Raw genomic sequence first — 53,975 nt, 5'->3', positions numbered from 1 at the left:
TCGGCGCTGAGCTATCTCGGATTCGGGATACAGCCGCCCATTGCAAGCTGGGGAAATATGCTTCAAGATGCGCAAAACTTTACGATTATGATACAGGCATGGTGGTATCCGTTATTTCCCGGGCTGTTCATTCTTCTTACCGTTCTATGCTTCAACTTTGTCGGTGACGGGCTGCGTGACGCGCTTGATCCTAAGAATGTGAAATGATCTCCCGAGTTCATACGGGAGATTTTTTATTACGCTATAATCAGAATGCTCGCCATTGACGGAACGTCTCTCCGCCCAAAAACGGAATTCTCATATCGAAATGGAATAATTTATCTCCCCCTTGCCTATACTGTGGACAACAGTTTTTATAAAGTGAGGGGTCGAATATGTTATTTCTTCATGATGTGTGGGTGAATTGGTTTGAAGGGGAAGAGAATGGCTATAATGTATGCCATTTTCACGAATGGCGCAAGGAAGATACGGTAGAGCTTTTGGATCAGACGCCATTGCTCAGAGTGCCGTCGGTGTTATTTCATTACATAGAAAACGATTTATCGGAGCTTCCGAAAGAGCTGCTTGATGAAGTTCACCAAAAGTCATACGTGAGAAAAAACCATGAGCGTACGAAGCTTGAATATTGTTTTGTCGTGACAGACGGAATCAGCATCATTGCCGTGGATACGATCGGCTACACCATTCCGGTCCGAAAGAGCCGCCTGATTCCGAGACAGGAGCAGCTTGTCTATGAAATGGTAAAGGATGTAGAGCCTGAAGCCTATCAATTTGAGCCGAAGCAATTGGAGTCTTCAAAGGAATACCACATTTTATCATTGGCGCCGGAGCACGTCAGAGGGCTGACGAGAAAAGAGCGGCAGATCAAGCAGCTGATGTTTATGGCGCTTGATCAGCTGAAAGGGCTGAAAAACCGTGCGGAAATTGTGTATTGGTATACGGAATGGAATCCGCATATGTACGAGCAGATCAAACGGATGAGTTTTGAGGAGATTTGGGACATGCTTTATAATGAAACGATTGAAGGCTGGTCAGACAAGCATCTCGCTTTCTGTGAAAACTTGATAAAAGGGCAGCCGTTTTTCGAGAAGCTTTGGGAAATGGAACAAGAATCAAAAGTGAATTAAAGAAAAAGAGGCAGGGATACCCCGCCTCTTTTCTTTTATCGTCTTTTCCGTCCGAGCCCCATGGCGTTTTCCATCTTTTTCACCATTTTGCCGGCCGTTTTATTGGCACGCTCTGCGCCTTCATCAAGAATCCGGTCCAATTCGTCACTCTCAATTAATTCGCGGTAGCGCTCTTGAATCGGTGTCAACGCATTGATCACCACTTCGGCTAAATCGCTTTTGAATTCGCCGTAGCCTTTGCCTTCATATTTGGCCTCTAATTCTTCGATTGAAGCGCCTCCCAAAATCGAGTAGATGGTAAGCAGATTAGAAACGCCCGGTTTGTTTTCTTTATCGTATTTTACAATTCCTTCAGAATCGGTAACGGCGCTTTTGATTTTCTTTTCGAGCAGCTTCGGCTCATCAAGCAGCGTGATGTATGCCTTTTGATTCGGATCAGACTTGCTCATTTTCTTCAGCGGGTCAGCCAGCGACATGATGCGCGCGCCCGTTTTAGGGATTTTGACCTCCGGAATCGTGAAAATGTCATTGTATTTTTTGTTGAAACGTTCTGCCAGATTACGGGTCAGCTCAAGGTGCTGTTTTTGGTCTTCTCCGACAGGGACAAGGTCAGTTCCATACAGCAAAATATCTCCGGCCATAAGCGGCGGATATGTTAACAGTCCGGAAACAACGGCTTCCTTGCCTTTGGACTTGTCCTTAAATTGCGTCATCCGTTCAAGTTCACCGATATATGCGACGCATTGGAGCATCCAGCCCGCTTGGGCGTGAGCGGGAACTTCTGATTGGATAAACAGTGTTGCTTTCTCGGGATCAAGCCCGACCGCCACGTATAGAGCTGCAAGATTGCGGATGTTTTTCCGCAGCTCAAGCCGATCTTGAGGAACCGTGATCGCATGCTGATCAACGATGCAAAAGTACCCATTGTAATCATGCTGCAAATCGACAAATTGCTTCATTGCTCCGATGTAATTTCCGAGCGTAACTGATCCGCTCGGCTGAATGCCTGAAAAAATTGTTTTCTTCATATTCCATACCTCGTTTCTAAAACATAATAAAAAAAGCCCATTCTTCCCGTAGAAAAGGGACGAATGAACCGTGGTGCCACCCTGATTATTCCATAACAATGGAATCGCTCGAGACGTTGGTAACGGAGACTGCTCCGGCTGAGCCTACTTACGTTCAGTCAGCTGCTCAGAAGTCCATTCCACATTGCCCATTACCTGCTCACAGCACCGCAGGCTCTCTTCAAATGGGTTGAAATGTGTACTACTCTTCATCATAGCGCATAACAACAATTGTGTTTGATTGATTCATTATAAATCAATTATAGCCAAATGTCATCAGAAGAATTCAAGGTTTTTTCCAGTTCACTCATGGTTCAGGAATTCTCGAAATTGTCTGGAAACGCCCGAATGATAACGCATATCAACATTTCGTATAACGAATATTATATGTAAAAAGCAATATGAACTGGAAATTCTCTATGAAAAATTTAGTTTAGTTATGCTTTAAACTATAGAAGGATATCACGTTTTTGACAGAAAAACGAACCAAATTTAAATATTTTAAATTGAGAAAATAGTATTGCAATAAATTATTCATTTCATTATAATGAACTTGTTCACTCTATTGTTACAGCTTCTTTACATAAAATAATCAGAAAAGACGGAACACAATTAAAGTTTAGAAAAATATTAAGTTATTTTGTCTGATATTTCTGAGTATTTAGTAGTAAAGGCTGAAAAATTGATTAGGGGGTTAGTGCATGAAAAAGCGTTGGTCTATTGTAGGTTTAATGCTTATCTTCTCGCTCGTGTTAAGTGCATGCGGCGGATTCAGCGGCGGATCAGGCGGCGGTGGAAAGAAAGACACCAAAGGGCAGACATCACTTCATATCAATATTAAAACAGAACCGTTCTCTTTGCATCCGGGATTAGCTAACGATACCGTTTCCGGCGGCGTCATCCGTCAGATCTTTGAAGGATTGACACGAGTCAACTCCAAAGGTGAGCCTGAAGAAGGAATGGCATCTAAGATCGAAACAAGCAAAGACGGAAAGACCTATACATTTACGATTCGTGACGGTGCAAAATGGTCAAACGGCGATCCCGTTACTGCGCAGGATTTTGAATATGCCTGGAAATGGGCGCTTGACCCGAACAATGAGTCACAATACGCTTATCAGCTCTACTATATCAAAGGCGCTGAAACTGCCAACAAAGGAAAAGGCAAGATTGATGATGTAGGCGTGAAAGCCGTTAATGACAAAACATTAAAGGTCGAACTGAACAACCCGACACCTTACTTCCTGCAATTAACATCATTTTACACATATATGCCGATTAACAAGAAAATTGCAGAAAAACATAAAAACTGGAATACGAACGCAGGCGAAAATTATGTGTCAAACGGCCCGTTCAAAATGACGGCCTGGAAACACAGCGGTTCTATCGATCTTGTAAAGAACGACGAATATTGGGATAAAGACTCTGTAAAACTGAAGAAAATCAACATGGTGATGATTAACAATACCAATACGGAACTTAAAAAATTCCAAGCAGGGGAACTTGACTGGGCGGGAATGCCGCTTGGACAGCTTCCGACAGAATCACTGCCGACTTTGAAGAAAGACGGATCGCTGCATGTTGAGCCTATTGCCGGCGTGTATTGGTACAAATTTAATACAGAAGCCAAACCGCTCAACAATGTTAACATACGGAAAGCTCTTACTTATGCTCTAGACCGCGCATCGATCGTGAAAAACGTGACGCAGGGCGAACAAATTCCGGCAATGGCAGCAGTGCCGCCGTCAATGAAGGGCTTTAAAGATAATACCAAAGGATATTTCAAAGACAATGATGTCAAAACAGCAAAAGAATTTCTGGATAAAGGTTTGAAGGAATTAGGCGTAAAGAAAGCATCTGACCTTCCGGCAATCAAGCTGTCTTATAATACGGACGAAGCACACGCTAAAATCGCGCAGGCCGTGCAGGAAATGTGGAAAAAGAACTTAGGCGTTAACATTGAACTTGATAACTCGGAATGGAATGTGTATATTGACAAGCTGCACAGCCAGGATTATCAAATCGGACGTATGGGCTGGCTCGGTGATTTCAATGATCCGATCAACTTCCTGGAACTGTTCCGCGATAAAGAAGGCGGGAACAATGATACCGGCTGGGAAGATCCTGAGTTTAAAAAGCTTTTGAACCAGTCTCAGCTTGAAACTGACCCGGACAAACGTATCGAAGAGCTGAAAAAAGCAGAAAAAATCTTTATTGATGCAATGCCGGTCGCGCCAGTTTATTTCTATACAGATACTTGGGTGCAGGATAAAAACCTCAAAAATGTCATCATAACCGGTACAGGTGAAGTTTACTTTAGAAACGCTTCTTTCGAATAAAAAGCGTCTCTAAAAACAAAAGACCCAAGGTATATGGGGAGGATGTCCCCATATACCTTTCTTACTGATTAAGTATAAAATTGTAAAAAACATGGAGGTGTTCACCTTGCTGAAATATATCGGTAAACGATTCATTTACATGATCATCACACTGTTTGTGATTGTCACCGCCACATTCTTCTTAATGCAGGCAGCGCCGGGCGGACCATTTTCCGGCGAAAGAAAGCTGCCGCCTGAAATTGAGGCAAACTTAAACGAACACTATGGTCTGGACAAGCCTCTCTTCGTTCAATATGTCAGCTACTTAAAATCAGTGGCGGTGTGGGATTTCGGACCTTCTTTTAAATATAAAGGTCAAAGCGTAAATGATTTGATCAGTTCAGGTTTCCCCGTTTCATTCACTCTCGGAGCAGAAGCTATTCTCCTCGCTTTAGCGTTTGGTGTTTTGTTTGGGGTGATTGCTGCCCTGTATCATAATAAATGGCAGGATTATACCGTTGCAATTTTAACGATCTTTGGAATTTCAGTTCCGAGCTTTATATTGGCGACGATACTCCAGTATATTTTCTCAATTAAATTGGAGCTCTTCCCGGTCGCAGGGTGGGAATCCTGGGCGTACACCTTTTTGCCCTCCATTGCGCTTGCTTCCATGCCGATGGCGTTTATTGCCAGACTCTCCCGTTCAAGCATGATTGAAGTGTTAAACAGCGATTACATACGGACTGCAAAAGCAAAAGGCCTTTCCCGTCCGTCAGTCACCGTGCGCCATGCGCTTCGAAACGCGCTTTTGCCCGTCGTGACATATATGGGGCCGATGGCGGCATCCATTTTAACAGGAAGTTTCATCATTGAATCTATTTTCGGAATTCCCGGTTTAGGCGCGCATTTTGTAAACAGTATTACAAACCGTGATTATACCGTCATTATGGGAGTTACCGTGTTCTTCAGCGTAATTCTTCTTTTTTGCGTATTAATCGTAGACGTGCTGTACGGATTAATTGATCCGAGAATCAAGCTTTCTAAAGCAAAGAAAGGAGCCTAGACCATGCAGAACATTCCTAAAAATATGTTTGAACCAGCTTCAGCTAATGCCGGCGATGCCGAAAAAATAAGTAAAAAAAGCCTTTCTCTCTGGAAAGACGCCATGCTCCGCTTCCGCAGCAATAAGCTTGCGATGGTCGGGTTTGTACTGATCGTACTTATTATTCTTATGGCAATTTTTGCTCCTGTCTTTTCAAGATATGATTATGCGACTACCAATCTATTAAATGCGGATAAAGCGCCGTCGAAAGATCATTGGTTCGGCACGGATGACCTTGGAAGAGATATATTCGTCCGGACATGGGTAGGCGCGCGGATTTCTATCTTTATCGGTGTAGCCGCAGCCGTGCTTGATTTATTAATCGGCGTCATCTGGGGCAGTATTTCCGGATTCCGCGGCGGCCGCACTGATGAAGTGATGATGCGTATCGCGGACATTCTTTGGGCAGTTCCTTCATTATTAATGGTTATCTTGCTGATGGTTGTTCTGCCGAAGGGCTTACTGACGATTATTGTCGCCATGACGATAACGGGCTGGATTAATATGGCGAGGATCGTCCGCGGCCAAGTGCTTCAATTGAAGAACCAGGAATATGTGCTTGCTTCCCAAACCCTGGGTGCGAAAACGGGACGTCTTCTGTTTAAGCATATTGTTCCGAATGCGATGGGCTCTATCTTAGTCACGATGACACTGACGGTTCCGACCGCGATTTTTACAGAAGCATTTTTAAGTTATTTAGGGCTCGGCGTACCGGCGCCGCTTGCGAGCTGGGGGACAATGGCCTCAGACGGATTGCCTGCATTAACCTATTACCCTTGGCGTTTATTCTTCCCTGCCGGCTTTATCTGCCTTGCGATGTTTGGCTTTAATGTTGTCGGCGACGGATTAAGAGACGCGCTGGATCCTAAGTTACGCAAATAAGGAGTGATATGAGTGACACGCTTGCTAGAGGTAAAAGACTTAGCCATTTCATTTAAAACATACGGCGGAGAGGTACAGGCAATCCGCGGCGTGAATTTCCATTTGAACAAGGGAGAAACCCTCGCGATCGTGGGCGAATCCGGTTCCGGAAAAAGTGTGACGTCCCAAGCGATTATGAAGCTGATTCCAATGCCGCCCGGATATTTTAAAAGAGGGGAGATTCTCTTTGACGGACGCGATATCGTACCGATGTCAGAAAAAGAGATGCAGTCCATCAGAGGAAAAGACATCGGGATGATTTTCCAAGATCCGATGACATCTCTGAACCCAACAATGAAGGTCGGTAAACAAATTACGGAAGTGCTTTTTAAACACGAAACCATTTCAAAAGAAGCGGCACGCAAACGCGCAATTGAATTGCTTGATTTAGTGGGAATTCCGATGCCGGAAAAACGGGTCGGCCAATTCCCGCATGAATTCTCAGGCGGAATGAGGCAGCGCGTCGTTATCGCGATGGCGCTTGCGGCAAATCCGAAGCTGTTAATTGCTGATGAACCGACAACCGCTCTTGATGTAACGATTCAGGCCCAGATTCTCGAGCTGATGAAGGAATTACAGAAAAAAATCGACACTTCAATTATTTTTATCACGCATGACCTCGGGGTTGTCGCCAACGTTGCCGACCGGGTCGCTGTCATGTACGCAGGACAAGTCGTCGAGTCGGGCACGGTGGACGAAATTTTCTATGATCCGCGTCATCCGTATACGTGGGGGCTTTTAGCGTCTATGCCGAGCCTAGAAAGCACTGATCAGGAAAAACTGACGGCCATCCCGGGAACGCCGCCTGATCTGACAAATCCTCCAAAAGGAGATGCGTTTGCTCTTCGCAGCTCTTACGCAATGAAAATTGACTTCGAAGAGGAGCCGCCGATGTATAAAGTGTCTGACACGCATTTTGTGAAATCTTGGCTCTTGCATCCGGATGCGCCTAAGGTAGAGCCGCCTGAAGCGGTGAAGGCAAAAATGCGCAAATTGCCGAATACGTACCAGCAGCCGGTTTTAATGAAGGAAGGTGAAAAAAATGACTGAAAAGCTGCTCGAAATTAAACATTTAAAACAGCATTTTTTCACGCCGAAAGGAACCGTAAAAGCGGTAGATGACCTGTCATTTGATATTTATAAAGGCGAAACGCTCGGCCTTGTCGGAGAATCAGGCTGCGGAAAGTCGACGACAGGCCGAAGCATTATCCGTCTGTATGAGGCTACTGACGGCGAAGTGCTGTTTAACGGAGAAAATGTCCACGGCAAAAAATCCCGCAAAAAGCTGCTGGAGTTTAACCGGAAAATGCAGATGATTTTCCAAGACCCGTATGCATCTTTAAATCCGAGAATGACAGTTGCCGATATTATTGCGGAGGGGATTGATATCCATCATCTCGCGAAAACGAAAAAGGAGCGCATGCAGCGGGTTCATGAACTGCTTGAAACGGTCGGCCTAAATAAGGAGCACGCCAACCGCTATCCGCATGAATTTTCTGGAGGGCAGCGTCAGAGGATCGGAATTGCCAGAGCGCTTGCGGTTGATCCGGAGTTTATCATTGCGGACGAACCGATTTCCGCCCTTGACGTATCCATTCAGGCGCAGGTCGTCAATTTAATGAAGGAATTGCAAAAGGAAAAGGGGCTTACTTACCTGTTTATCGCCCATGATTTGTCCATGGTCAAATACATCAGCGACCGTATCGGCGTCATGTATTTCGGAAAGCTGGTTGAGCTTGCGCCGGCGGATGAGCTTTATGAGAATCCGCTGCACCCTTATACAAAATCCCTGCTGTCCGCCATCCCGCTTCCTGACCCTGATTACGAAAGAAATCGGGTGCGGAAAAAATATGATCCGTCAATCCATCAGCTGAAAGACGGGGAAAAGATGGAGCTTCGCGAAGTCACACCGGGACATTTTGTCATGTGCACAGAAGCAGAATTTAAAACGTTTCAATAGATGACTATCCTTCAAGACTCCAGTCTTGAAGGATTTTTTTATGGACTGTCAATGACCATGCATTTTTGATTTATTGGTTGTCATGAAGCATTTTATCCTGAATATTCCTTTAACAGTTGTCATCATTGCCTTGTTTTCTGCCGGAAAAGCCGTGCCATTCCTGCGATGGCAAAAGCCCTTATGACAATGATTATGCTACCAGCCCTGTTTTTAAAAAATCAGCTAAAACGGCTTGGGCCAAAATCACGATGAGCAGCACGCTGGCATCAGGTTCTGAAGCAAATGCAGAAATTACGAAGAATACTGACGGAAAGCGATATAACTTGTCCATTCATCAATCGGAAACCTGCACGCAGATGAATACGGCTCCAATCTGATGTCTGGGCGACAACCGCTTCCTATTAAGCAGTGCAAGGCTGCGATATTAAAAGCCCTGCACATTAAAGTTTATCAAGCCGGCTCCCCGTTTCCTATAATGGTAAAAAGGAGGAGTTTAGCATGCGAATGATGATATACGCCATCGTCACAGGATTGTTTCTCAGTTTCATGGCTTATCCAGTGAAGGCTGCTGTGAAAGAAGGACAGCCGAAATTGAAAGTGGCTCTCACAAAAAAAGAACTGCCGAAAGGGATGACGAGGTTCGCTTATCCATCAGGGCTGCATTTTTCCCGCCCCGATAAGGTGCGGGGCATTTACGTAACCGGGCATTCTGCGGGCGGAAGCAAGTTTGATGAATTGACGGATTTTGTAGACAAAACAGAACTGAATACAATGGTCATCGATGTGAAAAACGATAACGGCAACCTCACGTTCCAGCCGGATAAACAGTCTCCCTACTATAAAATCAGCAAGCCGTACATCAAAGACCCAAAAAGGATGATGAAAAAACTGGAGGAAAAACATATCTATCCGATCGCGCGAATTGTCGTTTTTAAAGACAGCGCGCTCGCGAAAGAAAAACCGGAGTGGTCCTTTAAAGAAAAAGACGGAAACGTTTGGAAAAACGGGAGCGGGGAATCATTCGTGAACCCGTTTATGAAAGAAGTATGGGATTACAATGTAAACATTGCAAAAGATGCCGCGAAAAAGGGCTTTAAAGAGATTCAGTTTGATTATGTCCGTTTCCCGGAAGGATTTGAAAAACGCGATGATGAACTGACATACGGCCATGGGCGGTATGGAAAATCAGCTGACAGCAATGTACAGAAACGTGTTCACGCTGTTACCGATTTCGTCAGTTATGCCAATAAAAAATTAAAGCCGCGCGGTGTTGATGTGTCGGCGGATATTTTCGGCTATTCAGCGACATTGCCTGAAGCGCCCGGGATCGGACAGAATTTCAGCAAAATTTCTGAGCATGTCGATGTCATTTCATCTATGATTTATCCGAGTCATTGGACGAGCTATTTCGGCATTGATAAACCCGATCTTGAGCCATACAAAGTTGTCAGGGAATATGCAAAGGTGGAGAATAAAAAACTCTCCAAGCTGAAAAATCCGCCTTCATCACGCCCGTGGCTTCAGGACTTCACAGCCTCGTACCTCGGAAGCGGCAACTATCAAGAGTACGGCAAAAGCCAGGTGGAAGACCAGATTAAAGCTTTACACGATGAAGGAATCGACGAATTTTTATTGTGGGATGCAGCCAATCATTATACGAAACATGTAGATTACACACCTTTTTTAAAAAAATGAAACCATGTCACAAAGTCAAACGTCTTAATAGATGTAAGATTGTTTAAACAATCGGAAATGGGGTATATCTAAAAGTGTGAAGACAACGAACCCATAAGGAGCAAATGAATGAACTGGTATGAAAAGCTGAGTGAATATTTTCCGATTGAAGAAATGAAATCAAAAGAGCATATGGAAGCTCTGTTAAAAGAGCAAAGCGATGTTTATCATAAAGAAGAGGGCCAACACTACGTACTGATGTTTGCGGAATTTGACTCTTTTATCTTTATTGATTATCTGTTTGTGTCAAAGAAAGCCAGAGGACAAGGTCTCGGAAGCAAGCTGATCGGTAAGCTGAAAAAGAAAAACAAGCCGATTTTGCTTGAGGTGGAACCTGTCGACGAGGATGACACAGACACACAGAAGCGTTTGCGTTTTTATCAAAGAGAGCATTTCAAACATGCACAGTCAATCGGGTATCGGCGCCGGTCATTGGCTACGAATGAAGTAAACAAAATGGAGATTCTGTACTGGTCACCGAAAACAGAATCTGAAGAAGAAATGTTTGAAGCGATGAAACAGACATATGAAACCATTCACACTTATAAAGATGAAAAATGGTACGGAGAATCATACGAAAAAACGGATGAAGTTCTCAAAGTCATTGATGAGAAAAAACAAAAAAACATTTTCGATCAGTTAAGCTAATTGAGAATGTAAATATCCAGCAAGCTGCAAATTTGCCGGATTGACACATTTTTTTCTCAGGAGACTGTTCATACTTACTTTTTTATAGTATAATGCCTGTAAAGATTCCTTTTTTAAAGTCATTTCAATTTGAGAATACAAACATGTTCATCCTACTAATTAGAGGAGTGAAGATTAATGGTTACATTATACACATCACCTAGCTGTACGTCATGCAGAAAAGCAAGAGCTTGGCTGGAAGAGCACGAGATTCCGTTTGAAGAGAGAAACATTTTCTCCGAGCCTTTATCCATTGATGAAATTAAGCAGATTCTGCGTATGACTGAAGACGGTACGGATGAAATTATCTCTACCCGTTCTAAAGTATTCCAGAAACTGAATGTAAACGTTGAATCAATGCCTCTTCAAGACCTGTACACTTTAATCAATGAGCACCCGGGGTTGCTTCGCCGCCCGATCATCATTGACGAAAAGCGTCTGCAAGTCGGCTATAACGAAGATGAAATCAGACGATTCCTTCCAAGAAAAGTGCGTTCTTTCCAATTAAGAGAAGCACAGCGTCTGGCTAACTGATATAAGATCATAAAGCCCAAAACCTTCGCGGTTTGGGCTTTTTTATTACTTTTCAGTCTGTTCATAAATCATACTGGCGAGGATGACAAACACGACAGTCAAAATCGGCAGCATCATTTGAACCGTACCGTGCTCTGCCATGAAAAAAGCCAGCTTCCTGTCACTTGCGATCATTTCACCGCCCGTAAAAGCGAGCAGGCCGCTTCCGGCATAGATTAATAGCGGCACTTTGTCTATTGCGGCATGAACGAGCTTGCTGCCCCAGATAATAATCGGCACCGAGACGAACAGCCCGATTATAACAAGCGACAGCTCGCCGTGAGAAGCGCCCGCTACGGCAATCACATTGTCAAGCGACATAAAGAGATCGGCCAGTACGATGGTGCGGATGGCTCTCCAAAGTGAGGAACTGCTTTTCACACGCTGTGCATCCTTCTTCTCAATAAGAAGCTGATAGCCGAGATACAATAAGAACACGCCTCCCGCGCATTGCAAAAAAGGAACGTTCAGCAAATAAACGGCTGCGCTCGTCAGTCCGATTCTCATGGCAACGGCTATAAACGTTCCGAAAATAATCGCTTTCTGCCTTTGCTTATGCGGCAGGTTCCGGCATGCCATCGCAATGACGACAGCATTATCCCCGCCGAGGATTAAATCAATTCCGATAATGACAAGTAGAGACAGCAGGTAATCGTGCGGCATGAAACCACCTCGCTTTTTGTTCCGGTTGCTTGTACAGCTAATATATGAAGCAGGATGACAATTATGATGGGAACCGGGGGAAAGCCTGTTTTTCCGTTAGAAAATGCTTTTTTATTTCTTTTATAACTGATTTATCATAAAATAGAAATATAAAGAATTCGCGCTGTCTCCTCATAAGGTTAAGATGTGGACGGAATGGGTAAAGTGTAGTAAAGTACTATTCATCGGGAGCTTAGATGTCCCTTCAACATCTTATAAAGAAGGGAAGGTTGGCAAATGGAAATAGAAAGAATTAACGAGCATACTGTAAAATTTTATATGTCATATGGTGATATTGAAGATCGCGGTTTTGACAGAGAAGAAATCTGGTACAATCGCGAACGCAGTGAAGAACTGTTCTGGGAAGTCATGGATGAAGTTCATGAGGAAGAGGAATTCGCTGTCGAGGGTCCTCTTTGGATTCAGGTTCAGGCATTGGACAAAGGACTGGAAATTATCGTGACAAAAGCCCAGCTTTCCAAAGATGGACAAAAACTCGAACTGCCGATCCCTGAAGATAAAAAACAAGAGCCGGCAGATGAAAATCTCGACGCCTTACTTGATGATTTCCAAAAAGAAGAGCAGGCTGACAGCCAGGAAGACAAGGAGCAGAAGCTTCAGTTTACGTTGCGATTCGATGATTTTGAGGATATCATTTCGCTTTCTAAATTAAATCTTAACGGAATAAAAACGACACTTTACTCGTTTGAGAACCGATATTATTTATATGCAGACTTTTGTGAGCAAACTGATGAAGAGGTTGAAAATCAGCTAAGCATCCTGTTAGAGTACGCGCATGAATCATCAGTCAGCATTCACCGCCTTGAAGAATACGGCAAATTGGTGATACCTGAGCATGCGTTATATACAATAAAAAAACACTTTGCATCATAACAAACCGATTTCTCTCAGCAGAAATCGGTTTTTTTTGTGCAGAAAAGGGTTCAGAACGAACGAAAACGAAACAGCCGCCTTTTGCTGCAAACAGGATTATGCCTTCTTTTTGCTGAATAACAGAAAGACGCAGAAAGGAGACGATGGTAAATGTTCAGTGCCGTGACTGCCGAGGGACAGCTGGTTCAGCTGGCGGGCAGGTATTCAAATCAAAAAGCAGAGGAGTTAAGACAAAACCGCTGGTACTGCCCTGTTTGCGGGGGAGAGCTTGATGTGAAACTGGGACCGCAAAAACAGCCGCACTTTGCCCATAAAAAAAGCAGGCTGTGTCCGGGAGAACCGGAACCGGAAAGTGAATACCACCTGGAAGGAAAACGGCAGCTTTTTCTCTGGCTGAAAGCACAACGCCTTACAGCCAATTTGGAGCCGTATGTCAAATCAGCGGGACAGCGGCCGGATCTTACCGCGATAAACGGAGAAGAAAGCCTGGCATTTGAATTTCAATGTGCAAATCTCTCTGCGGAATCTTTGTACAGCCGCACAGAAGGCTTGAAAAAAGCCGGGCTCAGGCCGTTTTGGATCATCGGTGCAAAACGTTTAAAACGGCTGTCCGCGCATTTTTTTCAGCTCTCCGCTTTTCATTGGCAGTTTTTCGAAGTCAATTCGTTTTCCTCTATTTTATTTTACTGCCCCGAGGCCCGCTCTTTTTATAAGCTGCATGGAATCATCCCATTTTACACCGGCTATTCATATGCCGAAATGAAAATCATTCCTCTCCATAAAGCGACCCTGCCGGACATTTGTCTGCCGGAAGGCTCCCGAAATGTTACGCTTTCCACTTGGAAGCGGGCCGTTTCCGGCTTCCGCCGAAAAAACAGCAGGTTCTTATCAAAAGAAGCCCGTCTCATACAGCGCCTTTTTTATGAAAGGCATCAAATCGCATTTTCTTTATTGCCGTCTGAGGTGTTTGTTCCCGCTCCGGCCGGCTTTATGTTTTCAAGCCCTGTTTTTGTATGGCAGGGGCACCTGTATTTGCGGTTTATGGAGCTTTCGGAAAAAGGAGCGCCGATCCGCTTAGCGGACATGGTCCGGTTCTGCCGCCGGAAAATCTTTGATCGGGATATCCGGCTGCGGTTCGAATACAATGAAGAACACATCAGCCTGGCGATAAAACAATATGCCGATTTCTTATGTTTGCAGGATTTTTTAAGAGAAACTGAGAATGAAGTATATATGCTCACATCTCCTCAAAAAAAGCTCTTCCGAACGGCTGAGGGGCTGCTTCAGCGGGACCGGCTCTTTTTTGGGGAATGAGAATCCGGCATTTAGCTCACCCTAACGTCAAGGTGGTGGCTGAATGTGAAACGCATAAAAGCGTTTGGTTTTCGCTTTTTCACTGTATTTTTGGCATGCTCGGTCTTATGTGCCGCATATGATTTGACAAAAGGCAGTGAAAAACCGGAAGATAATCACAACACAAGTTTTTGGAGAAACAATCGTTTTTTCAATTGGCTTGAAGTAAAGAAAACGAGGGGGATCACCATGACTGAGGAAAAAAAAGCAAAACAGCTGCCTGACAGAAGCGAAGTAAAGGCAGAGGAAACATGGAGACTAGAGGATATTTTTCCTAGTGATGAGGCCTGGAATAAAGAATTTCAAGCGGTTAAAAAATTAATTCCGAATTTATCTTCCTTTAAAGGCACACTGGCTCATTCCGCCGATAATTTATATGCCGCCCTTACCGCTCAGGACGAAGTGATGAGCCGTTTGGGGAAACTGTATTCTTACGCGCATATGCGTTCAGACCAAGATACGGGAAATTCATTCTATCAAGGACTGAACGATAAAGCCGCTAGCCTGTATTCACAAGCTGCCAGCGCAACTGCATATATAGAACCGGAAATTCTCTCCATTCAGGAGGACAAACTGCAGCAGTTTATTTTAGAAAAAGAAGAGCTGAAGCTGTATTCTCATGCGATTGAAGAGATTACGAAACAGCGTCCGCACGTGTTAAGCGAAAAAGAAGAGGCGCTGCTTGCGGAAGCTTCAGAAGCGCTGTCGTCTCCATCCAATACGTTCAGTGTTTTAAATAATGCTGACATTACATTTCCATCTATTAAAGATGAAAACGGAAAGGAAACGCAAATCACGCACGGGAACTTTATTAATTTCTTGGAAAGCAGCAATCGAGAGGTTCGCAAAAACGCGTTTGAAGCCGTGTATAAGACATACGGCCAATTTAAAAACACGATGGCGACTACACTCAGCGGCACTGTCAAAAAAGACAACTTCTACGCGCGCGTGAAAAAGTATAAATCAGCCCGGGAAGCCGCTTTGTCTGCTAACAGCATCCCTGAGGAAGTATATGATAACCTGGTGAAAACCATCAATAAGCATCTGCCGCTTTTACATCGATATATTGACCTGAGAAAAAAGGTGCTTAAACTTGATGAAGTCCATATTTATGACTTGTACACACCGCTTGTAAAAGATTCCGGAATGAAAGTGACGTACGATGAAGCAAAAGAGTACATGCTGAAAGGTCTTGCCCCGTTAGGCGAAGAATACGCATCTATATTGAAAGAAGGCCTTGAAAATCGCTGGGTCGATGTGTACGAAAACAAAGGAAAACGAAGCGGTGCTTATTCGTCCGGTACATATGGCACGAATCCGTACATTTTGATGAACTGGCATGACAATGTCAATAACCTGTTTACGCTCGTTCACGAGTTCGGGCATTCGGTGCACAGCTACTATACGAGAAAGCATCAGCCATACCCGTACGGAAACTACAGCATCTTTGTCGCTGAGGTGGCTTCTACGACAAACGAAGCGCTTCTCGGAGAATATATGCTGAACAGCTTAAAGGATGAAAAACAGCGCCTGTACCTGCTCAACCACATGCTTGAAGGCTTCAGAGGCACGGTCTTCAGACAAACGATGTTTGCCGAATTTGAGCATCTGATTCATACGAAAGCGCAAGAAGGCGAGCCGTTAACGCCTGAATTATTAAACACGCTTTATTATGATCTGAACAAAAAATATTTCGGCGACAACATGGTAATTGATAAGGAAATCGGTTTGGAATGGTCCAGAATTCCGCATTTCTACTACAATTATTATGTGTATCAATATGCGACGGGCTACAGTGCAGCGCAAGCACTGAGCAGCCAGATTTTAAAAGAGGGCAAACCTGCGGTGGAGCGTTATACGGAATTCTTAAAAGCGGGAAGCTCAGAGTATCCGATTGATATTCTGAAAAAAGCAGGAGTTGATATGACATCTCCTGAGCCGATAGAGGCTGCTTGCAAAATGTTTGAAGAGAAATTGAATGAAATGGAAGAATTGCTTCTGAAAGTGAATCATTCCTGATTTAAAAAGCCTGTGCAAAAAAGTGCACAGGCTTTCTCAAAATCCTTTAAACGTTTTGCGGTGATTCAGCCGGTACAGGGCGAACAATATGGACAAAAACAGCAGGGGAGAGGTAATGTAAAGCGGCAGCATATGCATCATGGCCAATAAATTTAAAAAGAAGAAAAACACAATCATACCAATGGTTATTACGGTGCGGAGCATCCTTTTCCCTCCTCGTCCTTATTGATACATTCTATGAAAACAAGCGGTCAGTTATGTTTTGTGACAAAAATATGAACATTGATCGTATGGCTTGTCAAAACTCGACATGATTTGATATGATAAGGATGTGAAATTGATCACAAACAAACATTACCCCTTTGTTTGACCGTGAAAAATTTCTCCCATCCCCTTTGTTGTCGTTAAGACATATGAAACCGCGCTTATCCCGGCGCGGTTTCTTTATTTGCAAAAAAAAAAGCCGCTCCGTAAGGAATCAGCTTTATTGTCACTTATCACAGCAGGTAACATCTTCATGGGTGCCGGCTAATGACTTCCAAAACAGTCCGTGCTTTGCTTCAACTTTGGCGACCTTTTTGGCAAACGCTAGTTTTCTCATTTCTTTTTCAACCTCTTCAAGGCTTAAATCATAAACAAGTGCAATTTCCTTAGATGCGACAAACCTGAAATATTCAATGAAACATTCTAATGGAGGCGTTTCGGAAGGCTTCGGTTCATCGCCCAGCATTTCAAATAAAATCTCTTCGTATATTTCATATGAATAGTTGCCGGGCACCTTGAGCCCTTCATCATCATGCTGGGTATTAAAAAACGTCAAGGTCGGGTTGACGGTGACATCCATTTCCGCCGCGATTTTCATATCACATTGAAGCGCTTTTACCGCGCTTTGCGAATGGAGGTCCCGTTTGAACTCTTCTAAATCCAATTTCGTTTTTTTAGCTATATCCAAAAGCACATGTTCATCGGTAATGTTTTGTTTAGATACAAACAGGCTTTCCTGCATATTTCGAAGAAACAGGATTCCCGCCTTTCTTCCCTGCAGCTCGGCCGCTTTTAAAGCGAGTGCGGCAAGGTATGGCGATGAAAGGGGCTGATCCTGCTCAAGCCAAAGGCTTCCGTCACAGGACATTCCCGACCGGTTCGCAATTTTTTCCCATGCTTCGGCGAGAAGGTGTTTTTTCCGCTTTTGTTTATTCAGGGATGTAATGCTGGCGGAGACAATGATCCGCAGCGTGAAAAAACGTCCGTATCTGATTTTTAATTTTTTTATGGCGGGCTCCAGCGACCAGCATTCAGGACATAAAGGGTCGACAAACATGTAAATTTCCAAAGGTTTTTTTGGATGTCCGTGGCAATGGGCGAAGTATTGCTCATGTTGATAGTTTGTCAATATGATCGATCCTCCGCTTCTGCCTGATTTACCATATGTCTGGCCGTTAATTCCAGACGCCCGAACAGAAATTCACGAATGTCGCCCTCAAGCCCGACATGATCCATCGCGCCACTCATACAGCTGAGCCACGCATCAGCCCTCTCGTTTGTGATCGGAAAGGGGAGATGCCTTGCTCTGAGCATCGGGTGGCCGTGCTCTTCAGTATAAAGGGGAGGTCCGCCCAAATACTGGGTTAAGAATTGCTTTTGTTTTCTGGCCGTTTCTGTCAAATCGCTTGGGAATATTGGCTTCAGCAAGGGATGAGACGAGACACGCTCATAAAAAGTATCAACAAGTTGCGATAGAAGTTCCTCTCCAATCGCTTCATATGGTGCGTTAAACGATTGTCCCATGTTGACTACTCCTTTAATATGGCTAATAGGAATCATAATTCCCATTGCAAAATTATATTTCAGTTTTACTATCTTCATTTACTGTATATTTTAGCAATAACATTTTATTTCTACAAACAAAGTGCCTTTCTGGCAGGCCGTTTGTATTTCATATCATATCACATAGCATTCATTCATGTGTAAGATTTCACTCCGCAAAAAAACCAGAGGGCACTCAGCCTCTCTGGTTTACGCGTAGTACTGTTCGGTTATGTTCTTGACATATTGCTGTGTTTCCTTAAATGGCGGAACGCCCCCGTATTGGTCGACGTTGCCGGGACCGGCGTTGTAGGCGGCCAAAGCCAAGGAAACATTTCCGTCATACTTTGTGAGCATCTGTTTTAAGTATTTTGTGCCGCCGTCTGCATTTTGAACGGGATCAAGCGGGTTTGACACGCCGAGTGATTCCGCGGTGGACGGCATAAGCTGCATCAGCCCCATTGCTCCGGCGCCGCTGACCGCTTTCGGATTAAACCCTGATTCCTGTTTGATGACGGCACGGATCAGCTTTTCGTCCACCCCGTATTTTTCTGCCGCTTTTTTAATGGCGCTGTCCACTGAAAAGCTTCCGGTGCTGCTGTCTGATGTCTGTGCGGCCTTTATGCCGTCAGCAGCTTTCTGACTGCTCTGGACGGGGCTGCCTGCTGAGAATTCAGAGACCCTCGGTGAATAAGCTGTGCCCGCTCCCCGGACGCCGTTTAAAAGCGCGGAGGGGGGCTGCTGTCCGCTGACTGTGTTTGTATACTGGCTGAGCAGGGAGCCGAAGCTTGAAAGCGGGCTTTCTGACGATTGTCCGCCTGCTGTGCCGCTTGTATTTGAGATTGATTGCAGCGCCATCGACTGAAGCTGGAGGAGGGCCGCCCAATTCGTTATATTCACTGTGTCATTCCACCTTCTGTTTGTTTCTGTTCATAAAAACGCATAATCTTATTTTTAGTGATTCGCTGAGGAATGCCGAATTGCTGAAGCAATTGTTCAAAAGCCTGTTTTCCTTCATCCCAGTCAGCCGCCTCAAATTCCAATTCAAAGTCTTCTTTATTTAAATATCGGCTGTGATCCAAAACTATTAAGCCTTTTTCTGTTTCTTTTTCTGCGCGTTTGGTCGTTAAAGTTCCGAAATAACAAATGAGGTCCGGATTGATGCCGAGGCCGGTGAGCTGCTCTTTTACAGGGCCCTCGGGAATGGTGAACCCGTCAAGGACGGGTTTCACAAGCTCTTGATGTGTTTCCAAAAGTCCGACTGCCGCAGGCTCTTTTAACGTCAGGACGTAAGCGCCGTTTTTTTCGCGGATGCGGAGCGCCGATTTTTTTTGTTTCAGGGAAAAATCTTTTGTATCGAAATAATGATTCACCTGGTGCGTAAAATCGTTTTCCTTCATGTTAAATGCGTCAGTCAGCGTAAGAAATTCTGATTTTGTCAGGAGATTTTTGAATTCAATTTCTATTTCTTGGGTCATGTTTGTCTTCCTTTCAGACAGAAAAATTGTATGATTCCCATTATCTCTTTAGAGGTTACGTTTATCAATATCGACCTTGATATGATAAAATAAATCCTGTACTTTGTTAAAAAAGGAGAACATTATGCAAAAGAGAATTGAAATCCAAAACGCATCATTATCAGAAGACGGGCTCCGCCTCGAGTGCGGGGAAGACGTAAGCGGAGCAGGACGAAAAGCCTCAGGTCAAATGCTTGTTGATTCCGACCACTTTGCTTTTGTATACATACTTGAATCAGCGGACTCTTTTGAATATGTCATTATAAAAGAAAATGTATGGCCTGCCCTGAAAGAGGCACTTGATCAAAGAAAGCCTGCAATACTTGAGGCGGGAGATGAAACGGTAGAACTTTCAGGCCTGCATGAAGAGCTCGACTATCTTCTCGAAAATATTAAAGATAATGCAAACTACGGAGAAATGGAAGAGAAAGTAAAACGCGTATTTCTTTAGAAACAGGTTCGAATTGGGGGATGTACGATGGATGACAAACAATGGGAGCAATTTTTAGCGCCATACCGCCAGGCTGTCGATGAATTAAAAGTGAAGCTGAAAGGCGTCAGAACCCTTTATGAGTATGAAGATGACCATTCGCCGATTGAGTTTGTGACAGGCCGTGTAAAGCCGGTGGCAAGCATACTTGAAAAGGCGAGACGGAAAAGCATACCGCTGCATCAGATTGAAACGATGCAGGATATCGCGGGGCTCCGCATTATGTGCCAATTTGTCGATGATATCCAAATCGTTAAAGATATGCTGTTTGCCAGAAAAGATTTTACGGTCGTCGACCAGCGCGATTACATCGCTGAGCATAAAGAAAGCGGATACCGGTCTTATCACCTTGTCGTTTTATATCCTTTACAAACGACGTCCGGAGAAAAGCACGTTCTGGTGGAAATACAGGTCCGGACGCTTGCCATGAACTTTTGGGCGACCATAGAACATTCACTGAATTACAAGTACAGCGGAAACATTCCTGAAAAAGTAAAGCTTAGGCTGCAGCGTGCATCAGAAGCTGCATCCCGCCTGGATGAAGAAATGTCAGAGATACGCGGCGAAATTCAGGAAGCCCAAGCCGTGTTTTCACGTAAGAAAAAAGCGGGCGGCCATCAATAGGAAAGGAGGAGAATGGCATGAAATTTGCCGTATCTTCAAAAGGAGACGAGGTTTCAGATACACTGAAAAGCAAGATACAGACGTATTTACTCGATTTTGACATGACATTGGATGAAAAAGAGCCGGAAATCGTCATTTCTGTCGGCGGTGACGGAACGCTCCTTTACGCATTTCACAGATACAGCGACCGTTTGGACAAAACGGCCTTTGTCGGGGTTCACACAGGTCATTTAGGCTTCTATGCAGATTGGGTCCCCCAAGAAATTGAAAAGCTTGTGCTGGCCATTGCCAAAACCCCGTATCATACTGTGGAATATCCGCTCCTAGAGGTGATCGTTACCTATCATGAGAACGAGCGTGAAGAAAGATACTTGGCATTAAATGAATGCACGATCAAAAGTATAGAAGGCAGTCTTGTCGCTGACGTTGAAATTAAGGGGCAGCTGTTTGAAACATTCAGGGGTGACGGTTTATGCCTGTCTACGCCGTCCGGAAGCACGGCCTACAACAAAGCATTAGGCGGTGCGATCATTCATCCTTCAATCAGAGCGATTCAGCTTGCGGAAATGGCTTCAATTAATAACCGCGTCTTTCGGACCGTCGGCTCGCCGCTGCTTCTTCCCGATCACCATAACTGTGTCATCAAACCGAGAAACGATGTCGATTTTCAAGTAACGATAGACCATTTAACCTTGCTGCATAAGGACGTCAAGTCGATTCTATGCCGAGTGGCTGAAGAAAAAGTCAGATTTGCAAGATTCCGGCCTTTTCCGTTTTGGAAAAGAGTGCAGGATTCCTTTATCGGAAAAGGTGAATAGAAAGAGGAAACGGATTGGAAAACTTTTTTATCCAAAAGAACATTACACCCTCGGAAGCCGGCATGACGGTAAAAGAATATACAGCGCAGCTCGGCATTTCAAAGCGGCTTCTGGCGGAAATTAAATTCGGCGGCGGAGATCTTCTGATTAACGGTGAACATGTGACCGTCCGCTCAGTTTTAGCTGACGGAGATGTGTTAAAGGTGGAGTTTCCAAAAGAGCAAGTGAGTGAAACTCTGCTGCCTGAGCCCGTTCCGCTTGATATTCTTTATGAAGATGAACATGTGCTCGTTGTCAATAAACAGCCATATGTTTCCTCCATTCCTTCAAGGGAGCACCCGTCAGCAAGCATTGCTAACGGAATCATTCACCATTACCGGCAAAACGGCGTACAGTCAACGGTCCACCTTGTCACCCGTCTTGACCGGGATACGTCTGGCGCCATGCTGATCGCGAAGCACCGTCTCGCTCACTCCCTTTTGTCGGCCGCACAGAAAAAAGGCAGCGTAAAAAGGCGATATCTCGCTGTTGTGCACGGCAGAATGAGTCAGAAAGAAGGAACGGTTGACGCTCCCATCGGCAGAAAGCCGGACAGCATTATTGAACGGATGGTCACCCCGCAGGGCCAAGCAGCGGTTACCCATTTTTGCACGGAAAAAGCGGGAGACACATGCACCCTGGCAGCTTTGCAGCTGGAAACAGGGAGAACGCATCAAATTCGGGTGCATATGAGCTATCTCGGCCATCCGTTAGTCGGCGATACGCTGTACGGGGGAAAAACCGAGGGGATGACGCGGCAGGCGCTTCACAGTGAGCGGCTTTCATTTTTACATCCAATGACCGGTGAACCGCTCGTTTTCCATGCCCCGATTCCGGATGACATGACATCCTTGATCGAACAGATATAAAGCCCGAAACCTTCGCTGGTTCGGGCTTTTTGGTGTGCTACTGGCCGGCGTCTTCACGAAATCGTGTAGCGTCAAACGGTATCCAGCTTTTCACGGAAACGGTTTCATGTTCGGGAAAACGAAAGCCTGTCAGCTCATTTCCGAAGACGCAGCCTGTATCAATATTAATGGTGCGATTGACGATCCGCGGTCTTTTTACAGGAGTATGGCCGTATACAACCCATGCCTTGCCGTGATAATCGGCTGCCCAGTCTCTTCTGACGGGCCGGCCGTCGGTATGCGTTTCTCCCGTTACGTCGCCGTAGAGGACAAACTCCTTTACCCTCCGTGAGTGTTTGCCGATATCGTCAGCCTTTATGCCGGCATGGGCGACAACCAGATCGCCGTTATGTAAAATATCGTAAAGCGGCGCTTTTTCGTATAACCGGATAAATTGCCTGGAGACTTCCATTCTTTCAGCCGGCGAAAGCTCTTTCAGTTCTGCAGCAGTCGTTTCCAGTCCGTGCATGACTTTTACGGGGTTCCCCTTTAAATAACGATACAGCTTATTGCAATGATTTCCCGGGACATAACGGACGGCTCCTTTTTCATATGCTTCTGCCACAAAACGCATCACCTCAACGGATTTTGGGCCTCTGTCTGTTAAATCCCCTGCAAATACAAGCGTTCTGCCTTCAGAATGGACGGGCGTTCCGTCTTTCACCTCATACCCGAGCTTTTGAATTAAAGCGATCATCTCATCAAAACATCCGTGTATATCGCTGATGACATCATAAGCCATGCGCAGCACCTCCCTTTTTATCTGATTTATTTATTATGGGGCAAATTCCTGTGCCTAATCATGCTGTTTTAGAGCAAATTAAAAAAGAATTGAACAATTAAAGCCTTATTACTTTTTTTCACGTTCAGCCTTGTTAAAATCGCGTTATGTTTTTTTAAAAAAGAAGGTTTTGTCCGTTTATACGGGCTTTAATAACCCTTGTTCTAAGGAGGTACTTACAATGGAACACACATCAGTCGCATCTTTAGTCGTTGTCCTGATCGTCGCATTTTTGACGCCGCTCCTTTTACATCGGTTTAAGCTCAGCATTCCGGTCGTGGTCGCGGAAATCATCATGGGGCTTATCATCGGAAAAAGCGGCTTTAATCTTGTCGTTCAGGGGGATACGTGGCTGGAGACGCTGTCTGTTCTCGGCTTTATCTTTTTAATGTTTTTAAGCGGTTTGGAAATAGATTTTTCTTCGTTTGAAAAGGGGAAGAAAAAACAATTTCTCCAAAACGGCAAAGAAGCTCCCAACACGTTTGCCGCAGCACTGATGATATTTATCGGCATTTTTATCTTATCATTACTGCTGTCGTACGGCTTTGTCTTAGCCGGTTTTATCAAAAATGCCTTTTTAATGACGCTTATCATTTCGACGATATCGCTCGGAGTGGTGGTGCCGACTTTAAAGGAAGAGCGGATTATGAACTCAAATATCGGCCAGATCATCCTGCTTGTCGCCGTCATTGCCGATTTGGCGACGATGATTCTTCTCGCCGTTTTTGCTTCTGTTTACGGAGAGGACAGCGGCAATATGTGGCTTCTCATGATTTTGTTTGCCGCAGGGGTCGTCCTGTACTTTTTCGGCCGGATCTTTAAACACCGCTCGTTCGTTCAATCGATGTCAAAAGGAACAGTGCAGATTGGCACGAGAGCCATTTTCACGCTGATTATCGTACTTGTCGCCCTGTCAGAGTCACTCGGGGCAGAAAATATTCTCGGCGCGTTTTTAGCCGGCGTGCTTGTGTCGCTGCTGTCGCCGAATAAAGAAATGGTTGAACAGCTTGATTCATTCGGTTACGGGTTTTTAATCCCGATCTTTTTTGTCATGGTCGGTGTGAAATTGGACATTTGGACGCTGTTCCAAGATCCGAAAACATTGATTATGATTCCGCTGCTTTTGATTGCGCTGTTTATCAGCAAGATCATTCCGGTGCTTTATTTGAAAAGGTGGTATGACAAGAGAACCGTGTTTGCCTCGGGGTTTCTGCTGACATCCACTCTGTCGCTTGTCATTGCGGCGGCTACGATCGGGCAGAGGCTGCATATCATCAGCGCCAATATGTCAGGCGCACTGACCCTGGTGGCCGTCATTGCCAGTATTATAACGCCGATCGGGTTTAAAAAATTATACAAACGGCAAGATACGCCGAAGGAAAAAAAGCGCATTACATTTATCGGCGCCAACCAAATGACGCTTCCGGTCACACTGGAACTGCCCGATGAGGAATATGAAGTCCGAATCGTCCATGTGTATCAGGAAAATGCCGAGGAAAAGCATTCAGAATCCGTCTTTACGGTGGAAACGATCGCTGATTACGAGCACAGCACGCTGGAGTCGCACGGCATCTTTAAAACCGATATTCTCGTGGTGGCGACGGGCAATGAAGATCTCAATGCGGAAATCGCATTATTTGCGAAAGAAAAAGGGACTGAACGGGTCATCGCAAGCGTAGGTTCCGTTGAGCATGAAGCGAAGCTGAAGGAAGAGGGCATCAGCATCTTTTCGATCCTTCTGTCTACAAAAACGCTTTTGCGCGCATTAATTGAAGCTCCTGGCGTGATGAACCTGCTGACGAACCAAGAGTCTTCGCTTTATCAGGTCAATATGGAAAATACCGCGTATGACGGCGTTATTCTGCGTGAATTTCCGCTGATGGGCGATGTCATTTTCGTACGGATTTTCAGAGGAGTGGACAGCATCGTTCCGCACGGAGACACGCGGCTGAAAACAGGGGACCGCCTCATTGTCACAGGTTCGCGCAACTATGTGTCGGAGCTGAAAAAAACGCTTGAAGCTTGACCAAAATTTGATTCATGTTAAGATAGAAGGGCAGAACAAGTAAATAAACAATCGTAAGACCACTAGGGGTGTCCTTCATAAGGGCTGAGATAAAAGTGAGACTTTTAGACCCTCATAACTTGAACAGGTTCAGACCTGCGTAGGGAAGTGGAGCGGTATTTTTTTGGGTTCCTTTTATCCATGTAAATTCCAAACCACTTTTCCAATGCGGGAAAGTGGTTTTTTTATTTCTATCGAGGGGGAAAACATGATGAAATTTTCAGAGGAATGCAAACGGGCCGCTGCCGAATGGTGGGACGGAAGCTTTGTTCATCCTTTTATAAAGGGAATCGGTGACGGAAGCCTGCCGATAGACCGCTTTACATATTACGTGCTGCAAGATTCCTATTATTTGACGCATTTTGCCAAGGTTCAGGCTTTCGGAGCAGCTTATGCCGAGGACTTGTTTACGACGGGCAGAATGGCAGGTCATGCGCAAGGCACATATGAAGCGGAAATGGCGCTGCACCGGGAATTCACGGAACTTTTAGGAATTACAGAAAAAGAGCGTGCGGCATTTAAACCGTCACCGACTGCGTATTCTTATACGTCCCATATGTACAGATCAGTGATAAGCGGTAATTTTGCGGAAATATTAGCAGCGCTTTTGCCTTGCTATTGGCTTTATTATGAAGTCGGCGAACACCTGAAGGAATGTGAACCGGGCCATCCGATTTATGAGAAATGGATCGGCACATACGGCGGCGACTGGTTTAGACAGCAGGTCGAAGAACAGGTCAGCCGTTTTGACGAGCTTGCTGAAAAAAGTACAGAGGACATCCGCGCCAAAATGAAAGAGAATTTCGTCATTTCAAGCTATTATGAATATCAATTTTGGGGGATGGCCTATCAAAAAGAAAGCTGGTCCAAAAAGGCTCAGGAAGAGGTGGAACCCTTTGGAGCTGCACGCGGTAACTGATAACCGAAAGCCCGTTGCACGGCTGGCGCAAGACATTATCTCGATGCATCATCATGTGAGCTTTATTCATATCAGAGAACGGAACAAAACAGCCGGGGATATCATGCATCTGCTGTCGCTTTTGCAAAAAGGCGGTGTGGATAAAGAAAAACTGATCATCAATGACCGTGCGGATATAGCGCTTTTTGCCAATGTCCACCGGGTTCAGCTTCCGGCGCACAGCTTTTCCGTAAAGCAGGTAAGAGCAAGATTTCCGCATCTTCATATCGGCTGTTCCGTTCACTCGCTGAAAGAAGCTGTCCAGGCTGAAAAAGAAGGCGCCGATTATGTGTTATTCGGCCATGTGTTTGAAACCGATTGTAAAAAAGGACTTGAAGCAAGAGGCATGAACCTGCTTTCTGACATTAAACGAAAGCTGTCCATTCCAGTGATTGCCATTGGCGGTATGACACTTGAGACTATCTGTCAGGCAAAACAGGCGGGGCCGGACGGAATTGCCGTCATGTCGGGAATTTTTTCAGCAGAGAACCCTGCGGAAGCGGCAAAACGTTATTCTCGCGAGGTAAGGGAGGCCGGTTATGAAGAAGCACTATGATACAGCGGTTATCGGCGGGGGAATCATCGGGTGCGCCATTGCTTATGAGCTGGCGAAGAATAAACAAAAAACGGCCTTGTTTGAAAGCGGGGCAATCGGCAAAAGGACGACAAGCGCAGCCGCGGGAATGCTCGGCGCCCATGCTGAATGCGAAAGTCGTGACGCGTTTTTTGATTTTGCCATGCACGGCCAGCGCCTATATGAAACGGCCGGAAAAGAGCTGCAAGAAGCAGCGGACATTGACATCAGGCGCCATAACGGCGGGATGCTGAAGCTGGCGTATTCAAAAGACGATATTACCCGTTTGCGGGAGATGGATGATTTGCCTTCCGTCACATGGCTTTCTGCAGAAGAAGCGCTTGAAAGAGAGCCGTTTGCGTCAAAAGACATTCTCGGCGCAAGCTTGATAAAAGACGACGTCCATGTCGAACCGTATTATGTCTGTAAAGCGTATGCAAAAGGGGCGAGGCGCTATGGAGCAGAATGTTATGAACATACACACGTTATTGAAATCAAACGGGATATAGAAGCGTTTTGCATAAAAACATCGGCCGGAGACGTATACGCCGATCAAGTTGCAGTGGCCAGCGGTGTATGGAGCGGCCAGTTTTTTGCCCAGTTTGGCTTAGGCCAGCCCTTTTTCCCTGTAAAAGGAGAATGCCTCTCAGTTTGGAACGACGAGATCCCGCTGACAAGAACGCTGTACCATGACCACTGTTATGTCGTTCCGAGAAAAAGCGGCCGTCTCGTGATCGGAGCAACCATGAAACCGGGCGACTGGTGTGATAAACCTGACATCGGCGGGCTTGAAGCAGTCATCAAAAAAGCAAAATCAATGCTGCCTGCAATTGAACATATGAAGATAGATCAGTTTTGGGCAGGGCTCCGGCCGGGAACAAAAGACGGAAAGCCGTTTATCGGGCGGCATCCGGAGGACAGCGGCTTAATATTTGCTGCCGGCCATTTTCGAAACGGCATTCTGTTAGCGCCGGCAACGGCTGAAATGGTTCGGAATCTGGTCTTGAATCAAGAGGTCAAAACAGAGTGGAAAGAGGCGTTTCGAATTGATCGCAAGGAGGCGGTTCAGGTATGATCCTTCAGCTGAACGGAAAACAAATTGAATGGGCTAAGGAAAAAGGCACGATTCAGGATTTGCTCGAATTCTATCATCTTGATCAAAAAATCGTAGTTGTGGAGAGAAATAAAGAAATCATCGAAAAAAAGAATTATCGGAATACAGGCTTGTGTGACCGTGATGTCATAGAGATTGTCCATTTTGTAGGAGGCGGATGAGGAATGTTAACAATAGGCGGAAAACAATTTCATTCAAGACTTTTGTTAGGAACGGGAAAATATCCGAGTTTCGACATCCAGAAAGAAGCGGTCTCCGTTTCTGAATCGGAAATTTTAACATTTGCGGTGAGGCGGATGAACATATTTGAACCGTCTCAGCCGAATTTTCTCGAACAGCTTGATTTATCCAAGTACACGCTTCTTCCGAATACAGCCGGAGCCGCGACGGCCGAAGAAGCCGTCAGAATCGCAAGGCTTGCCAAAGCATCCGGGCTTTGCGACATGATTAAAGTAGAGGTGATCGGCTGCAGCCGCTCTCTTTTGCCTGATCCGGTCGAAACGTTAAAAGCCTCTGAACAGCTGCTTGAAGAGGGATTTATCGTTCTTCCGTATACGTCTGATGATGTCGTGCTCGCAAGACGCCTTGAAGAGCTTGGCGTTCATGCCATTATGCCGGGCGCTTCGCCGATCGGCTCGGGTCAAGGCATTCTGAATCCTCTGAATCTGTCATTTATTATTGAGCAGGCGAAGGTGCCTGTTATTGTGGATGCCGGCGTCGGATCTTCGAAAGATGCAGCCTATGCGATGGAGCTAGGGGCTGACGGCGTTTTATTAAACACTGCTGTGTCAGGCGCGGATGATCCGGTAAAAATGGCGCGGGCGATGAAGCTTGCCGTAGAAGCGGGGCGCCTTTCCTATGAGGCGGGCAGAATTCCGGTGAAAGATTACGGCACGGCGAGCAGCCCGCGAGACGGTCTTCCTGTATGACGGACAGATATTCCAGACAGGAGCTGTTTCAGCCGATCGGTCCCGGCGGACAGCAGAAGCTGAAGGCGTCTCATGCCGTCATTATCGGCGCCGGCGCGCTCGGGACGGCCGGTGCGGAGATGCTTGTCAGAGCAGGCGTGGGGAAAGTAACGATAGCCGACAGAGATTATGTTGAATGGAGCAATCTTCAGCGCCAGCAGCTATATACGGAAGACGACGTCAGACAGGAAATGCCGAAGGCCGCAGCGGCTGAAAAACGGCTTCGTTCCATTAACAGCGATGTTGATGTGAAAGGGTTTGTCATGGATGTCACAGCAGAAAATGTGTCCGGACTGATCAGTGATGCTTCAATCATTGTCGACGCCACGGACAACTTTGAAACAAGGCTTATCGTAAACGACGCGGCGGTGCAAAAGGGAATCCCCTTTTTGTACGGCGCCTGTGTCGGCAGCTACGGCCTTTCCTTTACCGTTATTCCTGACGTCACCCCGTGCCTTCACTGCCTGCTTGAGACGCTGCCTTTAGGCGGTTTGACCTGTGATACGGCGGGAATCATCAGCCCTGCGGTATTACAGGTTGCCGTTTATCAGGCTGCCGATGCGCTGAAGCTTTTGACAGGCGAACCTATTGAGCATGTGCTCCGTTCCTTTGATTTGTGGAAAAATGAACGGTCTGAAGTGAATATCGCTAAGCTTAAATCAGCCGAATGCCCAAGCTGCGGCACGAACGAATTTCCGTTTTTATCTTTTGAAAACCAAACAAAAGCCGCTGTACTGTGCGGCCGAAACACCGTACAGATCAGAACGGAGATGGCAGAACAGATTGAACTTAAAACGCTTGCCGGACGGCTCAGACAGGCGGGGCTTGACGTATCGGCGAATCCGTATTTAATTTCCTGCCGTTCGGACAGTTTAAAGATGGTTTTGTTTCGTGACGGCAGGGCGTTAATTCACGGCACAAGCGACATCAGCAGGGCGAAATCCTTTTATCATAAATGGATCGGATGACGCGAAAGGAGAGAAAACAGCATGAGCATTTGTAAAGCATTAACGATTGCCGGTTCTGATTCAGGCGGGGGCGCCGGTATTCAGGCGGATCTCAAAACCTTTCAAGAACTCGGTGTCTTTGGAATGACAGCCATTACAGCGGTAACGGCACAAAATACATTGGGCGTCCATGGTATCTACCCGCTTACAGCAGAAGCTCTCGGCAGCCAGATTGACGCGGTTGCGGAAGATTTGCGGCCGGACGCGGTGAAGACGGGGATGCTGTGGAGTGCCGAGATGATGACCAAGATTGCGGAAAAAATAGACCAATATCAGCTTGACCATGTGATCACAGACCCCGTCATGATTGCAAAAGGCGGCGCTTCCTTGCTGCGTGAAGAATCACAGGCGGCTTTAAAAGAGCTGTTAATTCCGCGCAGCTATGCGATTACGCCGAATGTTCCTGAAGCCGAGGTGTTGACGGGGATGGAAATTCGTACGTTTGCGGATCGAAAAAAAGCGGCGGAACATCTTTGTAAGCTTGGAGCGAAAAATGTCATTATAAAAGGCGGGCACCAGCCTGAACAGGGTAAAATCGTTGATTTATTATTTGACGGTTCGTCTTTTACCCAAATCAGCCACTCTCATATTGACACAAAACATACCCACGGTACAGGCTGCACGTTTGCAGCAGCGCTGACAGCGGAAACGGCAAAAGGAGAAGAAATTCAAACGGCATTTGAAATTGCCGCCAATTTTGTCCGGGAAGCGGTGGAAAACACGCTCGGCATCGGTGCGGGACACGGACCGACCAATCATTTTGCCTTTAAAAGAAACAGTTTGCAGACGAGATAAAAAAGGGACCGCTCATGGCTGCGGTCCCTTTCCTGTGCTTTTATTCTGGACAAGGTTATGATATGATTAAAATTAAGATCAGGTACTAACACTATGTCTTTAGACTATTACAGGAGGCTTTATACATATGAATTTTTCTCTTAAAGGCCGCAACATCGTTGTGATGGGAGTTGCCAATAAACGCAGTATCGCTTGGGGAATCGCACGTTCGCTGCACGAAGCAGGGGCACGCCTCATTTTCACTTATGCCGGAGAGCGCTTGGAAAAATCAGTCCATGAGCTTGCAGCTACTTTAGAAAGAAATGATTCTGTCATCCTTCCGTGTGATGTGACAAATGATGCTGAGATTGAGACTTGCTTTGCAAGCATTAAAGAACAAGTCGGCGTCATCCACGGCATTGCGCATTGTATCGCGTTTGCAAACAAAGAAGAGCTTGTCGGCGAATACTTAAATACGAACCGTGAAGGTTTCTTGCTGGCGCATAACATCAGCTCTTATTCTCTGACAGCCGTCGCAAAAGCGGCGCGTCCGATGATGACTGAAGGCGGAAGCATCGTAACATTGACATACCTCGGCGGAGAGCGCGTTGTTTCAAACTATAACGTAATGGGCGTTGCGAAAGCGTCTCTTGATGCGAGCGTAAAATATTTAGCTGCTGACTTAGGAAAAGAAAATATCCGCGTAAACAGCATTTCTGCCGGCCCGATCCGCACGCTGTCTGCAAAAGGCATCAGTGACTTTAACTCGATCCTGAAAGACATCGAGGAGCGCGCGCCGCTGCGCCGTACGACAACGCCTGAGGAAGTAGGCGATACGGCCGCTTTCTTGTTCAGTGATTTATCGAGAGGCATCACGGGCGAAAACCTTCACGTTGATTCAGGTTTCCATATTACCGCACGTTAATTGACGAGCAGTCCCGCACAGGGATTGCTTTTTTATTTCTTCTGATTTTTATCATTCTGTCATATAGATAAAACATGACAGAATCGGAGGGATGAAGATGTTAAATAAAAACAGAAACGCGGATAAAAAACCGCTCATGTATATTGTTCAGCCGGATTATGCGGAAACGCAGTCTTCCATGCAGGACATATTAATCAAAAAAAGGAAAACACCTGAGCCGCCGCCAGAAAAGCCGGAACCTCTTGAGCACGCGGAAGAACAGGCGGATCAGCCCGCCGCCGCCAAGCCGGCCGAAAAAGAGGAGCATGCCAAACAGTTGCCGCCGCAATCTCAGTCAGAGGACGCAGCCCGCCAGGAAGAACAGCACAGGATGCAGGACGTTTCTGAACCTGCGGAGACTGAAAAGGAACCGGAAGCGGTTCACAATGCCGAACCGGAAGAGAAAGTGCCGCCGAAACGTGTGAAAAAGCCGATGAGCAGAATGTCCATTATTGAAAAAATCGATTTCTTAACGAAGCTTCCGCACAATATGCCGAGAGCGCTCTGTCTGATCGAAGCAAATGGGAAAACCTACAGAGGCGTGATCGTCGGAAGAAAAAATGATGCGATCTTCCTGCGGACGACAAGCAACGGAGCGCCGGCAGCACTCGCGATAGACGAGATCACCTCGCTGCATCCGCTCGGATTTTAAGCATAAACAAAAAGCTGCCTGAAAACATCATTCGGCAGCTTATTTTTATGCTGTTTTTTCGCTTAGTAGTGTGTGCGGTTTAACAGTCTCGGATTCAAACAATTGATAGCGCAGAAGCAATGAAGATCAACCTCCACACAATAGTGCGTTTTTTCTAAACGAAACACATCGCAGACAGAATCCTTATCTGTAAAATCAAGAATGTGTTTATGCTCATCAAATGCAATGAGCAGGCTTAACGTGGCACAGCCGTCACAGACTTTTTCAACTCTGAAGAAAACGGTATTGAAGCAAGGGCCGTTATCCAGCTCGCCGATATTTCCGTACGCGGTGAACGGTTTTGATTTTGAAGTGAATAGCACAAACGGCACTGTATTGCCTAATGTATAAGCCGGAGATAAAAGATTAGAATAGCAGCCTGCCGGGCAATTTTCCTCAACCGCATCTTGAAGGTCTTCAATGTTTTCAACTGCTTCACGCACACAGTTTGTTGTTTTCTGGCTCATAATATCCCTCCTGCCTTAACGTTTTAAATGAAACCGGCAACGAAATTGGAGAGTCAGCCGCCCGAAATCGGGCGGGCTGAATGATTGCATCTGTAATATAAGGTTGGAAGGGGATTCTCCTTAGAAAAGATGCGAATCAATGACTATCCGTGATGCTTTTTCTCTTTGTGCGGCGCAGTCCGATTAACAAGCTCCGGTGAAAGGCATTGAATAGCGCAATAGCAGCTTAAATCAACTTCAATGCAAAAATCTGTTTTTTCTAATCCGAAGAAATCCGGATCGCAAGGATGGCAGACGCTGAGGGTGTCGCCATGCACATCTACAGGACGCAATATAGACAGTGTCGCGCAGCAATCGCACAGTCTTTCTACACGGAAGAAAATGGACTCAAAGCATTGGCTATCATCCGCAAATCCTCCCACGTTCCCGAATGTGGAGAACAATCCGCCTTTTTTATCAAACAAGAGAAACGGAATGGTGTCTTTACCTGCAATCGTCGGGCTCAAAAGATTCGTATAGCAGCCGGTCGGGCACTGTTCTTCAACGGCCTCCTGCTCTGCTAAAATCTTCTCGACTGCATCGCATACACAGTTTTCATCTCGGCTATGGTGTTTTCCGCAGCTCATGGATTTCAGCTCCTTCTTTTAGGGTATTTGACTTTAGTCTTTAACAACATATGTACGCGAGCCCCACTTGGTGTGGGTGAACGTCTATATATTCATCATATGCGGGGAAAATAAGAAAAAGCAGAGCGTTTTTTAGCTCTGCTTTAAAGTTTAGGTAAGCAATGAATAACTAATGGTTGCCCAGAGCATGTTGGTGGCGTACGTTGATAATGTTGCTGCATCAGCATCTTCTGTTTTGACATTTACATTGCGCGAGTTCTCGATGAGTATTTTTTGACGGTTAGATTGTTTGCTAGCGTTCAGTTGTAATAGGTCTTTGGCAACTAGTTCAGCAACGACCTCATCATCAATTAATGAGTACAAAATCTTAATATATGCTGTATTAACAGACTGTAAATATGAATTTAATGATTGGGTGTCTGTTGATGAAATAATGATGTCACAGGAATCTCTGATGATAATTATTTCATCGGAAGTCTGTTTTTTAATATTTGCAGCAGCTAGATCTTGATCGAAAAAGGCATCGTCTGCAAATTCGCCCTCATTATCATTACAGCAAACATCGCATCTTCTTTCCTCTTTTTCTTCTCGCGGGTGGTCGCATTCAGGATCAAGTGCAACCCAAGAATAAGGTCTGCTTTCCATATCTATTCCTCCTTTTCTTTTACTATTATTAAATGAGCGGGTCCCTTACTTTGACTCAGGCATATATCCTGATAAAAATCACTATTTTTAGTTATTGACCAGGATTTTGGCGTCTTTGCCGGAGCTGTTCGATTAATTGTTCTCTGCGGGTTTTCGGATTTTGCTGTTGTTCTTGCGCTTTTTCCTGCTCTTTTTTCTGTTTCTGGCTTTCAAGGAAAGCTTCAGATTTCGCCTGCAAGTCTTTGACTAATGCGATCAGCATTTCTTTTTCTTCATCAGGTATTTCCCGTAAATTATCCTTTGTCACGCCGTGTTTTTTGAAGACATTGCTGACAAGCACTTTTAAAAGCGGATCCACTTCAGGAAGCTTTGCGAGCTCTTCTTTGTATTTTTCGTTATCTGACATTTGTTCTCACCTCAATTTTAAAGTTTGTGAAAAGAAAGGGTTAAAGGATGCCTAGTTCGGTGAAAAGTACATTTAATAATTGAAGTAAAATGTGTACAAAGGCCATGATATCGTCTGCTGTCAGTGTGATTTTGACATTGCGGCTGTTAATGACTTGAATGATTGTTCTTTTTTTAATCTGGCAATCATCCAGGATCAGCAGTTCGGTTACCATTTGATCGGCTGTGTCTTGATCTGCGACCATGAGCTGTGTCGCGAGGATAATCGCCGTAGTAACTGAGGCTTGTATAGAAAGAGCGGCCGTTATATGTGTTGTATCCACTGTGATATTTTCACAATCAATCACTTCGATTTGCTGTTCGAATTCGCTGGATAATTGTTCGAATATTTGCGGCTGCAGTGTTTCAACTTTTTCTTCAAACGACATAATCTTCACTCCTTTCTAATCCATACTTTATATAATGCAAATGAAACGCCGAGCGGAATAAGAAAAACAACTAAACCACACCCATTTTTTTACCGGACAAGATGCGATTCATGAGGATCAGGGTTTTCGCATATATGTAAAAGAGGTCATGTTTTAAAAAGGAGTGAATCAGTGGTTATCAATTGGCTTTCATTTTTTCTGCTTTCGTTTGCTGTTTTTCGGTTGGCCAGGCTTTTTGTTTTTGACACCATTATGGCGCCGCTCAGGAGCCTTTTTCACGAAGAAAAAACGGAGACCGGTCCTGACGGCTCAACAGAAACCTATATCGTCATAAAAGGAAAGGGTCTCAGGGCATTTATCGGTGAACTGCTCAGCTGTTACTGGTGTACGGGCGTATGGTGCGCCGCCTTTTTGATTGCCGCGCAAATCGTTGTTCCGCAAGCAGCGCAATGGCTGATTTTACTTTTGGCAATCGCCGGCGCAGCGGGAATTATTGAAGCAGCGGTTTCCCGACTGCTTCCGGAATAAGGCAGTTCCGCCAGTCAACTTATCGTCACTTTCGGCATAAACTAGCATATATGACATAAGGAAAGGAAGGATCACCATGAGCCAATCAAAAAAACCTTCCCAAAATTCTTCATACAAACCTTCTGAGCCGCAGCCTTACGGAAAAAAAATTAAAAAGAAAGGCTGCGGGTGCGGCCAAAAGAAAAAACCGAGATAGTTTTTAAAAGAAACCGGAGATTCCGGTTTTTTTGTTTTTTCAGAACCCCTATATTTTTTCCGCATAGACAATAGGAGGGGGGATCATATGAACATCATTGAGTTGTTTATAAACAAAAAATATCAGACGCATAATCAAAAACAAAGAGTGCATGACAGTAATACCCTTTCTATTGAAAAGCAGCTGTCCGAATTTGATGAGGCAGGTTTGCGCTTTGAAGAATGGATAGATGCATTTGCCGCTGAAACGGAATCAAAGCTGAAGAAAAATAAGCATCTCCAATAAAAATCGCAGGAAATCCGCAATGGCCCTATGCATTTATCCAAGCCAAACGATTTCACCGACATAGAGTATAGAGAGAAAAGGAGGTGCTTATATATGGGATTCGGTTATGGCGGATTCGGCGGCTACGGCGGCTACGGCGGCTACGGCGGCTGTGGCGGCTATGGCGGCGGCTATTCAGGAGGCGGATGCGGATGTTTTGTTCTTGTTGTCGTATTGTTCATCCTTCTGATCATTGTCGGTGCGTCCTTCTTTGGTTAATCGTTAAGCAAGACGCAGTCAGGAAAAGCGCGGGGCTTCAAGCCCTGTGCTTGCCTGATGCTAACGGAGTATAAAGCGGGAGATCGGAATTTTTTTTGTGTCCTCTGAGCACATGATCCGGCCTGTGTTCATACAATATCGTATTACTCCACAAAAGGAGGAAAAACATGGATAATCAATTTTTCAAAAATATTGAGAAGAAAACAGGCGTCAATATGAAGGATGTCATGAATCTCGCTGGAAGCTTGCAAAATGCCAATTTCAAAGATGAAAATACGGTGAGAGGCGTCATTCAGAAGGTGTCGGAGCTGGCAAACAAACGTGTTCCGAAAGAATTAGAAGACAAAATCGTTCAATCTATTACAAGCGGAAAAGAGAAGCTCGATTTTGGCACCATTTCTAAAATGATGAACAATAAATAGGTGTCAGCCGGCCTTGCTGTTTTTGCTGCGGTAGGCCTTTTTATTTGAAAAAAACCCGGCAGATATCTGCCGGGCTGTTTATATGTTGAGTGCAGTCCGTCTGTTTAACTGTAGAAGAGGTTCGAGAAACCTTGAGCTGCGGGCTGTTTTTCCCCGTCTGTTTGCCGGACTTGATACATATAGATGCTGCATGGCTCTTGTCATGGCCACGTACAGAAGCCGTCTCTCTTCTTCGAGCGGAGCGCTGTCTCCCTTTCTCGCTGTTTCGAGCGCAAAATCATGGGGGATCGAGCCGTCCGCAGCGCCTAAAATATAGACCGTATTGAATTCGAGCCCTTTAGAGCGGTGAATCGTCATCAGTTCGACGCCGTTTTCGTCTGTTTTTACATTTTCGGCGGCGCGCATATGGTCGACATGGGCAAGAAAATCGGGAATGGTCTTAAACTTTTTGGCGGCAACCTTGACATCCCGCAGGTCATCAGAGCCTTTTTCAAGCTTGTTTCCTTCATTTCCCCGTTTTTTTATATACTCGGAAAAGCCCATTTTGCTTTCTGCAAAGGTAATGGCTTCAACAGGCTTCATCGTGCGGATGCTTGCGAAAAACGGCACGATTTGCTTTATTTTATTGAGCTGGAAGGGCTTCAGGCCGGGAAGCTTTGTCAGCGCTTTTATCATGGTGCAGTCTTCTGTTATGGACAGCGCCTTTGCTGTTTGCAAGGCGGACTGCTTCAAGAACAGGGCAGGCAGCAAATCTTTCACTGCTTCCGAATCATCCTCATTTTGACTCGCGTATAAGTAGGCGAGAATCTGCCGGACGATTCTTCTGCTGTAAAAGGTCTGCACGCCGCGATCCGCATGATAAGGAATGGATGATTGATGCAGCCTTTCGTATATCGCCCGTCCGGCGCTGTTCGTCCGGTAAAGGACGGCAAAATCATCAGGGCTCGCTCCGTTTTGGATTTTTTCTTTTATATCAGATACGATCATTGTCGCTTCTTCTTCTTCATCGTATGGATAAAAAATAACTGGCTCATGCAGGCCATCCCGGACGGCGGAAAGTGTTTTTGCATACCGTTTTTTATTTTTCTTTACGACAGTGTGAGCGCTTGAGACGATCGGGTGCGTCGAGCGGTAATTGGCTGTTAAGTAAATCGTTTTCGCGGCGGGATAGTCTTTTTGAAAATCCAGAATAAACGACGGGCTGCTGCCGCGGAACGCATAGATGGATTGATCGTCATCACCGACGCAGCACAAGTTGTCTTCGGGACTTGCAATCATTTGCATAATTTTATACTGCACCGGATTGATATCCTGAAACTCATCAATCAAAATATAAGAAAATCTCGATTGATATTGCGCGAGTATATCAGGCCGGCTTTGAAGCAGTTCGTAACAGCCTTGGGCCATATCATCAAAATCAAATTGATTCTTCTCTTGCTTCTGCCGTTCGTAATGCTCATAAAGCCTGTAAACTTTTTTCTCCCATTCGTCCTCCAATGGAATGCGCTCATGAGACAGATACGTGTTTTTCCAGCACCCGATCAGCTGCAGGGCTTGGTCAACAGGAAACTCTTTTTCATCCAAATCTTCTTCATAGAGCGCTTTTTTTAAATATTGCTCTTTCTGCCACTCCATTTTTAAGAGCTGGCTGCCATTCCATTTGGAAGAATCAAAGTGATAGAGAATTTTATAAAAGAAGCTGTGGAATGTTCCGGTTACAAGACGGTTGACTTTGGCGGTGGAAAGCCCGTACTCATTGGCCATCCGTTCCTTCATTTCAGCAACTGCTTTTGTCGTGAAGGTCACAAGCAGCATGTTTTCAGGCGAAATGCCGAGATGTTCAATCATATGAGCGGCGCGGGCGGTCAAAACCCTTGTTTTTCCGCTCCCTGCGCCCGCCAGCACTAGCAGAGGACCATTTGTTTCGGTGACCGCCTGCAGCTGTTCCCGGTTTAAACTGATATCAGGAAACAGAGAAGTGCCGGGTGGTTCCGTTTTCACAGAGAATGGCGCGGCGGCCGACAATTTTTGCGGTTTTTTCCATTCTGAGAGAACCGGCTTGCGGTCCGCTGAAATAGCTTTTCCTTTCGGCAGACGGAACATGCCGGCTTCCTTATACTCTTCTTTTTCTTCCTCCGCCTGAGGCGCTATTTCCTCGCAGGCTTTTTCACAGGCGGTGAAATCACCCTTTTGGCGATGATAAAATTCCGGCGCTTCTAAAATCGTAAGCCGCATCATAACAGGTTTATCACAATGTGCGCAAAATAAATGGCCTTTTTGGGCTTCTTCAAAAAGGAATTGGTAATGTTCTCTAGAATATGTATGTAAATGTATCGTTCGGTGATTCAGTCGGGCGCATTTCAAAAAGGGGTCCTCCCATTAAAAGGTGTTCATCCATTTGATAGACAAAGAATATCATATCAAAAGAACCGCGTTTCAAAAAGTAAGATTAAGGGAAATGAAGAACAAAGGGGAGGGGTACATATGATTTATGCAGGACCGATCCAAAACCAGCAATATGCTCAGTACGCAAACCGGACAGCAGGATATAAACCTGATTATGCCGGCATTACAAAAGCGGCCGCTCTCGCCAATGACAGGGACTACAGAGAGGTGGAACGCCGCCAGGAAAACGCGGCAGCCGCTGAAAAGAAAGTAAATGAGGAAAAACGTAAGCGCTCTCTTCGCCACGTGATGGGAAGAGCGGGAAAAGGACGATATATTAATCAATACGCTTAAACCCCGGTTATAGAGCCGGGGTTTATTTTGATATGAAAAATGACTCTTTTTCTTTCAAATCGTAAGACTTAAAATAGAGGAAGAAAGGTTCAATTAAGAAAGGATTGATCATGTTGAAAAGGTTCAGGTGTTTATTGGTTGGATTACTCGTATTAAGCTTTTTTACAGTCGGAGCGAGACCGGCACAAGCAGCAGAAAACCCCGTAAAAGATGTAACCCTCACACGGCTGGCGCCGCATGTATGGATGCATACTAGCACCGGGATAGTAGATGGAAGTCCTGTTCCGGCAAACGGTGTAGTCCTTGAAACATCGAAAGGGCTAGTCCTGATTGACACACCTTGGAATGACAGCCTTACAGATCATTTGCTTCAGCAATTAAAACAGCAATTCCCGGACAAACAGGTCACCGATGCGATTGTGACGCACGCCCATGACGATCGTATAGGGGGGCTGAACACTCTATACAAAAATGGGGTCAAGGTACACAGCACGAAGCTGACGGCCGACTTAGCGGAACAAAGGGGATTTGACCGTCCGCTCGGAGATTTAAAGAAGGCAGCAAAGATGCGGTTTGGCGATATAGATGTAGAAACGTATTATCCTGGAAAAGGGCATACGAAAGATAATATCATCGTCTGGCTGCCTGAAGACAAACTCTTATTTGGAGGATGTTTAATAAAGGCTCTAGAGACGCAGGAAATCGTTCCGACTCCGGACTTCTATCCGGATCACTGGCCGCATGCCGTAGAAAACGTGATCAAGAGATATAATGATATAAACATTGTGGTCCCGGGCCATGGAAACCCGGGTGATGACCATTTATTAACTCATACGCTGAGTTTGCTGGAAAATCAAAAATGATGAGGAAAAGCCGACACTTCATTACGGTAAGGGTCGGCTTATTTTTTATTTTTTATAGATTTTATGAAAAGCTAAGATCGCAATAAGTAACGATAAGACTGCATATCCGACTGTCTGCCAAAAATGTTCGTTGAATGCAGAATAATCGCCAATGATAACCTCCTGTGCTAATTCAATTGCGTGAACAAAGGGTAAAGCATTAGCGATTTTGTTAAATGTCTCACCGAGAAGATTTAAATCCATCCATGCTCCGCCTAAAAATTGTACTAACGTAATATAAATAGTCCCGATACCTGAAATCTGTTTATCTGTAAAGATTGCCCCTAAGCATAATCCCAAGAATATGGACATGAGAGCTATGGGCAATAATACAGCGATACTGGCCAAAAGATTCAGCCATTCAACAGATAAACCTGCAGCCATTGCTGCTACATAACAAATGGTGATTTGTAAAATCGCCAATGGTATCATCGGCAGGGTATAACCCGCAACATAATCGGTTATTTTTAACGGGGAAGCAAACAAACGGGTAAGAAGGGCAGTTTGTTTATCCTTTGCGATTAACAACGCAGAGAACATCGTGAGAAAAGCAAAACTAAAGACAATCAGTCCGGGTGTTAAATTGTTGACTTTAAAGGTATCAAGCGGCGCATTTTTCTCAATGGTTGTAAAAACAAGTAATAAAATAACGGGTAATGCGATTCCAAGAATAATGGACAGGGGATCACGAAATATTTCTTTTCGGTTGCGTATCGCAAAATTAAGCATAAATTCCAGCCTCCTCATCACAAATGGCTAAAAAGGCCTCTTCAAATGTGGTTGTATGTGTTTGCTGCTTCAGCTCCTCCGCCGTGCCAAGCGCTTTTAATGAACCTTTTTCTAAAATGCAGATACGGTCTGCAAGTGCTTCGGCTTCTTCCAAATAGTGTGTTGTTAAAATAATTGTCATGTTCCCCTTCAGCTTCTCAAGATTCTTCCATAATTCACGGCGAGAACGAACATCCAGCCCTAATGTCGGCTCATCTAAGAAATAGATTTGCGGGTTCGTAATCATTCCCATCGCAATGCTTAACCTGCGCTGCATTCCGCCGGATAATGTTTTCGCCTTTGCTTTTTCCTTCTCCTTTAAATGGAACAATTCCAGCATGTCGGATGTCCTTATCTTCGCTTCTTTTTGTGACATCCCATAAATACCTGCAATAAACTCCAAATTTTCACGTACTGTTAAATTTGGCGCGATAGCAGTTTCCTGCGGCGACATATTCATGTTAGGTTTCACTTTGTCCAGATCAGTCAAAATACTATGCCCGAGCACGAATGCATCTCCGCCATCAGGTGATAGGAGCCCGCAGAGCATACTGATTAAAGTCGTTTTCCCAGCGCCATTTTCACCTAATAAAGCAAAAAATTCTCCATTCTTAACTGAAAATTCAAGATGATCGACAGCCATTACACCTTTATAGTGTTTCGTTAATTTCTTCAGTTGAATGGCGGGCATTTACTCTTCCTCGCCGTCTTCATCTATATTTTTGGCATTTAAAATATCATTAGCAAATTCGAAAAAGAGTTCTTGTTTTACAAGTGCAATACCCTGCTGGTCATCACCTAACATGAGCAGCGAGTCTCCTGGCTGAATGTGAAACACTTCTCTCGCTTCTTTAGGGATTACAATTTGCCCTTTCGTTCCAACTTTAACAGTTCCGAAGATATGCTTTCCTTTTGGTGCTGCCATTTTATTTCCTCCTCAGTATGAATGGTGTATATGGTATGATTTGTATGACTTGACATACTAAACATACTCTTTTTTTACACAAATTTCAAGTTAAGATTAAGTTTTTTCCATATATACAAAAACACTCCTGCCTCATCAGTCGAGACAGGAGTGTTTTTTATTGTTTGTTATCCTTTACCATTTCCAAATGAGGAATGCCTGCGTCGAGAAATTCTTCTTTGGACGTGACATGGTATCCTTGTTTTTCATAAAACGGCACCGCCTGAGTCTGCGCATTTAAAATAAAGGCAGAAGCGCCGCGCGCGGCTGCGGCTTTTTCAAGCGCCTGCATAATAATGGCGCCGACACCGAGAGAGCGGTGGCTTTTCATAACGCAAATGCGCTCTAACTTCGCATAGCCGTCTTTAAAGCGCCATCTGCCGGCTCCGACGGGCTGGCTGCCGTCGTAAATGACGATATGCTCTGATGTGTCCTCTAAATGATCAATTTCTTCTTCTTCCGGTACTTGCTGTTCTTTAACAAAGACCTCTTTTCTGACGAAAAAAGCGTCGTTTATTTGTTTTTCAGTATTTGCGATGATGGCTTCCAAACAGTTATTCTCCTCCGCCTAATAAAAATGTTTCGTATACTGTCCATGAGCCGTTATCCAATTGATAGAGCAGATGGAAACGGTCAATGATTTCCTCGTGGGAAAGCTCCAGCATTTTCAACTGGCCCAATACGTCAGAATGCTCGTCTGACGAAAGCTTCTGGCCGACTGTCACATGCGGGACAAAGCTGTATTCCGGCTCGCCGGTTAATACGCCTGAATAGCATTTCTCACTCAGCGCTTTTAATTCATCCGTTGGCTCCGCTTTCATGTAGATAACATGATTGACGGGAGAAAACGAGCTGTATTTTGTGATTTTTAAAACGAGCGGATGGGATTCCTTTGCAATCTGTCTCAGCTGTGATACGACTTGTTCAATTTCCTGTTCAGTGGATTCAAACGGGTCTCTCAGCGTCAGATGCGGCGGAATCAGCGCATAGCTCGGGTCATAGCGTTTCCGGTACGAATTTGCGAGATCCTGCAATTTTTTTGATGGAAATAAAACGATACCGTATTTCATGAAAGTTCCCTCCTTGAATGAATGTAAAAGTGGATTACAGCATTTTTTTCAGCGCCGGTGTGATAAGCGGCTGCCAGTAGGTCCATTTATGATCCCCGTCAAAGGTTTCATAATGGTATTCAGACTGTTTCGTTTCCAGCAGCTGTTTGAGCTCTTCATTCGGCGCAGTGAAATCAACAATCTTGCCGTCCGTTGTATGGACGTCTGTTTCTTTTTCTCCGATTTGGTGGTAAACGGAGATCTGCTTTACATCCTTCGACTCTCTGACGGCATCTAACACATGCTTGTCGACATACGGTGACTGCATGATGACGTTTCCAAACATGTTCGGATAATCAATCGCCGTCAAAAGCGACACGGTTGCCCCGAGAGAATCCCCGATCATTGTGCGGCCGAAGCCGACTTGATAAGTGGGGTATTCTTTGTCAATAAAAGGGACAAGTTCATTTGCGATAAACCGTTTATAGGAGGCAAATTTTGAGCCTTCAGGATGGTATGTGTTTCTTCGCTCCTGAACATTTTTATAGGGAACGCCGATAATGATGCAGCGGTCAATTTCCCCTTTGGACATGAGCTCCTCCGCCTGCCGGCCGATTCTCCCTAATCTGAAGTAATCATGGCCGTCTTGAGCGATGACCGTATGGTATTTGTGCAAAGGAGAGTAAGTGTGCGGCAGGTAGACCAAAACGGTCATTTCCTCTTCTAGCTCATGTGAAAAAAGTTTTTTCTCATGGATTACTCCGGTTTTCGGTGCCACATTGCATTCCTCCAGGCCGTCTCTAGTCTTGGTTGTGTTTTTTCCTATTGTACCATGAATTATTAGAAATTTCTTTCTTCAAGTGCACTTCTTGTGAGAGTTTAGAAAGAGCGAAAAGTTGTTGAAATTCATTTAACAGTGCGTTAATATAGAACAATCAGAAAATACAAAACGATATTCTTATCACGAGAGGTGGAGGGACTGGCCCTTTGAAGCCTCAGCAACCGGTTTGCTTTGCCGTCAGAAGGCAAAGTGCCAAGGTGCTAAATCCAGCAAGCGATTCACATGCTTGGAAGATAAGAGGAAGAGAAAAGCTCCTTCTTCTTATGAAGAAGGGGCTTTTTTATTTTGAAAAAGGATGGTGCTTACTTATGACGCAGCACGTTGAAACGAAATTAGCCCAAATTGGAAATAGAAGTGAAGAAGCAACGGGAACTGTCAGTCCGCCGATTTATTTATCTACCGCTTTCCGCCATAGAGGAATTGGAGAATCGACCGGCTTTGATTATGTGCGCACGAAAAACCCGACACGCCAGCTTGTCGAAGACGCTATTGCCAATTTAGAAAACGGAGCGAGAGGTTTTGCCTTCAGCTCGGGTATGGCAGCTATTCAAACCATCATGGCTTTATTCAAAAGCGGGGATGAATTGATTGTTTCTTCAGATTTATACGGGGGCACATACCGCTTGTTTGAAAATGAGTGGAGAAAATACGGTTTAAGCTTCATTTATGATGATTTCAGCGATGAAGACTGTTTACGCTCAAAACTGACGGACAACACGAAAGCGGTTTTTGTTGAAACGCCGACAAACCCGCTTATGCAAGAGGCAGACATCGAAAAAATCGCCCGGATAACGAAAGAAGCAGGCTTGCTGCTGATTGTTGATAATACGTTTTATACCCCTGTGCTTCAGCGTCCGATCGAACTTGGCGCCGACATCGTCATTCACAGCGCCACAAAATATTTGGGCGGACACAACGACTTGCTTGCAGGTCTTGTTGTCGTAAAGGATGAGGAGCTTGGCGAGGTGATGTTTCATCATCAAAATGCCATAGGCGCCGTCCTCCCGCCGTTTGATTCGTGGCTTTTAATGAGAGGAATGAAAACGCTCGGCCTCAGAATGCGCCAGCATGAGGAAAACGCCCGTGAACTTGCGGCATTTTTAGAGCGGCAAGAAGAAATCACCGACGTCTTATATCCCGGAAAGGGCGGCATGCTTTCATTCCGTCTGCAGAAAGAGGGGTGGGTCAATCCGTTTTTAAAAGCGCTTGAGACGATCTGCTTCGCAGAAAGCCTCGGAGGGGTGGAAAGCTTTATTACATACCCCGCGACCCAGACCCATATGGACATTCCGGAAGACATCCGCATCGCAAACGGCGTCTGCAACCGCCTGCTGCGTTTTTCAGTCGGGATTGAACACGCTGAGGATTTAAAGCAGGACTTGAAGCAGGCGTTACGCCAAGTGAAAGAGGGGGCTGTGTCATATGAGTAATCAAAATTGGACGCTGGAAACCCAGCTCGTGCACAATCCATTTAAAACAGACGGGGCCACGGGAGCCGTCAGCGTGCCGATACAGCACGCCTCTACATTTCATCAGTCTTCATTTGAAGAGTTCGGGGCGTATGATTACAGCCGCTCCGGCACACCGACCAGAACAGCGCTTGAAAAGACCATTGCGAATCTTGAAGGAGGGACGAGAGGTTTTGCCTTCAGTTCGGGAATGGCGGCGATTTCTACGGCATTTTTGCTTTTGTCCCAAGGAGACCACGTTCTCGTCACAGAGGATGTGTACGGCGGAACCTTCCGCATGGTGACTGAAGTATTGTCCCGTTTCGGGATCGAGCACACCTTTGTCGACATGACGGACACAGAAGCGGTTGCCCGCGGCATCAGGTCGAATACAAAAGCCATCTATATGGAAACCCCGTCAAATCCGACGCTCGGAATCACGGATATCGAGGCAGTCGTCAAGCTGGCCAAAGATCACGGCTGTCTGACGTACCTCGACAACACGTTCATGACGCCGGCTTTACAGCGTCCGCTTGATCTTGGGATAGACATCGTGCTTCACAGCGCAACGAAATTTTTAAGCGGCCACAGCGACGTCTTGTCAGGCCTCGCCGCCGTAAAGGATGAAGAGCTCGGCAAAAAACTCTATAAGCTGCAAAACTCGTTTGGCGCGGTGCTCGGTGTACAGGACTGCTGGCTTGTGCTCAGGGGCTTAAAAACACTGCAAGTCAGATTGGAAAAAGCGAGCCGGACGGCTGAGCGGCTGGCAGACTATTTTCACCAGCATCCCGCTGTCAAAAACGTCTACTACCCAGGGCTGGCCAGCCATCCGGGGGCTGACACACACAAACGCCAATCAAGCGGATCAGGCGCCGTTCTGTCATTTGAGCTGGAAAGCAAGGAAGCTGTCAAAAAGCTGGTCGAGAACGTATCGCTCCCGGTGTTCGCCGTCAGCCTGGGCGCCGTTGAATCCATTCTGTCATACCCGGCGACAATGTCGCATGCTGCGATGCCGAAAGCAGAAAGAGAAAAACGCGGCATCACAGACGGCCTGCTGCGCCTGAGCGTCGGAGTCGAAAACGCCGAAGACTTAGAGCGCGACTTCGAACAGGCGCTGAAACAAATTGCCCCCGCCGGTGTACGGTAATCATAGAAAAGAGCGCTGCGCTTTGTGCGCAGCGCCCTTTTTTATTTTTTATAAAAAAGTGTTGACGAATAGGGAATCAGATTATATAATTATAAATGTCAGAGAGACAACAACATACCCAGCAACACATACATATCATGATTCCGTAGCTCAGCTGGGAGAGCGCTACCTTGACAGGGTAGAGGTCGCTGGTTCGAGCCCAGTCGGAATCATAGCCAAAACCCTTGCGTAGCAAGGGTTTTTTACTTCCCTTTAATAAAGCCGGTTTATCAAATTCGCAAGTTGTTGGCAAACTGTTGGCGAACTTGATTTTTCGGCTCGAAATTTATTGGCCGTATCTCTTTTTAGGGTCAAAATTGTTGAAAAGTTCAGCTGTCTCATCAGCTAATTTTTTTGTTACATGGCCATATCTATCGAATGTAGTTCGATAACTGGCGTGACCGACTCGTTCTTGAATCGCTCTATAATTTGCGCCGGCTTCAATTAATAAAGTAACCATTGTGTGACGCAACTCATGTAGTCGTATTTTTTTCAGTCCATACTTTTTGGTGAACTTGGACCATTTTGCAGTGGGGGTTGTGTAATAATAGGGCTTTCCTTTCCCACTATGGAAAATGTATTGATGTTCTCCACCTTCCCAAGCATCACCTAATCTCAGTTTCTCTTTTTTCCACATTCTATAATACTTCTCAAGCTCATCCATATACCAATCAGGCATCTTTACAAAGCGCTTGGATTTTTTTGATTTAGGATCTTTGATAAGTGGTTTTCCATCAATTGTTTTTGGAATTGAACGATTTACATAAAAACCTCCTGCATCCCAATCAACATCTAAGTGCCATTCAAAGGCTAATCCTTCTGCTCTTCTTAGACCGCCAATCATTGCGCCTAAAAAATACAATCTCCACATTATATCAATCTGATATAGAGCCTCAATGCACTCCTTAGCTGCTTCTGAATCATAAAATTGCATTTCTTTGGTTTCTACAGCAGGAGGATCTAAATCTTCTGTTGGATCTGATTTAATGAGTTTCCATTGCTTAACAGCAACTTTAAACATCGCTTTCAAAACTTTGAATATATCGTATCTGGTTGAACTTGATAAACCTCCTGCTTTGCCGTCTTTTCGAATCCCGTCTTTTTCTAGGGAATCCATAAAATCAACAATATGCATTGTTTTAATTTGATCCAATCTTCTGTGACCTATTGAGGGCACAATATAGTTTTTTATATGGCTTTCATGCATTTCAGATGTTCGGTGCGCGAATTTTTTATACAAGATCCGGTCTTTATATTCATTTGCAAAGGATTCAAAGGTTGATTTTTCAGGTGATATGTATTCTCCTGAAGTGACTTCCATTTCAAACATAAGAAGCTGCTGATTTAAATATTTTTCTCTTTTCCTTGTGCTGTTTAGAATCTTTGGGTCTTCGATTTTTACAGTCTTAGTCTTTCTGTCGCGTTTCCCTTTTGTATTGTATCCATTCTCAACTACTAATAAAAAAGACTTTTTACCTCTTGGCATCCAATGGCCCATGTTTTACACCTCATTGAATAGATTTTATTTGAAAATTTTTTTCTCTCATACATTTCTAGCCGTTTAGCGGCCAAGGAATATGTCACATTAAATGTATCTCCTATTAATTTAATGGCCTCTGATTTAAGACGGGGTAGCTGCATTTTTTGGAGCATGAACGTTGGTACGCAGAAGTGATACATGAAACTGTTCGCCTGGTATTCCTGAAGCTGCCTGAACATTCTATTCATGTGAAATTGGTTTCCAGTATGTTTTAAGACATGGCATAGCTCATGAACAAAGTCTTGCCACTGTTCTTTTGGAGAGGCACGAGCATCAAGGACGACGCTATACTCACCGTTGATTTGAAACATGCAGCTTTCTCTTTGCTCATAATGTATCCAAATACGAAATGCCGCGGCAATCCTTTCTAAATCAATATCTTCAGGAGTTTCAATATTTAATTTGTGATAGATTTTTTTTACTTCTTCTTCGAGATATGATAACTGGATTGACATTAAAAACACCACCATGGAGGGAATGTATGTTCTGTTTTTGGTGTGAAAGAAAAGCCCAAACCGGGCTTTTTATTTTATTTTGTCTCTTAGAATAGATACTATTCTATCAAGTGAATGTTCATCAATATTTCTAATGGTGCGTTTGCTACTCATTCCAAGCTTACCTTTAATTTTTAAATGCAGGATTCCCAATTGCATTGTAGCAGTTCCAAATGGACTTGAAGCAATATCAAAGTCAACTTCTTTGATACTTTTAAATTCAACAGCTTCAGTATCGGCACCGCCGAAAATACCGCCTTTCATAGTGACAAATAAAAGTTTCTTTTCAGTGATAACCATAAAACCAAATTTAGTCAACTTTGGATCAGCAGAAGTTATATGTAAAATCTTTTCCTTTTTCCCAACTTCTTTTTTTAAAGCTTTAATAGCATATTCGTAAAACTTTCTTTCTGATTTAGGGAATTCTTGAATAATAGATTCAAGCTCTTTAAGGAATATTGGATATTCTATGGTACCATATTTATAATTTAGTTTTTGAAATTTTTGTGCCATCACTAATCTCCTCTAATCATCGCTCACATGCAAAATTGTCATGATCACGGTCCATTTTTGATTGGTAAGCCGGGTGAGAACTCGGAACACCATGAGGATATTTCTTTCTTAATTCTGTGCAGTTTGCAAAGTACTCTGTTCCACCAGTAGAGGGGGAAGTTTGTGCAGAATTAGAAGAGCTACTTGCTGATGAACTGCTTCCTGATGAATTTGAACTGTTTGAGCTTGATTTGTGTGTAGTAGTCGATTTATGAGTTGTAACCGATTTTTCAACAGGTTTAGAAGCAGTTGCTGATTTTTTAGGTTTAGTTACACAACCATTAAATCCTTTATCAGTTGCATAGCCATTCTTACTCCAAATTTTCAAGTCCTTGTTTTTGGCAGCTTCCTGATCTTTTTCATAAGTACCTAAATACTTCGTGTTTGGCTCATATACATAAGCAACTCGAGCTAATCCTTCTTTAAGTAATGTTTCTTGTACTGATTTTCCATCAACAAAAACGTAAGCTAGCATTCTTCCATACTTATCAGTGCGGTCACCTATATCAAACTCTAATTGTAGCTTACCACTGTTCACCAGCTGTTTATTTCGTGCAGAAGCATCTTCTCCGTATGGTTGGACACAAGAATTTGGTTTTTTAGTTTCAGGAGTATCAACGAGCAAATAGCGAACAGTTTTAACTTCGCCCTTATAGTTGACTTTGATTGTATCCCCATCAACTGTTTTGTTTAGTGTTACATCGACCAGCTTTTTCTTATCAGATGTCTCTTTAGCTGAGGATTTTATTGACTCTTCTTTGTTGCTATCAGCACTTTTGTCATTTGATTGCTTTTCTATCTCTGTTTTTTGATCCGTCTTTTTCTCTTGTTTACCCTTGTCCTCTTGCTGTGTTGTCTTTTTGCTATCCGAGTCTGTTTTATCAGTTGAAGCTGAATCAGACCCGCATGCTGCTAAAGAAAAACTCAAAGATAAAGCACCGATACATAACAACCATTTTTTCAAAATAATTTCCCCTTTTTATTGAAATGTCTTCTAGATATAATATCGGTTAGTTATTTTTTTGACTTTTAATCAAAATTTTTCAAGTTTTTATTCCGAAGAGAATTCCGATCCAGTTCGGAAGGGAATCCGGATGAGAATAAATGTTGGACCTCTTGTTTTATAAGGGGTTAGGGGCTTGTAAATATTACCTTTCCAGAAGAGAATTCTGGACTAATCCGGAAGAGAATTCTGATCTTATTAGTAAACAGAATTTAACGTAATAACAGTATTAAATAATAATGTCATACTCCGGGATATTATTTCTTTTTAGGATTTCGTCCTTCGCGTTCTTCTTTCTCTTTGAGATACTTAATAAAGTCAATTGCTTGTTTTTGACTTTCTTCTGAGAAATCACGTGCTTCTCTAAAGGCGAGTTGTAAATCAGGATCGTCAAAAAGGTCATTATTAAAAGCATTAGGTTCTTTACCAGTTAGGAGATAATCAGTTGTTACACCATACAAGTTTGCAATTCTCACGAGCATCTCGCCATCCGGTTTCCTTAAGCCGTACTCCCAATTCGCATATGTAGACATTGTTTTAATGCCCAATTTTTTTGCGACGAAAGATTTGCTCCAACCTTTTTTTTCTCTTAATTCAGTTAGAATTTTTCCTGTTATATTATCCATTATTATACACCTTTTTTCATTTGGTGTGTAAATTTTAACATGGTTTACACACAATAGATAATTACTTACACAAAAAGAATAAAAATATGTTGACTTACCCTTATCGTGTATATTATTATGTGTTTAATGAGTTACACAAAAAGAGTAAGGTGGTGAGTTAATAGTGTTAGAAAAATTACGGGCGACTAGAATTTCTCAAGGAAAGACCCAAACCTTTATGGCCAAAAAGCTTGGTTATAGATCCGCAAGCGGTTATGCGAATATAGAAATGGGGCGTACAAAGCCAAGTCTTGAAAAAGCACATCAAATATCCGAGTTGCTGAATGAAGATGTCAATGAGCTTTTTTTTGATGAAAAGTTACACGAAACGAGTAAAGAACATACTGCTTAGGAGGTCCAAGTATGACACGCAACACATTGACTGTGCAGGAAACAGCTGATTACCTTGGCGTTCACCATGACACAATTTACACGATGGTTAGAGAAAAACAAATCCCACATTTCCGAGTGCGGAATCGCATTTTCTTTACCAAGCATAACATCGATGCATGGATCGAAGCTCAAGAACAAGCAATCATGAAAGAGGCTTTATAGAGCAAATATTTGTTTTATTGTGGCCACAAAGCGAAATTTGGAGCCCTATGAGGTTGAATATTCGAAAAATCATAAGCCAATCCAATAAAACTTTTGACCCTAATTAAATTTTAACAGCAATCAGCTGAATATATCAGGAGGCAAACATATGGAGAACAATCCGTACAACTTGCGGAATTTACCGAAGATCATGCGCTGTGTTCGTAAAGCGGCCGGACTTACACAATATCAGATCGGTAGTTTGATAGGCGGGAAGGATCAACGTTACGTTTCCGATGTTGAAAATGGTTTTAGTAAGCTTACCCCCGAATTATGCATCAGATGGTTTGAGGCGTGCGAGGCCTATGAACATATTGATCTCGTACATTACCTTTTTCGGCTGCACCCGACAACGGCGGCTCCGATAGACCCAGCTCTTAACGAGAGCGCAAGCGCAGCGGTAATCAACATGATTCACCAGCTTGAAGAAGCATTGCAAGCAACAAAGCATTTAGCGCGCTGGCTGGCAAACGATAGACCGAGCAGACAGACGGAAGAACTGCCAATGGCCGATATTAAACAGATTTTTGATCTGATACCGGCCAACAAAACGCTGATATATTCGCTGGCCCGCAGTCATGGTCTGAATATGAAAGAGCTGGCCGAAAGATGGACCCGGAAAGCGCTAGTGAGTCAGGTTGCGATGGCAAAAACAGAGGAAAGGCAGGCATTGTTGGTATGAAAATCAATCAGTTTCTTAAATCGGATGCAGATTCAGCAAAAAGAAAAATCGAGTCGGCGGAAGAGCTCTCTATCATGCTTTCGGAGGCGTTACGGGATGGCGATTACGAAGAAGCTATCAGTCTTGCAGGGAGCATCAAGGTTATTACAGAGGATATTAATCGGCTGGCGAATAAAGGGCGCTTACATCAAACCGTTTTAAATATGGCAGCCCGCGGCATTCACCTGAGTGTTGTGAGTAGGTGTTCGCGATGAATATTGAAAATCCGATGGTCTTGAACAACTGGCACGACAAGCTGACTGAGCCGGAAACGCAAAAGGATTTCTTTGGGGATGAAGTAACGTCAGCAGATAATTATGTAATCGACAGCGGCGAGGTCATTTTACAAGACAATCTTGAACGCTACTTGAAGGAGCAACTTGGATTTAAATTTCATTCAGCGCAATAAAAAAGCCCACTTGGCAGAGTGGACTTCATAAGGTCTTTTGGTAAAGAAATGTTCTTTTAATTATACCAAATTGCCTCATAAAAGACAATGGAGGTTTTACTCATGGCAAAACGAATAACAGCATCTTTCAGTGACCGGGCGGATGATCAGAAGCGTCTGAGACAAGTCGGCGGTTCGATTATGTTCAGTAAAGGCAAACCGGTATTTTCCTTCCCGTCAATGGACGCATACCGAGAATGGCAGCGGCTTGGCGCAGAAGCGTACAAAAGAAAGGTGGGGCTGCTCTGATGCTTGCACAAGTTTACATGCCTACAGACAACATGACAGAGGATCAATGGCTAGAGGCGCGGCGTGCGGGTATCGGAGGTTCCGATGCTGCAGCAATTGCTGGGCTGAGCAAGTGGAAAACGCCAATGTCTGTTTACCTGGACAAGCTCGGGCAGGTACCCCAGGAGCATATAACCAGTGAGGCGGCATATTGGGGGCATATTCACGAAGAAACCGTTGCCCGAGAATTTTCAAAGCGGACTGACAAAAAGGTCCGGCGGCGGAAAGCAATCTTACAGCATCCTGATTACCCGTTTATGCTTGCGAACGTTGATAGATTAATAGTCGGTGAACGAGCAGGACTTGAATGCAAAACAGCATCAGAATACCTGAAAGGTGAATGGGACGGCGAAGAAGTGCCGGACGCGTATCTGGTCCAATGCCAGCATTATATGGCAGTCACCGGGTTAAATGCTTGGTGGATAGCTGTCCTGATCGGCGGAAACAAATTCGTTTATAAAAAGATTGAGCGAGACGAAGAACTCATTGCTTATTTGATTCAAATTGAACAAGACTTCTGGAAAAACCATGTCGAGAATGAAATACCGCCTATGTTTGATGGTTCTGAGGCTTCTGCGGAGCTTTTAACGCAATTGTACCCTGTAGGGTTCGAGGATGAAACAGAGCTTCCTCTTGCGGCAAATGAGCTTATTGAGCGATACAGAACAGCCAAGGCTGAGGAGAAGGAAGCAAAAGAAAGGCTGAAAGAAGTGGAAAACAAATTAAAAGGGATGCTCGGTGAGTACGAGATAGGAAATACTGAAAAAGCTCTTGTTACTTGGAAAACCGTCACAACAAACCGTTTTGACTCAAAAGCGTTTGCTGCTGAACACCCTGAGCTCTTTGAAAAATTCACTAAAGTATCGACTCATAGACGATTCAATGTAAAGGAGTTAAAAGACAATGGCTAAAAACGATGATGTTAAAAACAAACTACAAAACAAAGCAAGTGGAGCAC

At 44.6% G+C, this 53,975-nt stretch carries 67 protein-coding genes, 1 tRNA gene, 3 pseudogenes, 2 riboswitches and 1 other annotated feature (1 of these 74 running past the window's edge); of the genes and pseudogenes, 45 read left to right on the top strand and 26 right to left on the bottom strand.

The features are described 5' to 3' along the window. Positions 1-207 carry the final stretch of an oligopeptide ABC transporter permease gene (opp4C, locus tag AXI59_RS17900; protein WP_061521813.1) on the top strand. 705 nt of this gene lie to the left of the window's left edge, so 207 of the gene's 912 nt are visible here — the last part of the coding sequence; its start codon lies off the left edge, out of view; its stop codon occupies positions 205-207. A 167-nt stretch (positions 208-374) separates the two neighbouring features. After that, on the top strand, positions 375-1,127 hold the full coding sequence (locus tag AXI59_RS17895) for a YjbA family protein (RefSeq protein ID WP_061521814.1): 753 nt from the start codon (positions 375-377) through the stop codon (positions 1,125-1,127). Positions 1,128-1,162: 35 nt separating this feature from the next. Here the strand turns inward: AXI59_RS17895 and trpS are convergent, their stop codons facing one another. Then, positions 1,163-2,155 carry a tryptophan--tRNA ligase gene (trpS, locus tag AXI59_RS17890; RefSeq protein WP_061521815.1) on the bottom strand — a complete coding sequence of 331 codons (993 nt, stop codon included), beginning with the start codon at positions 2,153-2,155 and terminating at the stop codon, positions 1,163-1,165. A 52-nt stretch (positions 2,156-2,207) separates the two neighbouring features. Further along, positions 2,208-2,419 (bottom strand) — a binding site (T-box leader). A gap of 476 nt (positions 2,420-2,895) precedes the next feature. On the opposite strand from trpS, the gene AXI59_RS17885 reads away from it, so the two are divergent. The 9 genes and pseudogenes from AXI59_RS17885 (at position 2,896) to spx (ending at position 11,450) form a co-directional block, all read left to right on the top strand. Then, positions 2,896-4,533, top strand: a complete 1,638-nt coding sequence (locus tag AXI59_RS17885; RefSeq protein WP_061528905.1) for a peptide ABC transporter substrate-binding protein — start codon at positions 2,896-2,898, stop codon at positions 4,531-4,533. Between the two features lie 106 nt (positions 4,534-4,639). Continuing rightward, positions 4,640-5,575 (top strand): ABC transporter permease, encoded by a 936-nt coding sequence (locus AXI59_RS17880; RefSeq protein WP_061528904.1) that lies wholly within the window; start codon positions 4,640-4,642, stop codon positions 5,573-5,575. Positions 5,576-5,578: 3 nt separating this feature from the next. Further along, entirely contained in the window at positions 5,579-6,496 is a 918-nt protein-coding gene (gene oppC, locus AXI59_RS17875) for an oligopeptide ABC transporter permease OppC (protein ID WP_061521818.1), read from the top strand. A 12-nt stretch (positions 6,497-6,508) separates the two neighbouring features. After that, a complete protein-coding gene (locus tag AXI59_RS17870) occupies positions 6,509-7,585 on the top strand; it encodes an ABC transporter ATP-binding protein (protein ID WP_061528903.1) in 1,077 nt (358 codons plus the stop codon). Further along, positions 7,578-8,495 (top strand): oligopeptide ABC transporter ATP-binding protein OppF, encoded by a 918-nt coding sequence (gene oppF, locus AXI59_RS17865; RefSeq protein ID WP_061528902.1) that lies wholly within the window; start codon positions 7,578-7,580, stop codon positions 8,493-8,495. Before AXI59_RS17870 ends, oppF begins: the two co-directional genes overlap by 8 nt. 155 nt (positions 8,496-8,650) lie before the next feature. Continuing rightward, positions 8,651-8,818, top strand: a pseudogene (locus AXI59_RS20585) (YjfA family protein); the annotation flags it as partial. A 175-nt stretch (positions 8,819-8,993) separates the two neighbouring features. Beyond that, on the top strand, positions 8,994-10,190 hold the full coding sequence (locus tag AXI59_RS17860; protein ID WP_061528901.1) for a putative glycoside hydrolase: 1,197 nt from the start codon (positions 8,994-8,996) through the stop codon (positions 10,188-10,190). A gap of 108 nt (positions 10,191-10,298) precedes the next feature. Beyond that, positions 10,299-10,877 (top strand): GNAT family N-acetyltransferase, encoded by a 579-nt coding sequence (locus tag AXI59_RS17855; RefSeq protein WP_061521822.1) that lies wholly within the window; start codon positions 10,299-10,301, stop codon positions 10,875-10,877. A gap of 177 nt (positions 10,878-11,054) precedes the next feature. Next, complete coding sequence (gene spx, locus AXI59_RS17850; RefSeq protein ID WP_003327578.1) at positions 11,055-11,450, top strand: transcriptional regulator Spx; 396 nt, start codon at positions 11,055-11,057, stop codon at positions 11,448-11,450. 45 nt (positions 11,451-11,495) lie between these two features. Here spx and AXI59_RS17845 read toward each other — a convergent pair whose 3' ends face one another. Then, positions 11,496-12,152 carry a TerC family protein gene (locus AXI59_RS17845; RefSeq protein WP_061521823.1) on the bottom strand — a complete coding sequence of 219 codons (657 nt, stop codon included), beginning with the start codon at positions 12,150-12,152 and terminating at the stop codon, positions 11,496-11,498. Between the two features lie 184 nt (positions 12,153-12,336). Here AXI59_RS17845 and AXI59_RS19885 point away from each other — a divergent pair, with 184 nt between their 5' ends. From AXI59_RS19885 to pepF, 4 genes are all read left to right on the top strand, one after another. After that, positions 12,337-12,438, top strand: a complete 102-nt coding sequence (locus tag AXI59_RS19885; protein WP_156476323.1) for a hypothetical protein — start codon at positions 12,337-12,339, stop codon at positions 12,436-12,438. Then, positions 12,429-13,085 (top strand): adaptor protein MecA, encoded by a 657-nt coding sequence (mecA, locus tag AXI59_RS17840; protein ID WP_061521824.1) that lies wholly within the window; start codon positions 12,429-12,431, stop codon positions 13,083-13,085. Before AXI59_RS19885 ends, mecA begins: the two co-directional genes overlap by 10 nt. Positions 13,086-13,235: 150 nt before the next feature. After that, positions 13,236-14,399: a competence protein CoiA family protein gene (locus AXI59_RS17835; protein WP_061528900.1), complete on the top strand. Its 1,164-nt coding sequence runs from the start codon at positions 13,236-13,238 to the stop codon at positions 14,397-14,399. 228 nt (positions 14,400-14,627) lie between these two features. After that, positions 14,628-16,457 carry an oligoendopeptidase F gene (pepF, locus tag AXI59_RS17830; protein ID WP_167348393.1) on the top strand — a complete coding sequence of 610 codons (1,830 nt, stop codon included), beginning with the start codon at positions 14,628-14,630 and terminating at the stop codon, positions 16,455-16,457. Between the two features lie 36 nt (positions 16,458-16,493). Here the strand turns inward: pepF and AXI59_RS19880 are convergent, their stop codons facing one another. The 5 genes from AXI59_RS19880 to AXI59_RS17810 all read right to left on the bottom strand — a co-directional run bounded on the left by AXI59_RS19880 (position 16,494) and on the right by AXI59_RS17810 (position 19,741). Beyond that, positions 16,494-16,661 (bottom strand): hypothetical protein, encoded by a 168-nt coding sequence (locus AXI59_RS19880; protein WP_156476322.1) that lies wholly within the window; start codon positions 16,659-16,661, stop codon positions 16,494-16,496. Between the two features lie 286 nt (positions 16,662-16,947). After that, the gene (gene spxH / locus AXI59_RS17825) at positions 16,948-17,850 is read right to left on the bottom strand and encodes a protease adaptor protein SpxH (protein ID WP_061528899.1); all 903 of its coding nucleotides are present in this window, start codon (positions 17,848-17,850) and stop codon (positions 16,948-16,950) included. After that, a complete protein-coding gene (locus AXI59_RS17820) occupies positions 17,847-18,245 on the bottom strand; it encodes a globin domain-containing protein (protein ID WP_061521828.1) in 399 nt (132 codons plus the stop codon). Before AXI59_RS17820 ends, spxH begins: the two co-directional genes overlap by 4 nt. A gap of 228 nt (positions 18,246-18,473) precedes the next feature. Further along, positions 18,474-19,163 carry a lytic transglycosylase domain-containing protein gene (locus tag AXI59_RS20580; RefSeq protein WP_061528898.1) on the bottom strand — a complete coding sequence of 230 codons (690 nt, stop codon included), beginning with the start codon at positions 19,161-19,163 and terminating at the stop codon, positions 18,474-18,476. Then, positions 19,160-19,741 carry a CYTH domain-containing protein gene (locus AXI59_RS17810; protein ID WP_061528897.1) on the bottom strand — a complete coding sequence of 194 codons (582 nt, stop codon included), beginning with the start codon at positions 19,739-19,741 and terminating at the stop codon, positions 19,160-19,162. Before AXI59_RS17810 ends, AXI59_RS20580 begins: the two co-directional genes overlap by 4 nt. 124 nt (positions 19,742-19,865) lie before the next feature. Between AXI59_RS17810 and AXI59_RS17805 the strand changes: the two genes are divergently transcribed. Genes AXI59_RS17805 through AXI59_RS17790 form a run of 4 tightly spaced genes read left to right on the top strand, consistent with a single transcriptional unit; the run spans position 19,866 to position 22,620 of the window. Further along, positions 19,866-20,231, top strand: coding sequence for a UPF0738 family protein (locus AXI59_RS17805; RefSeq protein WP_061521831.1), 366 nt, complete (start codon positions 19,866-19,868; stop codon positions 20,229-20,231). A 27-nt stretch (positions 20,232-20,258) separates the two neighbouring features. After that, entirely contained in the window at positions 20,259-20,894 is a 636-nt protein-coding gene (gene yjbM / locus AXI59_RS17800) for a GTP diphosphokinase (RefSeq protein ID WP_061521832.1), read from the top strand. A gap of 17 nt (positions 20,895-20,911) precedes the next feature. Next, a complete protein-coding gene (locus AXI59_RS17795) occupies positions 20,912-21,712 on the top strand; it encodes an NAD kinase (RefSeq protein WP_061521833.1) in 801 nt (266 codons plus the stop codon). A gap of 14 nt (positions 21,713-21,726) precedes the next feature. Further along, complete coding sequence (locus tag AXI59_RS17790) at positions 21,727-22,620, top strand: RluA family pseudouridine synthase (protein WP_061528896.1); 894 nt, start codon at positions 21,727-21,729, stop codon at positions 22,618-22,620. A gap of 37 nt (positions 22,621-22,657) precedes the next feature. On the opposite strand, the gene prpE is transcribed toward AXI59_RS17790, so the two are convergent. Next, positions 22,658-23,401, bottom strand: a complete 744-nt coding sequence (gene prpE, locus AXI59_RS17785; RefSeq protein ID WP_061521835.1) for a bis(5'-nucleosyl)-tetraphosphatase PrpE — start codon at positions 23,399-23,401, stop codon at positions 22,658-22,660. A 220-nt stretch (positions 23,402-23,621) separates the two neighbouring features. On the opposite strand from prpE, the gene AXI59_RS17780 reads away from it, so the two are divergent. The 10 genes from AXI59_RS17780 to AXI59_RS17735 all read left to right on the top strand — a co-directional run bounded on the left by AXI59_RS17780 (position 23,622) and on the right by AXI59_RS17735 (position 32,516). After that, entirely contained in the window at positions 23,622-25,466 is a 1,845-nt protein-coding gene (locus AXI59_RS17780; protein ID WP_061528895.1) for a monovalent cation:proton antiporter family protein, read from the top strand. A 54-nt stretch (positions 25,467-25,520) separates the two neighbouring features. Beyond that, positions 25,521-25,629, top strand: a riboswitch (TPP riboswitch). An 87-nt stretch (positions 25,630-25,716) separates the two neighbouring features. Next, positions 25,717-26,424 carry a thiaminase II gene (tenA, locus tag AXI59_RS17775; RefSeq protein WP_061528894.1) on the top strand — a complete coding sequence of 236 codons (708 nt, stop codon included), beginning with the start codon at positions 25,717-25,719 and terminating at the stop codon, positions 26,422-26,424. Continuing rightward, positions 26,402-27,019, top strand: coding sequence for a thiazole tautomerase TenI (tenI, locus tag AXI59_RS17770; protein WP_061528893.1), 618 nt, complete (start codon positions 26,402-26,404; stop codon positions 27,017-27,019). The genes tenA and tenI overlap by 23 nt, the downstream gene beginning before the upstream one ends. Continuing rightward, positions 27,003-28,112: a glycine oxidase ThiO gene (thiO, locus tag AXI59_RS17765; RefSeq protein ID WP_061528892.1), complete on the top strand. Its 1,110-nt coding sequence runs from the start codon at positions 27,003-27,005 to the stop codon at positions 28,110-28,112. Before tenI ends, thiO begins: the two co-directional genes overlap by 17 nt. Further along, positions 28,109-28,312: a sulfur carrier protein ThiS gene (gene thiS / locus AXI59_RS17760; protein ID WP_061528891.1), complete on the top strand. Its 204-nt coding sequence runs from the start codon at positions 28,109-28,111 to the stop codon at positions 28,310-28,312. Before thiO ends, thiS begins: the two co-directional genes overlap by 4 nt. A gap of 3 nt (positions 28,313-28,315) precedes the next feature. Further along, complete coding sequence (gene thiG, locus AXI59_RS17755) at positions 28,316-29,080, top strand: thiazole synthase (RefSeq protein WP_061528890.1); 765 nt, start codon at positions 28,316-28,318, stop codon at positions 29,078-29,080. Further along, positions 29,077-30,087 carry a thiazole biosynthesis adenylyltransferase ThiF gene (gene thiF / locus AXI59_RS17750; protein ID WP_061521841.1) on the top strand — a complete coding sequence of 337 codons (1,011 nt, stop codon included), beginning with the start codon at positions 29,077-29,079 and terminating at the stop codon, positions 30,085-30,087. Before thiG ends, thiF begins: the two co-directional genes overlap by 4 nt. Before the next feature lie 21 nt (positions 30,088-30,108). Continuing rightward, positions 30,109-30,921, top strand: coding sequence for a bifunctional hydroxymethylpyrimidine kinase/phosphomethylpyrimidine kinase (gene thiD / locus AXI59_RS17745; protein ID WP_061521842.1), 813 nt, complete (start codon positions 30,109-30,111; stop codon positions 30,919-30,921). Between the two features lie 127 nt (positions 30,922-31,048). Next, the gene (gene fabI / locus AXI59_RS17740; RefSeq protein ID WP_061521843.1) at positions 31,049-31,825 is read left to right on the top strand and encodes an enoyl-ACP reductase FabI; all 777 of its coding nucleotides are present in this window, start codon (positions 31,049-31,051) and stop codon (positions 31,823-31,825) included. Positions 31,826-31,922: 97 nt separating this feature from the next. Then, on the top strand, positions 31,923-32,516 hold the full coding sequence (locus AXI59_RS17735) for a CotO family spore coat protein (RefSeq protein ID WP_061528889.1): 594 nt from the start codon (positions 31,923-31,925) through the stop codon (positions 32,514-32,516). A 62-nt stretch (positions 32,517-32,578) separates the two neighbouring features. Here AXI59_RS17735 and AXI59_RS17730 read toward each other — a convergent pair whose 3' ends face one another. From AXI59_RS17730 to AXI59_RS17710, 5 genes are all read right to left on the bottom strand, one after another. Further along, complete coding sequence (locus tag AXI59_RS17730; protein ID WP_061528888.1) at positions 32,579-33,022, bottom strand: CotY/CotZ family spore coat protein; 444 nt, start codon at positions 33,020-33,022, stop codon at positions 32,579-32,581. A gap of 143 nt (positions 33,023-33,165) precedes the next feature. Further along, positions 33,166-33,648 (bottom strand): spore coat protein CotY, encoded by a 483-nt coding sequence (gene cotY / locus AXI59_RS17725; RefSeq protein WP_061528887.1) that lies wholly within the window; start codon positions 33,646-33,648, stop codon positions 33,166-33,168. A gap of 150 nt (positions 33,649-33,798) precedes the next feature. Then, on the bottom strand, positions 33,799-34,293 hold the full coding sequence (locus AXI59_RS17720) for a spore coat protein (protein WP_061521847.1): 495 nt from the start codon (positions 34,291-34,293) through the stop codon (positions 33,799-33,801). A 91-nt stretch (positions 34,294-34,384) separates the two neighbouring features. Further along, complete coding sequence (locus AXI59_RS17715; protein ID WP_061528886.1) at positions 34,385-34,699, bottom strand: hypothetical protein; 315 nt, start codon at positions 34,697-34,699, stop codon at positions 34,385-34,387. Between the two features lie 40 nt (positions 34,700-34,739). Beyond that, a complete protein-coding gene (locus AXI59_RS17710; protein WP_061521849.1) occupies positions 34,740-35,126 on the bottom strand; it encodes a spore coat protein in 387 nt (128 codons plus the stop codon). 171 nt (positions 35,127-35,297) lie between these two features. Between AXI59_RS17710 and AXI59_RS17705 the strand changes: the two genes are divergently transcribed. The 4 genes from AXI59_RS17705 (at position 35,298) to spoVIF (ending at position 36,815) form a co-directional block, all read left to right on the top strand. Continuing rightward, the gene (locus AXI59_RS17705; RefSeq protein ID WP_061528885.1) at positions 35,298-35,654 is read left to right on the top strand and encodes a DUF1360 domain-containing protein; all 357 of its coding nucleotides are present in this window, start codon (positions 35,298-35,300) and stop codon (positions 35,652-35,654) included. 283 nt (positions 35,655-35,937) lie between these two features. Beyond that, positions 35,938-36,135 carry a hypothetical protein gene (locus AXI59_RS17700; RefSeq protein WP_061521851.1) on the top strand — a complete coding sequence of 66 codons (198 nt, stop codon included), beginning with the start codon at positions 35,938-35,940 and terminating at the stop codon, positions 36,133-36,135. A gap of 93 nt (positions 36,136-36,228) precedes the next feature. Then, positions 36,229-36,393 (top strand): YjcZ family sporulation protein, encoded by a 165-nt coding sequence (locus tag AXI59_RS20680; RefSeq protein ID WP_061528884.1) that lies wholly within the window; start codon positions 36,229-36,231, stop codon positions 36,391-36,393. A gap of 167 nt (positions 36,394-36,560) precedes the next feature. Beyond that, the gene (gene spoVIF, locus AXI59_RS17690) at positions 36,561-36,815 is read left to right on the top strand and encodes a sporulation-specific transcription regulator SpoVIF (RefSeq protein WP_061521853.1); all 255 of its coding nucleotides are present in this window, start codon (positions 36,561-36,563) and stop codon (positions 36,813-36,815) included. 78 nt (positions 36,816-36,893) lie between these two features. Here spoVIF and AXI59_RS17685 read toward each other — a convergent pair whose 3' ends face one another. Beyond that, a complete protein-coding gene (locus AXI59_RS17685) occupies positions 36,894-39,179 on the bottom strand; it encodes an ATP-dependent helicase (protein ID WP_061528883.1) in 2,286 nt (761 codons plus the stop codon). Between the two features lie 120 nt (positions 39,180-39,299). Between AXI59_RS17685 and AXI59_RS17680 the strand changes: the two genes are divergently transcribed. Both AXI59_RS17680 and bla read left to right on the top strand, forming a co-directional pair. Next, positions 39,300-39,554 (top strand): hypothetical protein, encoded by a 255-nt coding sequence (locus tag AXI59_RS17680; RefSeq protein WP_061521855.1) that lies wholly within the window; start codon positions 39,300-39,302, stop codon positions 39,552-39,554. 110 nt (positions 39,555-39,664) lie between these two features. Next, complete coding sequence (gene bla, locus AXI59_RS17675) at positions 39,665-40,417, top strand: subclass B1 metallo-beta-lactamase (RefSeq protein ID WP_420806867.1); 753 nt, start codon at positions 39,665-39,667, stop codon at positions 40,415-40,417. Between the two features lie 45 nt (positions 40,418-40,462). Here the strand turns inward: bla and AXI59_RS17670 are convergent, their stop codons facing one another. From AXI59_RS17670 to AXI59_RS17645, 6 genes are all read right to left on the bottom strand, one after another. Beyond that, entirely contained in the window at positions 40,463-41,185 is a 723-nt protein-coding gene (locus AXI59_RS17670) for an ABC transporter permease (protein ID WP_061528882.1), read from the bottom strand. Further along, entirely contained in the window at positions 41,178-41,915 is a 738-nt protein-coding gene (locus tag AXI59_RS17665; protein ID WP_061521856.1) for an ABC transporter ATP-binding protein, read from the bottom strand. The genes AXI59_RS17670 and AXI59_RS17665 overlap by 8 nt, the downstream gene beginning before the upstream one ends. Next, positions 41,916-42,149, bottom strand: coding sequence for an AbrB/MazE/SpoVT family DNA-binding domain-containing protein (locus AXI59_RS17660; protein ID WP_061528881.1), 234 nt, complete (start codon positions 42,147-42,149; stop codon positions 41,916-41,918). A 157-nt stretch (positions 42,150-42,306) separates the two neighbouring features. After that, complete coding sequence (locus tag AXI59_RS17655) at positions 42,307-42,738, bottom strand: GNAT family N-acetyltransferase (protein ID WP_061528880.1); 432 nt, start codon at positions 42,736-42,738, stop codon at positions 42,307-42,309. 4 nt (positions 42,739-42,742) lie between these two features. Beyond that, a complete protein-coding gene (locus AXI59_RS17650) occupies positions 42,743-43,258 on the bottom strand; it encodes a YjcG family protein (protein ID WP_061521859.1) in 516 nt (171 codons plus the stop codon). A gap of 34 nt (positions 43,259-43,292) precedes the next feature. Beyond that, positions 43,293-44,015: an esterase family protein gene (locus AXI59_RS17645; protein WP_061528879.1), complete on the bottom strand. Its 723-nt coding sequence runs from the start codon at positions 44,013-44,015 to the stop codon at positions 43,293-43,295. Between the two features lie 177 nt (positions 44,016-44,192). After that, positions 44,193-44,318, top strand: a riboswitch (SAM riboswitch). 68 nt (positions 44,319-44,386) lie between these two features. Between AXI59_RS17645 and AXI59_RS17640 the strand changes: the two genes are divergently transcribed. From AXI59_RS17640 to AXI59_RS17630, 3 genes are all read left to right on the top strand, one after another. After that, the gene (locus tag AXI59_RS17640) at positions 44,387-45,508 is read left to right on the top strand and encodes a methionine biosynthesis PLP-dependent protein (RefSeq protein ID WP_061528927.1); all 1,122 of its coding nucleotides are present in this window, start codon (positions 44,387-44,389) and stop codon (positions 45,506-45,508) included. Further along, positions 45,501-46,673 carry a cystathionine beta-lyase gene (gene metC / locus AXI59_RS17635; protein WP_061521861.1) on the top strand — a complete coding sequence of 391 codons (1,173 nt, stop codon included), beginning with the start codon at positions 45,501-45,503 and terminating at the stop codon, positions 46,671-46,673. Before AXI59_RS17640 ends, metC begins: the two co-directional genes overlap by 8 nt. A 139-nt stretch (positions 46,674-46,812) precedes the next feature. Beyond that, positions 46,813-46,885: transfer RNA gene (locus tag AXI59_RS17630), tRNA-Val, on the top strand. A 113-nt stretch (positions 46,886-46,998) separates the two neighbouring features. On the opposite strand, the gene AXI59_RS17625 is transcribed toward AXI59_RS17630, so the two are convergent. The 6 genes and pseudogenes from AXI59_RS17625 to AXI59_RS17605 all read right to left on the bottom strand — a co-directional run bounded on the left by AXI59_RS17625 (position 46,999) and on the right by AXI59_RS17605 (position 50,927). Next, a complete protein-coding gene (locus AXI59_RS17625) occupies positions 46,999-48,210 on the bottom strand; it encodes a tyrosine-type recombinase/integrase (RefSeq protein ID WP_061528878.1) in 1,212 nt (403 codons plus the stop codon). Beyond that, the gene (locus AXI59_RS17620; RefSeq protein ID WP_061528877.1) at positions 48,168-48,707 is read right to left on the bottom strand and encodes an ImmA/IrrE family metallo-endopeptidase; all 540 of its coding nucleotides are present in this window, start codon (positions 48,705-48,707) and stop codon (positions 48,168-48,170) included. The genes AXI59_RS17625 and AXI59_RS17620 overlap by 43 nt, the downstream gene beginning before the upstream one ends. A 69-nt stretch (positions 48,708-48,776) precedes the next feature. Then, positions 48,777-49,259 carry a PH domain-containing protein gene (locus AXI59_RS17615; RefSeq protein WP_061528876.1) on the bottom strand — a complete coding sequence of 161 codons (483 nt, stop codon included), beginning with the start codon at positions 49,257-49,259 and terminating at the stop codon, positions 48,777-48,779. A gap of 16 nt (positions 49,260-49,275) precedes the next feature. Beyond that, positions 49,276-49,377 (bottom strand): annotated as a pseudogene (locus tag AXI59_RS20945) (excalibur calcium-binding domain-containing protein); the annotation flags it as partial. A 192-nt stretch (positions 49,378-49,569) separates the two neighbouring features. After that, positions 49,570-50,016, bottom strand: a pseudogene (locus tag AXI59_RS20940) (thermonuclease family protein); the annotation flags it as partial. A gap of 542 nt (positions 50,017-50,558) precedes the next feature. Then, positions 50,559-50,927, bottom strand: coding sequence for a helix-turn-helix domain-containing protein (locus tag AXI59_RS17605; protein ID WP_061528874.1), 369 nt, complete (start codon positions 50,925-50,927; stop codon positions 50,559-50,561). A 163-nt stretch (positions 50,928-51,090) separates the two neighbouring features. Between AXI59_RS17605 and AXI59_RS17600 the strand changes: the two genes are divergently transcribed. The 7 genes from AXI59_RS17600 (at position 51,091) to AXI59_RS17570 (ending at position 53,928) form a co-directional block, all read left to right on the top strand. Then, a complete protein-coding gene (locus AXI59_RS17600) occupies positions 51,091-51,318 on the top strand; it encodes a helix-turn-helix transcriptional regulator (protein WP_240491531.1) in 228 nt (75 codons plus the stop codon). A gap of 11 nt (positions 51,319-51,329) precedes the next feature. After that, positions 51,330-51,521 carry a helix-turn-helix domain-containing protein gene (locus AXI59_RS17595; RefSeq protein WP_014470596.1) on the top strand — a complete coding sequence of 64 codons (192 nt, stop codon included), beginning with the start codon at positions 51,330-51,332 and terminating at the stop codon, positions 51,519-51,521. Between the two features lie 148 nt (positions 51,522-51,669). Then, on the top strand, positions 51,670-52,242 hold the full coding sequence (locus tag AXI59_RS17590) for a helix-turn-helix domain-containing protein (RefSeq protein WP_061528872.1): 573 nt from the start codon (positions 51,670-51,672) through the stop codon (positions 52,240-52,242). Next, positions 52,239-52,496 (top strand): YqaH family protein, encoded by a 258-nt coding sequence (locus tag AXI59_RS17585; protein WP_061528871.1) that lies wholly within the window; start codon positions 52,239-52,241, stop codon positions 52,494-52,496. The genes AXI59_RS17590 and AXI59_RS17585 overlap by 4 nt, the downstream gene beginning before the upstream one ends. Beyond that, positions 52,493-52,690: a YqaI family protein gene (locus AXI59_RS17580; protein ID WP_061528870.1), complete on the top strand. Its 198-nt coding sequence runs from the start codon at positions 52,493-52,495 to the stop codon at positions 52,688-52,690. The genes AXI59_RS17585 and AXI59_RS17580 overlap by 4 nt, the downstream gene beginning before the upstream one ends. A 102-nt stretch (positions 52,691-52,792) precedes the next feature. Beyond that, positions 52,793-52,978, top strand: a complete 186-nt coding sequence (locus AXI59_RS17575; protein WP_061528869.1) for a hypothetical protein — start codon at positions 52,793-52,795, stop codon at positions 52,976-52,978. Continuing rightward, a complete protein-coding gene (locus tag AXI59_RS17570; protein ID WP_061528868.1) occupies positions 52,978-53,928 on the top strand; it encodes a YqaJ viral recombinase family nuclease in 951 nt (316 codons plus the stop codon). Before AXI59_RS17575 ends, AXI59_RS17570 begins: the two co-directional genes overlap by 1 nt. Positions 53,929-53,975 lie beyond the last annotated feature (47 nt).

The organism is Bacillus nakamurai (assembly GCF_001584325.1).
GTDB lineage: Bacteria > Bacillota > Bacilli > Bacillales > Bacillaceae > Bacillus > Bacillus nakamurai.
Note: the sequence above shows the minus strand (reverse complement) of the source record. Positions and strands in the feature narration are given on the sequence as shown.

What these genes read in the sequence shown, in the direction of transcription:
- AXI59_RS17895 (WP_061521814.1), top strand. Translation starts at nt 375, where the DNA reads ATGTTATTTCTTCATGATGTGTGGGTGAATTGGTTTGAAGGGGAAGAG.
- trpS (WP_061521815.1), bottom strand. Translation starts at nt 2,155, where the DNA reads ATGAAGAAAACAATTTTTTCAGGCATTCAGCCGAGCGGATCAGTTACG.
- AXI59_RS17885 (WP_061528905.1), top strand. Translation starts at nt 2,896, where the DNA reads ATGAAAAAGCGTTGGTCTATTGTAGGTTTAATGCTTATCTTCTCGCTC.
- oppC (WP_061521818.1), top strand. Translation starts at nt 5,579, where the DNA reads ATGCAGAACATTCCTAAAAATATGTTTGAACCAGCTTCAGCTAATGCC.
- oppF (WP_061528902.1), top strand. Translation starts at nt 7,578, where the DNA reads ATGACTGAAAAGCTGCTCGAAATTAAACATTTAAAACAGCATTTTTTC.
- AXI59_RS17860 (WP_061528901.1), top strand. Translation starts at nt 8,994, where the DNA reads ATGCGAATGATGATATACGCCATCGTCACAGGATTGTTTCTCAGTTTC.
- AXI59_RS17855 (WP_061521822.1), top strand. Translation starts at nt 10,299, where the DNA reads ATGAACTGGTATGAAAAGCTGAGTGAATATTTTCCGATTGAAGAAATG.
- spx (WP_003327578.1), top strand. Translation starts at nt 11,055, where the DNA reads ATGGTTACATTATACACATCACCTAGCTGTACGTCATGCAGAAAAGCA.
- AXI59_RS17845 (WP_061521823.1), bottom strand. Translation starts at nt 12,152, where the DNA reads ATGCCGCACGATTACCTGCTGTCTCTACTTGTCATTATCGGAATTGAT.
- AXI59_RS19885 (WP_156476323.1), top strand. Translation starts at nt 12,337, where the DNA reads ATGTGGACGGAATGGGTAAAGTGTAGTAAAGTACTATTCATCGGGAGC.
- mecA (WP_061521824.1), top strand. Translation starts at nt 12,429, where the DNA reads ATGGAAATAGAAAGAATTAACGAGCATACTGTAAAATTTTATATGTCA.
- AXI59_RS17835 (WP_061528900.1), top strand. Translation starts at nt 13,236, where the DNA reads ATGTTCAGTGCCGTGACTGCCGAGGGACAGCTGGTTCAGCTGGCGGGC.
- pepF (WP_167348393.1), top strand. Translation starts at nt 14,628, where the DNA reads ATGACTGAGGAAAAAAAAGCAAAACAGCTGCCTGACAGAAGCGAAGTA.
- AXI59_RS19880 (WP_156476322.1), bottom strand. Translation starts at nt 16,661, where the DNA reads ATGCTCCGCACCGTAATAACCATTGGTATGATTGTGTTTTTCTTCTTT.
- AXI59_RS17820 (WP_061521828.1), bottom strand. Translation starts at nt 18,245, where the DNA reads ATGGGACAATCGTTTAACGCACCATATGAAGCGATTGGAGAGGAACTT.
- AXI59_RS17810 (WP_061528897.1), bottom strand. Translation starts at nt 19,741, where the DNA reads ATGACCCAAGAAATAGAAATTGAATTCAAAAATCTCCTGACAAAATCA.
- AXI59_RS17805 (WP_061521831.1), top strand. Translation starts at nt 19,866, where the DNA reads ATGCAAAAGAGAATTGAAATCCAAAACGCATCATTATCAGAAGACGGG.
- yjbM (WP_061521832.1), top strand. Translation starts at nt 20,259, where the DNA reads ATGGATGACAAACAATGGGAGCAATTTTTAGCGCCATACCGCCAGGCT.
- AXI59_RS17795 (WP_061521833.1), top strand. Translation starts at nt 20,912, where the DNA reads ATGAAATTTGCCGTATCTTCAAAAGGAGACGAGGTTTCAGATACACTG.
- prpE (WP_061521835.1), bottom strand. Translation starts at nt 23,401, where the DNA reads ATGGCTTATGATGTCATCAGCGATATACACGGATGTTTTGATGAGATG.
- AXI59_RS17780 (WP_061528895.1), top strand. Translation starts at nt 23,622, where the DNA reads ATGGAACACACATCAGTCGCATCTTTAGTCGTTGTCCTGATCGTCGCA.
- tenA (WP_061528894.1), top strand. Translation starts at nt 25,717, where the DNA reads ATGAAATTTTCAGAGGAATGCAAACGGGCCGCTGCCGAATGGTGGGAC.
- thiO (WP_061528892.1), top strand. Translation starts at nt 27,003, where the DNA reads ATGAAGAAGCACTATGATACAGCGGTTATCGGCGGGGGAATCATCGGG.
- thiS (WP_061528891.1), top strand. Translation starts at nt 28,109, where the DNA reads ATGATCCTTCAGCTGAACGGAAAACAAATTGAATGGGCTAAGGAAAAA.
- thiG (WP_061528890.1), top strand. Translation starts at nt 28,316, where the DNA reads ATGTTAACAATAGGCGGAAAACAATTTCATTCAAGACTTTTGTTAGGA.
- thiF (WP_061521841.1), top strand. Translation starts at nt 29,077, where the DNA reads ATGACGGACAGATATTCCAGACAGGAGCTGTTTCAGCCGATCGGTCCC.
- thiD (WP_061521842.1), top strand. Translation starts at nt 30,109, where the DNA reads ATGAGCATTTGTAAAGCATTAACGATTGCCGGTTCTGATTCAGGCGGG.
- fabI (WP_061521843.1), top strand. Translation starts at nt 31,049, where the DNA reads ATGAATTTTTCTCTTAAAGGCCGCAACATCGTTGTGATGGGAGTTGCC.
- AXI59_RS17735 (WP_061528889.1), top strand. Translation starts at nt 31,923, where the DNA reads ATGTTAAATAAAAACAGAAACGCGGATAAAAAACCGCTCATGTATATT.
- AXI59_RS17730 (WP_061528888.1), bottom strand. Translation starts at nt 33,022, where the DNA reads ATGAGCCAGAAAACAACAAACTGTGTGCGTGAAGCAGTTGAAAACATT.
- cotY (WP_061528887.1), bottom strand. Translation starts at nt 33,648, where the DNA reads ATGAGCTGCGGAAAACACCATAGCCGAGATGAAAACTGTGTATGCGAT.
- AXI59_RS17720 (WP_061521847.1), bottom strand. Translation starts at nt 34,293, where the DNA reads ATGGAAAGCAGACCTTATTCTTGGGTTGCACTTGATCCTGAATGCGAC.
- AXI59_RS17715 (WP_061528886.1), bottom strand. Translation starts at nt 34,699, where the DNA reads ATGTCAGATAACGAAAAATACAAAGAAGAGCTCGCAAAGCTTCCTGAA.
- AXI59_RS17710 (WP_061521849.1), bottom strand. Translation starts at nt 35,126, where the DNA reads ATGTCGTTTGAAGAAAAAGTTGAAACACTGCAGCCGCAAATATTCGAA.
- AXI59_RS17700 (WP_061521851.1), top strand. Translation starts at nt 35,938, where the DNA reads ATGAACATCATTGAGTTGTTTATAAACAAAAAATATCAGACGCATAAT.
- AXI59_RS20680 (WP_061528884.1), top strand. Translation starts at nt 36,229, where the DNA reads ATGGGATTCGGTTATGGCGGATTCGGCGGCTACGGCGGCTACGGCGGC.
- spoVIF (WP_061521853.1), top strand. Translation starts at nt 36,561, where the DNA reads ATGGATAATCAATTTTTCAAAAATATTGAGAAGAAAACAGGCGTCAAT.
- AXI59_RS17680 (WP_061521855.1), top strand. Translation starts at nt 39,300, where the DNA reads ATGATTTATGCAGGACCGATCCAAAACCAGCAATATGCTCAGTACGCA.
- bla (WP_420806867.1), top strand. Translation starts at nt 39,665, where the DNA reads ATGTTGAAAAGGTTCAGGTGTTTATTGGTTGGATTACTCGTATTAAGC.
- AXI59_RS17670 (WP_061528882.1), bottom strand. Translation starts at nt 41,185, where the DNA reads ATGCTTAATTTTGCGATACGCAACCGAAAAGAAATATTTCGTGATCCC.
- AXI59_RS17665 (WP_061521856.1), bottom strand. Translation starts at nt 41,915, where the DNA reads ATGCCCGCCATTCAACTGAAGAAATTAACGAAACACTATAAAGGTGTA.
- AXI59_RS17660 (WP_061528881.1), bottom strand. Translation starts at nt 42,149, where the DNA reads ATGGCAGCACCAAAAGGAAAGCATATCTTCGGAACTGTTAAAGTTGGA.
- AXI59_RS17650 (WP_061521859.1), bottom strand. Translation starts at nt 43,258, where the DNA reads ATGAAATACGGTATCGTTTTATTTCCATCAAAAAAATTGCAGGATCTC.
- AXI59_RS17640 (WP_061528927.1), top strand. Translation starts at nt 44,387, where the DNA reads ATGACGCAGCACGTTGAAACGAAATTAGCCCAAATTGGAAATAGAAGT.
- metC (WP_061521861.1), top strand. Translation starts at nt 45,501, where the DNA reads ATGAGTAATCAAAATTGGACGCTGGAAACCCAGCTCGTGCACAATCCA.
- AXI59_RS17625 (WP_061528878.1), bottom strand. Translation starts at nt 48,210, where the DNA reads ATGGGCCATTGGATGCCAAGAGGTAAAAAGTCTTTTTTATTAGTAGTT.
- AXI59_RS17620 (WP_061528877.1), bottom strand. Translation starts at nt 48,707, where the DNA reads ATGTCAATCCAGTTATCATATCTCGAAGAAGAAGTAAAAAAAATCTAT.
- AXI59_RS17615 (WP_061528876.1), bottom strand. Translation starts at nt 49,259, where the DNA reads ATGGCACAAAAATTTCAAAAACTAAATTATAAATATGGTACCATAGAA.
- AXI59_RS17605 (WP_061528874.1), bottom strand. Translation starts at nt 50,927, where the DNA reads ATGGATAATATAACAGGAAAAATTCTAACTGAATTAAGAGAAAAAAAA.
- AXI59_RS17595 (WP_014470596.1), top strand. Translation starts at nt 51,330, where the DNA reads ATGACACGCAACACATTGACTGTGCAGGAAACAGCTGATTACCTTGGC.
- AXI59_RS17590 (WP_061528872.1), top strand. Translation starts at nt 51,670, where the DNA reads ATGGAGAACAATCCGTACAACTTGCGGAATTTACCGAAGATCATGCGC.
- AXI59_RS17585 (WP_061528871.1), top strand. Translation starts at nt 52,239, where the DNA reads ATGAAAATCAATCAGTTTCTTAAATCGGATGCAGATTCAGCAAAAAGA.
- AXI59_RS17580 (WP_061528870.1), top strand. Translation starts at nt 52,493, where the DNA reads ATGAATATTGAAAATCCGATGGTCTTGAACAACTGGCACGACAAGCTG.
- AXI59_RS17575 (WP_061528869.1), top strand. Translation starts at nt 52,793, where the DNA reads ATGGCAAAACGAATAACAGCATCTTTCAGTGACCGGGCGGATGATCAG.
- AXI59_RS17570 (WP_061528868.1), top strand. Translation starts at nt 52,978, where the DNA reads ATGCTTGCACAAGTTTACATGCCTACAGACAACATGACAGAGGATCAA.